The organism is Rheinheimera tangshanensis (assembly GCF_014645135.1).
Taxonomy (GTDB): Bacteria; Pseudomonadota; Gammaproteobacteria; order Enterobacterales; family Alteromonadaceae; genus Pararheinheimera; species Pararheinheimera tangshanensis.
In genome coordinates, this window is sequence record NZ_BMLH01000001.1 from 173,015 (window position 1) to 228,499 (window position 55,485).

A 55,485-nucleotide genomic window follows, 5' to 3' on the forward strand; every position below is an offset into this window, starting at 1 on the left:
TTGTCGGAATCCAGATAGTTAATCACCAGATCAATCATAAAGAACCTCGGCTTGCTGCATGAGCAAATAAATCACTGAAAGCGCGGAACAGGCCATGTTTTTCCATATACAAACGCGGTTTAGCTAATCGTTCTGCACCATCTGAACCTGCCGGCATTTTTTTACTGATCTGCAATCGGCTCAGTTCAGCGTCGTCCTGATGATCCAGCAACACTTGATCTGTCCATAAACTGCCGTCAGCCAGACCATACAAGGATAAATAAGGCACAGGTAAACTGAGTTTTTCGATACTCATCATTTGGCTGGCGTTATTTTTCACGGTAACAGGAGTGACGGCTTTGTGGACCCGCCGGGGCAATTCTTCTTTACTATGCCTGGCCTGGGTTTTATCGGCGTAACAAAGTTCACCAATTTGGGTGTTGGGGCCAAACCAGGTGTCGGATAAACGCTGGCTTTGCACCTCCTGCAACATTAACTCTGGTTGCTGCAATTCAATACGAATACTGACAGGGCTGCTGATATAAAAGGTCACTTGCTCACCAGGCGGTATGTAAACTGGCTGATGTGTTTTTACCACTACAGGACGGTCTGCTAATACAGGTTTCAGGCAAAACTGCAGCGGCTCGTTTTCAAAGACAAAACGGCTGGCCAGACGATGCTGTGGCCATTGTGGCAGCAGTTCAGCTTCCAGCTCCTGATGTTCTGTCTGAGGCAGCAATTCAGTAGCTAGCCGCCATTCTCCGGTTTTTCGTTGCAAAAAAATCAGCAAAGGCCCCAGCTGAATTTTACAGCTTTGTTCATTCAACAGCGTTTGAGGTTGCCACCAAAGCGCCTTATTTTCGGAAAACATGTTTGTGTCCTTGTGACGTATGGGTGCAGCTTAAAGAAAATCCTGCACTTCTGGCCGCTATTAAGTTGAGGTTAAGTGGTTACAGGAGTAAAATGATGCTCGTTTTTCGCTGTATCAGCAATAAGTTAAGCTGATATTCCTGCCCATTTGCAGAGGAGAGTTCCGTTTTTATGGACGTACCCAGTCACAGGCCTGGCCTGACATACAACTTAACCCTTTAGTTTTGCTGTAGACCGCTGGTTTGTCTGGACCTTGCGACTACGGCCCGTAGTTCGAGGTGAAAACATGGAACTCTTAGTTCTGATCCATACCTTACGTGCTGCTCTGGAGAGCGGCGACTTCTCTGTATTACCTGTGCGTTTGGCTGATACTCATGCTGCCGATTTAGCCGGTGCTTTGGTTGAGTTTTCCACAGCACATCAGTGGCAACTGTTAAGTTGTTTTCCATTAAGCACACAAGCAGACGTCTTCAGCTATCTACCTGAAGATCAACAAGTTGAACTGGCGCATACAGTACGTCGGCAAGACTTCACTCCGGTGATCCGCCAGATGTCGTCTGATGAACGAGCCGACTTGTTTAACAAATTATCTGACGCGCAAAAACAAGCTTTGTTACCGGCTTTGGCCCAAGCTGAACGTGATGACATCCTTAGTCTGTCTTCCTACTCTGAAGGCACCGCGGGTGCCATTATGAGTTCGGATTACGCTATGTTGTCGCCGGATTTAACTGTGACTCAAGCTATTGAGGTACTGAGGAACGAAGCGCCGGACAAAGAAACCATTTATCTGTCTTATGTGGTGGATCAGGATCGCATTTTAATTGGTGCTCTGTCCTTGCGTGAGTTAATTCTGGCGCCCACTCATGCACTGGTGGATGACGTGATGAAACATGATCCTATCCATGTCAAAGTGGATACGGAGCAGGAAGAAGTGGCGTCATTGGTGGCCAAATACGACTTAATTGCTATTCCTGTGGTGAATGCGCAAGGGCAGTTGGTCGGTATTGTCACCCACGATGACGCGATGGACGTTGCCGCAGCTGAAGCCACTGAAGACTTTCACAAAACCGCGACTATCGGCAAGCTCGAAGGCAGTGTTAAAGATGCCAAAATTAGCCTGTTATACCGTAAACGTGTGGTCTGGCTGGTGGTGCTGGTGTTTGGTAATATTTTCTCTGGTGCAGGTTTAGCTGCATTTGAGCATATTATTTCTGAACATATAGCCTTGCTGTTTTTTCTGCCGTTACTGATAGCCAGCAGCGGAAATGCTGGTGCTCAGTCCGGCACTTTGATGGTGCGGGCTCTGGCTACAGGCGATATCAAATTACGCCACTGGGGCAAGATGCTCGGCAAAGAAGTGCTGGTGGCCGGTTTATTAGGTTTGACCATGGCACTTGCTGTCTACGCGCTGGGCTACTGGCGAGGTGGGCTGGATATAGCGCTGGTAGTCGCCGCCACTATGATGATAGTGGTCTTGGTGGGCAGCTTAGTGGGCTTGTCTTTACCCTTTTTACTCAGCCGTTTTGGCATGGACCCTGCGACCGCCAGCGGACCTTTGATCACCTCTATCGCCGACGTGGCTGGTGTCGTGATTTATTTCTCTATTGCCAGCTGGTATTTACCTGCTTTGCTTTAATTCGTAAGCCAGATCTGCAGAAAGGTGCAGATCTGGTAATTGCCTGTCTGAAAAAAAGCCGATACACTGCGCCGCGAACCAAGGGGTGCTTTTAGCTGAGACGCCGTCAAACGCGAACCCTTCGAACCTGATCCGGATCATACCGGCGGAGGGATGGTACTTCTGTATTCCTTTTGCTTTGGTGATCCTACGACTATCGATTAGTGGAGTAGAATCATATGCGTAGAATTTCCTGTTTATCCCTAGCCATTCTGGCTGCCTTATCCACTACTGCTAGTGCGAACAGTGCTGAAGAAAACGCTGCCTCTGAACAGGCGGTAGAGCGTATTCTGGTGCAAGGCGATTTCCGGCAGCAGCAGTTGCAAAAGCTACCTGGCAGTATTCTGGTGTTGAGTCAGCAGGATATCAGTCGTCAGAACGCCCAGCATTTAGATGATTTGTTACAACAAGCCGCCAACGTAAACTTTTCAGCTGGCGCGTCCCGTGGCCGTTTTTTACAAATTCGCGGCATAGGCGAGCGCAGTGAGTTTGTCGACAGCATCAATCCTTCGGTGGGTGTGCTGATTGATGGCATTGATTATTCAGCTTTAGGTGTCAGCTCTTTGGCTGATGTGCAGCAAGTAGAAATATTCCGCGGGCCTGAAGCGACCCGCTTTGGTGCCAATGCCATGGCCGGTATGTTGAATTTGACCTCTAATGCCCCCAGCTTTGAAGGCGAAGGCCAGTTCAGTTCTACTGTGGCCAACTACGATAGCTACCAACTCAGTGGTGCTTACAGCAATGCGATAAACGACCAGTGGGCTTATCGTCTGGCTGCTGATCACCAGAGCTCAGATGGCTTTGTCGATAACAGCTTTTTAAAGCGTGACGATACCAACAATATTGACGAAACTACTGCCCGTGCTGCGCTGCGTTATCTGGCGACGAGCGATCTGACATTGGATTTTATCGGCCATTACCGCGATATCAATAATGGCTACGATGTGTTTTCTTTAGACAGAAACCGCACCACCTTATCGGATAAACCTGGCCAGGATGAACAGCAAAGCCGTGCTTTGGCGATTAAAGCAGATTACCAGGGTTTAAGTTGGGCCAATGTCTATACGCAGTTGAGTGGCCTGACTGCCGATACCGATTATGGCTTTGACGAAGACTGGAGTTATGAAGGTATTCACCCAGATGGCTACGCGACGACAGACCGCTACTTAAGGCAGCGGGATCAGTGGAGTCTAGAGCAACGCTTTTTAGGTAAAGAGCAGGCAAATTGGGTAGCGGGCTGGTATGCCAGTGGTCAGCAAACGGATTTAGAACGCCAGTTCTGGAACTGGGATTTATGGCAGGCCGCGCAGTTTTTCAGTGATTTTAAACGCCAGAACCTCGCTTTGTTTGGGCAGTGGACCAGCGACTTAGGGGATGGCTGGAGTTTAACCTCTGGCGCCCGCGCTGAACGTTACGATGATGAATACAGTGACAGCAATGGGATAGCTCAGCAAAACGACGAACTGATGTGGGGCGGCAAACTGAGTTTAAGTTTGGCTGTGACGGATTCAACCAGTTTGTATCTGCTGGGTTCACGGGGTTACAAAGCAGGTGGTGTCAATGGTGAAGCTCTGGGTAAAGCGCAGGGCAGTGGCGTGGATGAACTGGCAGATTATTTAAACAGCAAAGCTAATTTTTCACCTGAAACTTTATGGAACGCTGAGTTTGGTGTCAAAGGCAGTTCTGCCGATCAGGCGATCGTCAGCCGTGTCGCTTTGTTTGCCATGTGGCGTGACGAGATGCAGGTCAATAGTTGGGTCACCCGTGATCAGTCCTTTATTGGTTTTATAGATAATGCCGCTTCGGGCAGAAATCATGGATTAGAGGTTGAAAGTCGCATTCAATTAGCTCAGAGCTGGACTTTATTTGCTAATGCAGCCTGGCTCGATAGTGAAATCCGTGGTTTTGTCACAGAAGAGGGCGTAGACAAGACTGGCCGCGATCAGGCCCATGCACCTAAGTATCAATACAGTGTCAGCAGTGAGTGGTTACTGACGTCAAACTTGAGTTTTAATCTGGGTCTGCAAAGTAAAGCCGCCTTTTATTACTCCGACAGTCATGATTCCCGCTCAGAGCAAATGCATTTAGTGAATTTACGCCTGCAGTACCAGTGGGACGAGGTGCAATTGGCGCTTTGGAGCCGCAATGCGCTGGATGAAGACTACGGCGTGCGGGGCTTTTATTTTGGTAATGACCCGCGGGATGGCTACGAGCCTCATACCTATGAACAACTGGGTGAACCACGCCGTATAGGTGTGACCGCCAGCTACCAGTTTTAATCAGCAGTGAAGGAATTAATGATGAAATTATCTATAGAAATCAGTAAGTACCCACTCACCAGTGATTACATTGAGCCTATCAAAGGTTTTATTGAACTGTTAAATACTAACCCTAACGTGCTGGTGATCACCAATACACTCAGCACTCAAGTCTTTGGCGATTACGACGAAGTGATGGCGTTGTTGCAGCAAGGCATTCGCTGGTCGTTTGAAACCTATGGCAAAGTCGTGTTTGTAGTGAAGTTTCTGCATGGCGATTTACGGCCATGACAGAGGCTTGGTGGCAGCTGTTTAGCGGCTGGCAAACTCTGACCCAGCTTGAGCTGGCAGCGACTTTGTTAGCGCTGGCTTACGTACTTTTAGCAATGAAACAAAGTTTATGGTGCTGGCCAGCAGCATTGCTCAGCACTTTGTTGTACACCCATATTATGTGGCATTCGGCGTTGTTATCTGATGCGTTGCTGCAGCTGTATTATGCTGGGATGGCTTTGTATGGGTGGTACAGCTGGCGCCAACAAAAGCAGCTATTACCTGCAGGACAGTCGGGCATGACCGAATGGTCCGCCAGTACTCATTTGAATTTAATTGGTGGCACAGCGATAGCAGGACTTGTACTGGGTTATCTGATGGACCAATACACTCATGCTGATTTTGCTTACATAGATGCACAAACTACAGCTTTTAGTGTGATGACTACTTATCTGGTGGCACGCAAAGTGGTATCGAACTGGCTGTATTGGGTGGTGATAGACGCGGTCTGTATTTATGTCTATATACAAAAACATCTGTATTTTACAACGGCACTTTTTGTACTCTATACCATTATTGCCCTGATCGGATTTTTTGTATGGCGCAGCAGCTATCAGCAACAACAGCAGCAGACTCTTCCTCTGTGATCTGGCATTTATGTCAACAACTGGAGTTTTTTGCTGATCACAAACCGCTGCTGTTAAAACAACTGACACAAGGCAAAAGAACCAGTTCCTACCAGGTGCAAACGGACAGAGGTCACTACGTAGTGCGCCATTATGGCCCTTCTGTATTAGGAGTGTGCCGGCAGCAGGAATTACGTTGTCAGCATGCCGCCGCTGCCGCGGGATTGGCACCTGCGCCTTTGTGTCTGAATAATCATCAGCGCATGCTGATCACTGACTTTTTACCTGATGCTTTGCCGCCTTCGGCTGCCCACATTCGACAGAACCTGCCGGAACTAGCCCAAAAACTGGCGACTTTGCATCAGTTGCCAGTGCAAACTGCAGTACTGGACCCCTGGTTATATTTACAACAACTGAAAAAACAGTTGGAGTCGCACTGGACAGCACAAGCAGAAAAAATCTGGTTGCCTTTGATCACGGCTGCCCGTGATCTGCAGTATTTCCAGGCTGATATAGGTTTGTGCCATATGGATTTGCACGTACAGAATATGTTGTTGTGGCAGAACAAGTTATGGCTGATTGATTTTGAGTATTGCCAACTGGCGGATGTGGTGTTTGATTTAGTGGCATTGATAGTTCAGTTTGAGTTATCTGAGGCTGAACAACAGCTGTTGCTTGACAATTATAGGGCATCGAGGAGGGACAGCTGCAGCACACAATTAGTAGAGAAATTAGCCTTGGCTAAAGTAGTGTATGCAGGCTTTTGCTGGTTATGGTATTGGCAGGAAGAGCTGGAGAATCAAGATCCGAGATACAAACAAGCCGCAGCAGACTGTTACCAGCTATTACTGCGGCTTGTTCAAAGCTAAGTTACTAAAGTCCGCCTAATCGCTCAGCCAGAATTTTGTAGCGCTTTACATCTTCCTCGTCAAACAGAGGTTTGCCTTGTTCATCTTTGCCGTTAGCAACCAGCAGATTTTCGCGTGCCAGACGTTCAACACGGATCTCCTGAATACCTAAAAAGGCGGCGACCTGTGCAACATTGAGTATTGCCATAATAAGTTTCCTGCAGTAAGTACTTCAATTAAGTTAAGCTGATATTTTTATTTTTGTGAATAAAGTTCAACAAGCTCAGATGTTTTACTTACTTTTTTTATAAGTGACAACTGAAGAGTTGATGAATTTTATATTTTTTTGTTTTTTTTATGTTGGTTACATTCTGTTCTCATCACCCAAAGCTATTTTTAACCAAACTGATTTGACACTATGGTGTTGGTCTTTTATTTGCTCCGCTGGTCTCATTGCTGTTTGAATCTGTCTGGACAAACCCAGATGCGCTAGGTATAACAAACTGAACTACCTGATAATTTCTGTGTTAATTGTCATCGCCTTTACACAGAATTGAACTATGGTAAATAACAAAACATAAATCCAACACGCAACAATTCGAACTTGGGTAAACACTATGAAACCATCAGGCATGGCTTTGGCTCTGTACACTAACTTTCTAGGACAGGCGCCGAACTGGTACAAACTAAGTATCATCGCTTTTCTTTTTATTAACCCCATTTTGTTTTTACAAAACCCTTACATAGCAGGGTGGGCTTTGGTGGTGGAATTTATTTTCACCCTGGCGATGGCACTAAAATGTTATCCGTTGCAGCCGGGCGGTTTATTGGTCCTACAAGCTATTGCGATGGGCATGACCAGCACCACGAAAGTGATGCACGAAATTGAAGTGAATATTGAGGTGATTTTACTGCTGGTCTTTATGGTCGCAGGCATTCACTTTGTCAAAGACTTGCTGTTGTTTGTCTTTACCAAGCTGTTGATCCGGGTTCGTTCAAAAACTAATTTGTCGCTAGCTTTTGTCTGTATGGCCGCGTTTTTATCGGCTTTTTTAGATGCGTTAACCGTAGTGGCCGTGATTATTGCCGTCGGTATAGGCTTTTATGCGATTTACCACAAAATATCCTCAGGAAAAAAATTCCCCGACCCACATAACCACAATGAAGATACAGAGGTGGCAGAATTATCTCGCGCTGATTTAGATGCATTTCGTGGTTTTTTACGTAACTTACTGATGCATGCTGGTGTGGGCACAGCTCTTGGCGGTGTATCTACTATGGTCGGTGAGCCACAAAATCTGATCATTGCCGAAGCTGTAGGCTGGGGCTTTGGTGAGTTTGCTTTGCGTATGGCCGCCGTAAGTGTCCCGGTGCTGGTCGCAGGTTTACTGACGACTATAGTGTTAGAAAAATTCCGTTTATTCGATTTTGGTGTTCGCCTGCCTGTTGCTGTACAGGATGTATTGATTGCTTATGATAATTATCAGACCGAACGTATGACGGCCTCTGACATTAGTAAATTATGGGTGCAAGGCCTTATCGCTGTACTGCTGATTATATGTTTAAGTCTGCATTTGGCCTCAGTCGGCTTAATAGGTTTGATGGTGATTATTCTGGCCACGACTTTCTGTGGTGTCACAGATGAACATGCGATTGGTAAAGCCTTTCAGGAAGCCTTGCCTTTTACCTCCTTGCTGGTCGTATTTTTTGCGGTCGTGGCGGTGATCATTGATCAACATCTATTTAAGCCTGTAATTGATTTTGTCTTGACCTTTGATGGTCAACAGCAAACAGCAGTGTTGTTTCTTGCGAATGGCTTGTTGTCTATGGTTAGTGACAACGTCTTTGTGGGGACCGTCTATATCAACGAGGTAAAAGCTGCATGGCAAGCTGGCAATATCACTCGTGAGCAGTTTGAGATATTAGCTATTGCTATCAATGCCGGAACTAACTTACCCAGTGTTGCTACACCTAATGGTCAGGCTGCGTTTTTATTCCTGCTGACCAGTGCTTTAGCGCCACTTATTCGTTTATCTTATATGAAAATGGTTTGGATGGCTGTGCCTTATACGATAGTTCTGGCTATCGTAGGTTTACTGAGCACCACCTTCCTGCTGCCTGAAGTCACGCACTGGCTTTATGCTGCAGGCTGGATCCACCATTATGATGCAGCCGCCGCAGCAGCTGCAGCGACAGGACACTAAGTTGTTACGGATCAGGGGGCTATCCCTCTGATCCGTTGTTTTTCCCTCTTCAGCTTGTCATAGGTCAGAACGTCTGGACAGCCTTTATCCATACAGGTATAAAGTACGGCATGTAAGATTTTTGGGGTATTTCACCCTCTGTCTGGCGCAATAGAATGTGCTGCTTGGCATACTGCTCAGGTTGTTTTGTGTTGGAGCTGACTGAGCCTGCAAAGAGGACGCAAATACATGATTGAACTTCTGTTTCTGGTTTTACTTCCCTTGATTGGTTCAGTAGTGCCAGTGCTGACAAAAAGCTGGTCGCGTAGTTATAGTGCTTTGGCTACAGCGATACTACCCGCAGCAGCTTTAGCCGTTGTTCTGCAGCTTGCACCTGCCATTTTTTCCGGTGAAACCTTATTCTACCAAATGCCGTGGGTCGAAGCCTTGGGGTTGTCACTAAGCTTTAGGCTGGATGGCTTATCTCTGCTGTTCGCACTACTGATCTTGTGTATTGGTTTATTGGTGATCTTATACGCCCGATATTATCTGGCTGTCACAGATTCGATGGCACGTTTTTACGGTTTTTTGATGCTGTTTATGACCGCCATGCTGGGGATCGTTTTATCGAATAACTTATTACAGCTTTGGCTATTTTGGGAGCTGACCAGTATCAGTTCTTTTTTACTGATCAGTTTCTGGTGGCATAGAGCAGACGCGCGAAGCGGTGCCCGTATGGCATTAACTATCACAGGTTTTGGTGGTTTAGCTTTACTGGCTGGCATTTTGCTTATTGGTCAAGTGTTGGGTAGTTTTGAGCTGGATGTACTGTTATCTAAAGCTGACGTACTGCAACAGCATAGCCTCTATCCGGTGATTCTTATTCTGGTGTTGTTGGGAGCTTTTACTAAATCAGCTCAATTCCCGTTTCATTTCTGGTTACCCAATGCGATGTCTGCACCGACTCCGGTCAGTGCTTATTTACATTCTGCCACTATGGTTAAAGCAGGTATTTTTTTGCTGGCGCGAATGTATCCGTTGTTAGCTGGCTCAGATTTATGGTTTCTGTTAGTGACGATCACCGGCATGACCACTTTATTAGTTGGTGCTTACCTGGCGTTATTTCAACATGATTTGAAGGGGCTGCTGGCTTATTCGACCATTAGTCATTTGGGGTTAATTACCTTGCTACTTGGCTTAGATACCGATCTGGCCACAGTGGCGGCAATTTTTCATATTATTAATCACGCTATTTTTAAAGCCTCGTTGTTTATGGCCGCTGGTATTATTGACCATGAGTCCGGCTCGCGGGATATGCGAAAACTCAATGGTCTCTGGCAATTTATGCCTGTCACTGCCACGCTTGCGATGGTAGCTTCTGCGTCTATGGCTGGGGTGCCTTTACTCAATGGTTTTTTATCCAAAGAGATGTTTTTCGCTGAAACTTTACACCAGGATGTATTAGGGGCTTTGTCGTGGTTAATTCCGGTACTGGCGACAGTGGCCGCTACTTTATCCGTCGCTTACTCGGCCCGCTTCATTCATGACGTATTTTTTAATGGTCAGCCGAAGGGCTTACCCCGCACTCCGCATGAACCGCCTCGTTATATGCGGGTGCCGGTCGAAATACTGGTTGCGCTTTGTATTCTGGTTGGCTTGGCTCCTCAATACATAGTTGGGGATTTACTGGCCGTAGCCTCAAGTGCCGCGCTGGGCGGGCCTTTACCACAATACAGTTTGTCTATTTGGCATGGTGTGAATTTGCCACTGCTGATGAGTGTAATGGCGATGACCTTAGGTATTTTGTTGTACTCGAATCGCAAGCACTTATTTCGTTTCCAGGCCGAGTTGCCAGAGCTGAATCCTCTGCAGTTGTTTGAACAAAAAATAAAAGCTTTATTGAACAATGCGCAACGTTGGCATCAAAGGTTTGAGTCGGCTGAATTACAACGCTACTTGTTGTGGATGTTTTTGATTGTAGTGGTGCTGCTGATTTGGCCATTGCAACAAATGGGTCAGTTTACCCGACATACTGCTATGTTGCCGATAGACGCTTTAATGCTGGCCGCCATGTTGGTGGCGATTATCGCCGCTTTTGCTACTGTGTTATGTCAACGTCAGCGATTATTAGCGCTGGTGATGATTTCTATCGTAGGGTTGGTGGTGACACTGATTTTTGTGCGTTTTTCCGCGCCGGATTTAGCACTGACTCAGTTGTCTGTTGAGGTGGTGACCATAGTGCTATTGATGTTGGCGCTATTTTTTCTACCACATAAAATCAGCAGGGCATCCAATGCGGGTAGACTTATTCGCGATGGTGCTATTGCCTCTGTCTGTGGTGTAGTGATTGGCAGTTTGAGTTACGCCATGATGCTGGAACCGCAGCAGCGGATCTCTGATTTTTTTCTCATCAATGCTAAAACGGGCGGCGGTGGATATAACGTTGTTAATGTGATTCTGGTTGATTTCCGTGGTTTTGATACTTTGGGCGAGATTACGGTATTAGGTATAGCCGCTTTAGGTATTTTTAAATTATTAACCCGTTTGCCTTTGTTTAAACCCAGTTCAGATGCAGAGGGGCGACAATGGGCGCTGGATAAACACCCTATGCTGCTGGCTGTAGTGTCGCAGGCTTTATTGCCTTTAGCACTGTTGGTATCGGTGTATATCTTTTTCCGTGGCCATAACTTACCTGGTGGTGGCTTTGTAGCAGGTTTAATTACAGCTATCGCTATTATTCTGCAGTATGTAGCTCAAGGCGTGGATTGGGTCAAACAGCGACTGACGCTGGAATACCACAGACTGGTAGCAGCTGGCGTATTGATTTCATCTCTGACAGGCGCCGCCAGTTGGCTGTTTGAGCGACCTTTTTTAACCTCCTGGTTTGATTACTTCCAGCTACCGCTTTTAGGCGAAATTGAGCTGGCCAGCGCTATAGCTTTTGATTTGGGAGTGTATCTGACGGTAGTAGGGTCTACGCTGATGATTTTGGCCAATCTGGGTAAAATGACCACAGACCACAGACCTGTGCATGAGGGGCAAAACTAATGGAATTACTGGTTGCAATCATCATAGGGGTTTTAACCTGCAGTGCCGTCTTTCTGATTTTACGGGCCAGAACCTTCGCCGTGATGCTGGGGCTGACTATGTTGTCTTACGCCGTCAATTTATTCATTTTTGCCAGTGGTGGTTTAAAGATGGGAGCTGGCGCTGTGCTTAAAGCGACAGAAGACTATGCTGACCCTTTGCCTCAAGCCTTGGTATTAACCGCCATCGTCATTGGTTTTGCGATGACGGCTTTTCTGGTGGTGTTGTCTATCCGCGCCCGCGCTGATTTAGGTAATGATCATGTCGACGGTAAATTGCCGGTAGCGAAAAATACCCGACAGGGGGCTTCGTCATGAACCATTTGATTATCCTGCCTATTCTCTGGCCTTTGTTAGTGGCTCTGCTGACGATGCTGCCGCCTTTTGATCAGAACTTGTTACTACGCCGCTGCTTAAGTGTCGGAGGTTCTGCAGTGTTGGTGTTGCTAAGTGTGCTGTTGGTGCTGCAGAGCTCAGATACCCCAGCCCAACTTTATCAACTGGGTAACTGGCCAGCACCTTTTGGGATCAGTTTGTTATTAGATCAGGTCAGCAGTTTAATGTTGTGCCTGACCTCTGTGTTAGCTTTAGCCGCCAGTTTATATGCCAGCAGTGGTGAAGACGAAAACGGCCCTTTTTTCCATGCCTTATTACATTTCCAGGTGATGGGTATTAATGGCGCCTTTTTAACTGCTGACTTATTTAACTTGTTTGTGTTTTTTGAAGTGCTGTTAATTGCCTCGTACTCTTTGCTGATCCACGGCGGTGGTAAAGCTAAAACCAAAGCCGCAGTGCATTATGTGATTCTAAATCTGGTTGGTTCTGCGATGTTCTTGTTTGCCCTTGCACTGATTTATGGTGCGTCAGGCACTTTGAATATGCTGGATTTAGGCACCAAGGTTGCGACTTTGTCAGACACGCAACTTCAATTATTACAGGCCGCTGTCGCACTACTGCTGGTGGTGTTTGGCTTAAAAGCGGCAGTGATGCCTTTACATTTTTGGTTAGGCAATGCCTATTCTTCCGCATCCCCTGCAGTGGCTGCTTTATTCGCTATTATGACCAAAGTGGGTATTTATAGCTTATTGCGGGTTTTTGCTATGGTGTTGCAGGATGCAGGTTTTGTCGCTGACTGGGTGTTCCCTGTCCTGTGGTGGACCGGCTTATTGACCATAGTGATGGGAGTGCTCGGCGTGTTAGCCAGTGAAGACTTGCGTAAAATGGCGAGCTATCTGGTGATAGTTTCTGTAGGCTCTTTGGTGGCTATTTTGTCTTTAGGCACAGCGGAGGCTATACAGGCGCTGTTGTATTACCTGGTGCACTCAACTCTGGCGACCGCGGCTTTGTTTTTATTGGCAGACTTAATTGCGAACCAGCGTGGCAAAGCTGGAGACCGGCTGGTCAACGGGCGCAAGATGGCTCAGCCTGTGTTATTAGGCACAGCCTTTATAGTGGTCGCGCTCAGTGTAGTAGGCATGCCGCCATTTTCAGGTTTTATCGGTAAGCTATTACTACTGCAGGCTGTACCTCAAGGCAGCACCATGTTGTGGTATTGGTCCTTTTTATTAGGTAGCAGTCTGATGTTGCTGATCGCACTGAGCAGAGCAGGAAGCATCTTATTTTGGCAGGTGTCTGGCTCAGATGTTGAAGCTCGTCTGGCGGGGCGTCGTCGTGCCAGTGCGTTGCTGTTGCTGGTGATTGCAAGCCCGTTATTAAGCCTGTTTGCCGGACCATTAACGGCCTGGTGTCAGGCCGCAGCAGCTCAACTACAGCAAATTGCTACTCTTAGTCCGGGAGCCTTCTGATGTTGTCTTTGAAGAACTGGTGGCCAACCCCTGTCCGAAGCTTGTTTTTATTTCTGGTCTGGTTATTACTAAATAACAGTGTGGCTTTGATCCATCTGTTTTTTGGTCTATTACTGGCCTGGCTGATCCCATTGCTTATCCATAAATTTCGCCTGATCCAACCCGGTATCAAAAAGCCTGGCGCAGCTATGGCTTATGGTCTGATGGTAATGTGGGACATTGTTATCGCTAACCTGCAGGTGATTCGTCTTGTACTTGGTCCTAATAAAAAGCTAAGACCTGCTTTTGTCACAGTACCACTGGATTTAACCGACCATCTGGCTATTACCATACTAGCGAGCACTGTATCTTTAACACCAGGCACTGTCAGTGCAGATGTGTTGCCACTGAATGCAGAAGGTGCAGAGCCGCGTTTTCTGCTGCTGCATGTGCTGGATTTAGCCGATGAAGCAGAGCTGATTGAACAGGTGAAGCAACGTTATGAAGCGCCATTAAAGGAGATATTTTAATGCTGACTTTAATACTTCAAGGCTGTTTTGTGGTGGTCGGTTTGGCTTTGCTGCTGAATTTATATGCTGCTATTCGCGGACCTTCAGTGGTGGATCGTTTGTTGGCACTGGATACTATGTATATCAACAGTATAGCGCTGCTGCTGTTGTACGGAATTTATCTTGGCACCAGCTTAAACTTTGAAGTGGCGCTACTGATCGCCATGCTGGGTTTTGTCAGCACTGTCGCTGTGTGTAAGTTTTTATTGCGCGGCGATATCATTGAATAGGAAGTAACAGATGAGCATGACTGAATGGTTGGTAGCCATCCTGGCTGTGGCGGGGTCATTGTTTGTATTGATGGGCTCAGTCGCTCTGGTCAAACTACCGGATTTTTATACTCGTTTGCACGGGCCAACTAAAGCCACCACCTTAGGTTTAGGTGCTTTAGTTCTGGCTTCTATGGCTTATTTTAACTTCGTCAAAGGCGAGTTGAGTATGCAGCAATTATTGATAGCGCTGTTTCTGTTTATTACAGCCCCTATTACCGCTCATATGCTAATTAAAGCGGCATTGCATTTAAAACTGGCTAGTGCAAAACAAACATCAGGCCGAGAAAACGCTGAGCTGTAACAGCAGCTGCAATTTGGTATTAGTTTTCTTCGTCAAAACCGTTTTCAATCAAAGCCACCACAGCACTCAGTGCTTCTTGCGCCTGAGCGCCTTCGGTACAGACTTCCAGAGTTTTACCCTTGCTGCTCGCCAGCATCAATAGCGCCAGAACACTGCTGGCATCTGCAACCTGGCCTTCCTGCTGTAACTCAATTTTGGCATCAAACTGACGACATAACTGTACCAGTTTGGACGCGGCTCTGGCATGCAAACCTAATTGATTGACGATAGTGACAGTTTTTTGAAATTTATCGGCCATGATGTCTTACCAATTCGCGGTGACGGATTTGCACATCTTCGCGCTGTAAACGGTAACTTTCTGCCAGAGACTCGGCGATGTACACAGAACGATGTTGTCCGCCGGTACAGCCTATGGCAATCGTCAGATAGCTGCGATTGTTGCGTTCTAAATGCGGTAACCAGGTACCGATAAACTGATTGATTTGCCAGATATATTGAGCCACTACCGCTTGAGATGACAGATAGTTTTGTACAGGTTTATCTAATCCTGTCAGGATCTTCAGTTCTGGTTCCCAATGTGGGTTTGGTAAAAAGCGCGCATCAAATACATAGTCAGCGTCTTTAGGAATACCGTATTTAAAGCCAAAGGATTCAAACAAGATCACCAACCGGCCGGTTTTTTGCCCCAGTATACGCTCTCTAAGCTGCTCTGCCAGCTGATGTACGTTCAGCTCTGTGGTATCCAGATACAAATCTGCACGGCTGGAGATGGGGTCCAGCAGCTGCTGTTCGCGTTGTATGGCTTCATCCAGTGACATGGCCTGATGCGACAGCGGATGCAAGCGACGGGTTTCGCTGAAGCGCTTAATCAGGCTGGTATGGTCGGCGTCGAGGTAAAGAATGGTCAGGTCAACTTTGTGCGGCAGGTACGACAGAATATCGGTCAGCTCATCAGGGTCTTGTGGCAAGTTACGCACGTCGATACTAACAGCGACCCGCTCATATTGCCCCATCACCGCATTGGCTAGAGTTGGTAGTAAATTAACCGGGATGTTATCTACACAATAATAACCAAGGTCTTCCATGACGCGCAGGGCAACTGATTTGCCCGAACCCGATCGACCGCTGACGACCAATAACTTCATTTTGCCATCGCCTGTTCAGCACCGACCATCAGCAACTGGTACAAATCGTGGCTGTTGGCACTGTGACGGATTTTCTTGGTGAAGTCTTTCTGACTGAGCATGCGGGCTATGCCGGACAGGGTAGATAAATGCGTCTGGCATTGATTTTCCGGGATCAGGATGGCACAGAAAATATCCACCGCCTGGTTATCAATAGCATCAAACTGTATTGGATCCTTGCTGACCACAAACACCAGCAAAGGGGTAGTGACATTCTTTAATTTGCCATGCGGAATAGCAATACCGCCACCAATACCGGTGGAGCCGAGTTTCTCACGGCTCATCAGGGCTTCGAGTATGTTGTACTCAGGAACTTCCGGTAAACGCTGATGTGCCAGTTCAGCTATGTATTCCAGAATGCGTTTTTTACTATTAAAAAGGACCGCACTCTTGGTGCAGTCCTCCGATAACATTGAGCTCAGGTTCATAGTTTCAGAATCAATGACGAGAAATTTTCTCTTTATGTTTAATAACTTGGCGATCCAGTTTATCGATCAACTGGTCTATCGCAGCGTACATATTTTCGTCTTCCGATACAGCGAATACTTCACCTCCATTGAGGTGTAACTTAGCCTCTGCAATCTGCTTCAATTTTTCCACGTTCAGCACTACATGTACATTATTAATATGATCAAAATGACGTTCAAGTTTGGAAAATTTGCTATCGACGTACTCTCTCAGTGCTTCAGTGATTTCTACATGACGACCAGTTAAGTTGATTTGCATAGACTCTTCCTTCTTTTTAGAGCTGTTAAAGCAAGCTCTTGCGCTGATTAGACGGCGGAATAAACAAGGCTTCACGATACTTGGCAATGGTACGCCGTGCGACATTAATCCCTTGTTCTGACAGTATTTCTGCCATCCTGCTATCACTCAAAGGTTTAGCAGGATTTTCCGCCGCCACCAATTTTTTTATAAAGGCGCGGATTGCGGTGGATGAACATTCACCGCCACTCTCTGTACTTACATGACTGGAGAAAAAGAACTTAAGTTCAAATATTCCTCTGGGAGTGTGCATATATTTTTGTGTGGTGACACGGGAAATAGTTGATTCATGCATGCCCACCATCTCTGCAACATCGTTTAACACCATGGGTTTCATGGCTTCTTCACCGTGCTCAAAGAAAGCCTGTTGTTGCTGCACTATGCAGTTGGCCACTTTCAATAAAGTTTCGTTGCGACTTTCCAGACTCTTTAAAAACCACTTGGCTTCCTGCAAATGGGAGCGAATAAATTGACCATCCGATGCGTTACGGGCGTTACGTGACATGGCGGCGTATTGCTCGTTTATTCTGATTTTTGGCATCGCATCAGGGTTGAGCTCAACCATCCAGCGTCCTTTAATTTTCGCCACCGAAACATCCGGAACCACATAGGACTGTTCTTGTCGGATCACATCTGCCCCAGGTCGTGGGTTCAGGCTGTGAATAAGCCGCATCACTTCTTTTAAATCATCTTCTTTGAGTTTAGTCACACGCATCAGAGAACGGAAATCTCTGTTGGCTAAAAAGTCAGTATATTCTTTAATAATATGCCGGGTTTCCGCCAGATAAGGCGTTTTAGCATCGAATTGGCGCAGTTGTACCAATAAACACTCCTGAATGCTGCGTGCGCCGACACCAACAGGGTCGAATAACTGGATACGTTTGATTACCGCTTCGACTTCGTCCGCTTCCACATCAGGCATGCCCAAAGACTCAAGAATTTCGTCTGTGTCTATCGTCAGTAAACCGTTTTCGTCGATCGCTTCGATGATGATTTCGGCAATGGTTCGGTCAGTGTCGGAAAAAGGTGTCAGCTGCATTTGCCAACGTAAATAGTCCTGCAGGCTTTCTGTGGTTTCGCCCTGAAACACCGTATCTTCATCGCCATTGAAGTTATTAGCGCCTGCTACAGGGGCTGCGCTGACTAAATCATCCCAATGGCTATCCAGTGGCAAATCTTCTTTGATGTTTTGCTCGGACATCGCTTCGCTGCTGTCTTTGACTTCAGGTTCGTAGTGCTCATCATGGCTGCTGTCGTAGTCAGCGGAATCAAACTCGGCGCCATGATTTAGATCTTTAGAGGAAGGTTCCTGAAATACAGCATAGTCGTCTTCAGCTTCAAGCAAAGGATTAGCATCCAGCGCTTCCTGAATTTCCTGTTGCAGTTCAATGGTAGATAATTGCAGCAGTTTAATTGCTTGCTGCAATTGCGGAGTCATTGTGAGCTGCTGACCAAGACGAAGTTGCAGAGACGGTTTCATGTACTTCTTATTTTCTCCAAACAACCCTATTCGGATGTTGTTTTAAACTATAACCTGAATTGCTCACCAAGGTAGACATCACGAACTTGTTGGTTTGCTAAAACCTCAGCCGGGGTACCTGCAGCAATCAGTTCTCCATGACTTACAATATAGGCAATTTCACAGACATCAAGAGTTTCGCGCACATTGTGGTCAGTGATCAGCACGCCTATACCTCGTTGGCACAGATGCTGAATGATTTTTTTAATATCTAACACTGAAATAGGATCAACACCAGCAAAAGGTTCATCTAAAAGGATAAATGCCGGATCTGCGGCCAATGCTCTGGCGATTTCCACCCGGCGACGTTCACCACCGGATAAACTCATGCCCAGGCTATTACGGATATGGCCTATATGGAATTCGTCCAGCAGCGCATCTGCTTTTTCTTCGCGCTGCTCTTCTGTTAAATCTTTGCGATGCTGCAAAATAGCCAGCAGGTTGTCGTAGACCGTTAGTTTGCGGAATATTGAGCTTTCCTGCGGCAGGTAGCCAATGCCGGAACGGGCGCGGGCATGAATGGGATCAAAAGTGATCTCTTTGCCATCCAAAGTGATTTCGCCTTTATCGGAAGGGACTAAGCCGACAATCATATAAAAGGTTGTGGTCTTTCCAGCACCATTTGGCCCAAGTAAACCGACAATTTGACCTGCATTCACTTCCAGACTGACGTCTTTGACCACCTGACGGCCTTTATAACTTTTAGCCAGATGGGACGCGACTAACTTCATTCTTGTTTTCCTTCCGGGCTGAACACAGTCGTCACTCGTTCGGTTTTTTTACCGTCAGACTCCGCTTCCAGCTCTTGTTTTTCAAGGTTGTATTTAATCACTGCACCTTGCACCATGCTGCCATTTTGACTCAGTTCCGCATTACCAGTCAGCACCAGCGTGCCATTGGCTACGTCGTAGCGGATTTCATTCGCACTGGCTTTGATTGGCTTTTCGCCATCGAGCAGCTGTGAATAGGTGGCTGGTTGGCCTGAAGCAATAAACACCTCTTTGCCTTTCCCCGCGCTGGCAATGACTTCAAGTTTGTCAGCTTCAATCAGTAAGCTGCCTTGCTCTACTTTGACGTTATCGACAAAAGTCATCACCTTGTCTTTGATCGAGCCAAACTGGCGATCGGAACCGACCTGAATTTCTTTTTTGAAATCATCAGGTCCTGCCTGAACGACGCTACTGAATGTCAGAGCGATACTCAATAAAATAATGTTACTTTTCATTGTAATAAACCGTTTTAGTATGCTTTTTCAGCTCTATATTCTGTGCGTTCAAATCGGCCTGCATGCCTTGGCCTGTGATCTGGAAACCCAGCCCAAAAATCCGCACTTGTTCGCTCGATTGCAGCGTATTGCTGTTGAACAATAGCTCAACTGCATTGGTTTCTATTCGGGTAAAGAGTGGGTCTGTCGCCATATTGCGCAGTTCCACTCTGTGTTCAAGAATAAGTTTATCGTCAGGATAAAGCACAGCCTGCTCGCTTGTCACTTGCCATAATGGCACTTTTTCCTGATAAATGGTGTAGATAGGGAAATCAAATTGTAAAAAACCAAAGCGCTCGAAGTGTTCCATGCGTTGAGCCCGGATTAAATCCGACAGATGGCCTTCCTCGTTGTAAATCATCCGGGTCAGATCTTGCGCCACATAATCAGGTTGACTGTCCTGATTGGCTGGCGTGCCGCTTTGTTCCTGATCCAGCAGTTGCCAACTGTAAAAACCCGCAGCACCCGCTACGATCAGCACTAACCAGAGGAATTGACGGATCATGTACTACTTCCTGAAAATTCAGCAAATTTGCCCTGAGCGGTCAGTAGCAAATCGCAAAGTTCACGTACTGCACCAAAACCCCCGGGTAATTGACAACGGTAGTCTGCATGCAACACAAGGTAAGGATGTGCATCCTGAACTGCAACGCTTAATCCACAGTGTTGCATTACGGCCCAGTCCGCTAAGTCATCACCAATAAAGGCGATTTGTGACGCTTGGAGTCCCAGTATTTGCTGGAGTTCAGCAAAAGCAGCGAGTTTATTTTCCTGCCCCTGATAAATGTAAGGTACGGTCAGTGAGGTCATACGTTGCTGCACTATCTCTGAACGACGGCCAGTAATCACAGCCACTTCAATACCGGCATGACGCAGCGCTTTAATGCCGTAGCCATCGCGGGTATGGAAGGCTTTGAGTTCTTCGCCCTGGTTGCCCATATAAATACGGCCGTCAGAAAACACACCATCGACATCACAAATCAATAAACGGATGTGCTGCGCTTTTTGTTCCAGCTCCGGGCTGATGGCTTGATACATCTGTGAAAATAAAGACGACATCAGAGTACTCCGGATTTTAATAAATCATGCATATTCAGCGCACCTACAGGCTGTTGTTGCTCATTGACGACGATAAGCCCGTTAATTTTTCGTTGTTCCATCACTTGTAAGGCTTCTGCCGCCAGCATAGCAGGTTTAGCCGTGATACAGTTTTTGGTCATCAGACTGGCAATACTGGCCTGATGTAAATCGACTTGTTGATCCAGAACGCGGCGTAAATCGCCATCGGTAAATAAACCTGCCAGTTTGCCGGCATCATCGACAATAGCCGTCATGCCCAAACCTTTACGGGATATTTCCAATAGTGCTTCTTTCAGACTGACCTGGTGATGAACAACTGGCAATGCCTCACCACTGTGCATCACATCTTCCAATCGTAATAACAAACGACGCCCTAAGCTGCCACCCGGATGAGATAAAGCAAAGTCATCAGCAGAAAAGCCCCGCACATCCAATAGTGCTACCGCTATTGCATCACCCATAGCCAAGGTTGCTGTGGTGCTGGCTGTAGGGGCCAGTCCTAAAGGACAAGCTTCCTGTTCTACCCGAACACAGAGATGGACATTGGATAAGGTAGCTAAAGTCGATTCAGGGCGACCTGTCATACTGATCAGTTTGATACCACGACGTTTTAGTACTGGCACTATAGCCAGAACCTCTGCGGTTTCACCTGAGTTGGAAATGGCAAGCACCACATCGTCACTAGTGATCATGCCTAAGTCGCCATGACTGGCCTCAGCCGGATGCACAAAAAATGCTGGTGTGCCGGTGGAGGCTAAGGTGGCTGCAATTTTATTGGCAATATGACCCGATTTACCCATGCCAATGACAATAACCCGACCTGTGCAGTCAAACATCATCTGACAAGCCGAATTAAAACTCTCGTCTATGTAAGCGGCCAGTTGGGTGACTGCTGTGGCTTCAATCTGTAATACCTGTAGAGCCTGAGGGCGAAAATCCAGAGTCATGCAAAAATCCCCATTTAATAGCCATTGCCAACTTAGTTGGATCTGTAGTTCTGTGGAAAGGATCCAGTAAGAAAATCTGCGTGATTATTCAACGCTATTGTTTAGATGCTATGTGCAAAACCAATCACTTAGGCAAGGCAGAGCTGAAATATTAAGCTGCGATTCATTTTCAGCGCGGCACACTTTATGCCCATACACAGAGGCTGATATTTTCGTGCTTCTCTGACCTAAATGCAAAAGATTACGTAAAACAATCACATTATTCTGTTTTTGCAATCAGTTGTTACTATTTTTTATAAGGTTGTTGTGGCGAAAAACCTATACAATAGCAGGCCTCTGTGAATCCGCTTCGCTTGAAGTCGTTGCTGTGCCTAGGTATATTGCGCGCCTTTAATTTTAGCGATACGCGCTACTGTTTTTTATCAACGAGGATCAACGTGTCAGATATTCTGGTAGACATTCAGCACCTGACGTTTAAACGCGGTGACCGTGTGATCTATGACGACATGAGCATGCAGTTTCAGCGTGGCAAAGTCACCGCCATTATGGGGCCAAGTGGTATTGGTAAAACCACATTATTGCGTCTTATCGGTGGTCAGCTAAAACCTGAACAGGGCAAAATTCTGGTCGATGGTCAGAATATTCCGCAGCTTAGTCGTAAAGATTTGTACAAAGCCAGGCAAAAAATGGGCATGTTGTTCCAAAGTGGCGCCATGTTCAGTGAGATGTCTGTGTATGACAATGTCGCTTTTCCTATCCGCGAGCATACCCGCTTGCCTGAAGACATCATCCGTTTGATGGTGTTGATGAAGCTCGAGGCCGTAGGATTGCGTGGTGCTCGCGATTTAATGCCAGCAGAGCTCTCTGGCGGTATGGCGCGACGAGCGGCTTTGGCCCGTGCCATTGCACTGGACCCGCAATTTATTATGTACGATGAGCCTTTTGCCGGACAGGATCCTATCTCAATGGGCGTGATAGTGCGCTTGATCCGTTCACTGAATAACGCTTTGGGCTTAACTTCTGTGGTTGTATCCCACGATGTGAATGAAGTGATGAGTATTGCCGACTATGTTTATGTAGTCGCTGAACGAAAAGTGATAGGGCAGGGCACGCCAGATGAACTTCGCGCTCATCCTTCTGCCTTAGTGCAACAGTTTTTACAGGGACAGTCTGATGGTCCTGTACCTTTCCACTTTAAAGCAGCCAATTACAGTACTGAATTAATGGAGTTAGCGAAGTGATAGTGGATAAGTTACAGCAACTCGGACAGCACAGTATTGCTAAAATCCAGGGTATGGGTCGTGCAACTTTAATGTTGTTTGGTGCCCTGATTGCCTGGCCAACACCGCGCAAAAGTTTTCCTTTGTTGCTAAAGCAGTTGTACGTGGTGGGTGTGCTGTCTTTACTGATTATTCTGGTGTCGGGGTTGTTTATCGGTATGGTGCTGGCGTTACAAGGCTACACTGTACTGTCTAAATTTGGCGCTGAACAAATGTTAGGCCCCTTGGTGGCTTTGAGCCTGCTGCGTGAGTTAGGCCCTGTGGTTACAGCGTTATTATTTGCGGGGCGCGCAGGTAGTGCTTTGACGGCTGAAATTGGCCTGATGAAAGCAACAGAGCAGCTCTCCGGTATGGAGATGATGGCTGTGGACCCGCTGCGCCGTATTATCGCTCCCCGTTTTTGGGCTGGTGTGATCAGCATGCCATTACTGGCTTTGATCTTTACTGCCGTAGGTATTTTAGGTGGCCATCTGGTGGGTGTGGACTGGTTAGGTGTGGATGGTGGTGGTTATTGGTCAGCCATGCAGGCCAATGTCGACTTCCAGCAGGATATTCTGAACGGTGTGATTAAAAGTGTTGTCTTTGCCTTGATTGTGACCTGGATAGCCTTACATAAAGGCTTTGATGCGGTTCCAACCTCTGAAGGGATCAGTCAGGCGACCACACAGACAGTAGTCACCTCTTCTTTAGCGGTCTTAGGTTTTGACTTTATATTAACAGCTGTAATGTTTGGTGGATAAAAAATGACATCTCGCAGAATCGAAGTGTTGGTAGGTTTATTTGTTGCTCTGGCTATCGCCGCTTTTTTGTTGTTATCTCTGAAAGTAGCGAACAGCGGTATGACAGGCTCTGGTCAGACTTACATGCTGTATGCCAAGTTTGAAAATATTGGCGGCTTAAAAGTGCGTTCTCCTATTAAGGTAGGAGGCGTGGTTGTGGGGCGTGTGCGTTCTATTGAATTGAATACTGAAGAGTACTCACCTGTAGTGGCGATGGAAATTGACAGCCAATACAACAATTTTCCTGAAACCAGCTCAGTGGCTATTTTGACCTCAGGTTTATTGGGTGAACAGTATTTAGGGTTACAACCTGGTTTTGTCGACGAAACAGTCAGCATTCTGAAAAGTGGTGATTATGTAGAGGACACCAAGTCGGCTATCGTACTGGAAGAGTTGATTGGCCAATTCTTATTTAATAGAGGAAGTAACTAAGCATGAAAAATTTGCTGGTAAAAATCGCAGCTACTGCGCTGATTTCTTTTGGGCTGGTTGCTCAGGCTAGCGCCGCTGAAGTAAAAACTTATGATGACCCGTACAAAATGATTGAATCTGTAGCGGATCAAACCTTTCGCCGTATTTCTGCTGATCAACCTGTGATCCAAAAAGATTTGGAGCATTTACGCGTTATCGTCAATGAAGAGTTGGTACCTTACATTGATAGCCGTTATGCCGCGTTTCGCGTGATAGGCAACTACATCAAACAAACCAAACCAGAAGAGCGTGACGCTTTTGTGGTGGCTTTTAAAGATTATATGGTGGCGACTTATGCTGGTGCTCTGACCCAGTACAAAAATCAAAAAGTAATTTTTGAACCAGCCAAAGCCGTAGGTAATCAGAATATTGTCACCATCAAAACCCGCGTTATTGATCCGGGCAAACCAGATATCAATATCGAGTTTAAACTGCGCCGTGCTAAAGATGCTCAAAACTGGCAGGTGTTTGACATGGTGGCTGAGGGCATTTCTCTGCTGGACAGCAAAAGAGCTGAGTTGGGTAACCTGATCCGTCAACAAGGTTTAGCCAGCGTCACCGCACTGTTAATCGAAAAATCAAAAGCTCCTATCACAGCTCCTTTGCAGGGTAATGATGCTAAAAATTAGTCAGCAAGAACAGACTCTGTTTTTTACCGGAGCTTTAGACCGGGACACAGTGCCAACCCAGTGGCCATTTAAGTTATTAAAAAAATTGAATGGCACTGTAGTGTTTGATTTCAGCGAACTGGCTTTAGTGGACACAGCAGGTCTTGCCTGGTTACTACATCAGGTGGCGCAAGCTACTAAACTGGGTTTGACTATCCAAATGCGTCGTGTGCCGGAGCAGTTAATTTCTCTGGCGCAGTTGTCAGATGTGTTGGCTTTGTTGCCACTAGAAAAAGAGGATAAAGGCCATGCAGTGTAATGACATTGAGCAACTGTTAACCGAAGAATTAAAGCTGGCTGAAGTCTATGTTAAAGCCGAAGGCAATCATTACGCTGTGACGGCAATAGGTGACTGTTTTGACGGTGTGAGCCGGGTGAAGCAGCAACAAATGATTTATGCCCCTTTGATGGCGGCTATTGCTGATGGTAGTATTCACGCTGTTTCAATAAAAACCTTCACGCCGACTCAATGGCGCCGTGAAAAATTACTTAACCCACCTGTATAGTAGTTAAAAATGCAACAATTTCTGGTTTCAGGCGGCGCCACTTTAAAAGGTGACGTTGTTATTTCCGGCGCTAAAAACGCCGCACTTCCTATTTTATTTGCCACTATTCTGGCAGAGCAGCCTTCGGTGCTTAGCAATGTTCCTGTATTAAAAGACATTGATACCACCTTTAAATTGTTGCGTATTTTTGGTGCTGACGTTAGCCGTGATGACCATCAGGTGACAGTGGATGCAACTGCTATTCATAGTCAAATGGCACCTTACGAGCTGGTGAAAACCATGCGCGCCTCTATTTTGGCCTTAGGGCCTTTGTTAGCCCGTTTCGGTCATGCCGAAGTGTCCTTACCTGGCGGCTGTGCCATTGGCGCACGTCCGGTGAATCTTCATATCGATGGTCTGCGCAAAATGGGTGCCGAGATCACAGTGGAAGCTGGCTATATCAAAGCCAAAGCGACCCGCTTAAAGGGGGCTCATATTTTCATGGATATAGTCAGTGTCACAGGCACTGAAAACCTGATGATGGCTGCGGTGCTGGCTGACGGTTTAACTATCATTGAAAACGCTGCACGTGAGCCTGAAGTGGTGGACCTAGCCAAGTATCTGATTGCTATGGGTGCGGATATTCAGGGCGCAGGCACTGATACCATCCGTATTACCGGTAAAGAAAAGCTGCACGGCGCACGTCACACTGTATTACCTGATCGGATTGAAACCGGTACTTTTTTAGTTGCAGCTGCTGTAACAGGCGGTGATGTCACCTGCTTAAATGCATCGCCAGCTGAACTTGAAGTCGTGCTGGAGAAACTACGGGAAGCTGGCGCTGACGTGACTACCGGACCGGATTGGATCCGTCTGAACATGACAGGCCGAACCTTAAAATCAGTCAATGTAAAAACAGTACCTCACCCAGGTTTCCCTACCGACATGCAAGCACAGTTTACTGTGTTGAATGTGGTGGCTGAAGGTGTAGGTATGGTGACTGAAACCATTTTTGAAAACCGCTTTATGCATGTGCCTGAGTTACAACGTATGGGCGCAGATATTCAGCTGGAAGGCAATACAGCGCTGATTAAGCATACAGATAAGCTGATGGGCGCTCAGGTGATGGCAACCGATTTAAGAGCTTCCGCCAGCTTAGTGATTGCAGGTTTAGTAGCTGAGGGAGAGACAGTGGTTGATCGTATTTACCATATCGACCGTGGTTACGAGCAAATCGAGTACAAGCTAAAAGGTTTGGGCGCTAATATTCAGCGCATCAATGCTCCAGCCTGATCTGTTGCTTTAAACAAAAAAGCCAGTGCTAGTCACTGGCTTTTTTGTGTCCGCTTGAATGCTTAGTTCAGTTCTCTGATCACCACTGGCACAGTCAAAGCTTTCCCACCGCGTTCGATGGACATTTGCAAAGTCGTATCAGGTGGTGTTTCGGCTATTAAATCCAGCGCATGATGCACGCTGGTCAGTGTTTCACCATTGATTTTCTGCAACACGTCGCCGACCTGTAAACCTGCTATAGCTGCAGGGCTTAAAGGTTCTATGGCGCTGATTTTCACACCAAATAAGGTTTGCGCTGTGGATATCATCAGATCGCCGGCAGGGTTGACCACGGGATCACCACTGACGCCTAAATAACCACGGATCACCCGACCATGCTGGATCAGTTTCTGCAATACATTGCTGGCTAAACGATAGGGTACTGCAAAAAATATCCCTTGAATGTCCTGATTACGCTGCCGCTGAAAAGCCGCAGTATTGATTCCAACTAAAACACCATTGCTGTTAATTAAAGCGCCACCAGAATTACCGGCATTAATGGCTGCATCCATTTGCATAAAGTCAGCATAACCATTGGCAGGGCTTAACCCGGCGCGGCCTGTTGCGCTGATCACGCCTTGAGTAATAGCCTGGCCTAAGTTAAATGGGTTACCTATCGCGAGCACTACATCACCCACCTGAGGCTCTAAACTGGCATCTTGCGGTATCACAGGCAAGTTATCTGCTTCAACATAGAGTACGGCTAAGTCCGTCAATTGATCCTGACCAATCAGCACGGCATCAAAGACTCTACCGTCCTGCAATGCTACAGAAATTTGATCAGCACCATAGACCACATGGTAGTTTGTGAGTACATAACCCTGAGCGTTCATAATGACACCAGAGCCCAGTTCCTGGCGCTCTATAGTACGGCTTTGGTAAGAACGTGGGTCTTGAGTGGTGCTTTTGGTATAGACATTGACCACTGCAGGTGCTGCAGCACGTACTGCTTTAGAATAGGAAACAGGCGCAGGCAGCTGCTCTTTTTGCTGCCAAAAATTCAGCTTCAATCCTTGTTCCTGGTTGAAAAAGACCAGCCACAGCATAGCGATTGCCAGACCGTAAGCGACACTTTTTAATAGACTTATCAGAAGTTTGGGCACAGGAAGAAATTAAGAAACTGAAAGATTTTGCAAGCATAACACTAAAATAACGGGAGCAGTAGCAAGCCACAGGCTTGCTACTGCAAAAAGTTAACGTATTAGTACATAAAGGATACGTTCACCGCGTTGTACCTGCAGCGCTATCACGCCAGAGCTTTTACTCAGTATCTCACGTAGCTCTTTAGTGGTTGTCACACGGCCGCGGCTAACACCGACAATGACGTCACCTTTCTCCAGCCCTAAAGCAGCAGCTGGTGATCGCGCAGCGACTTCATCTATGACAATACCTTTTTCACCATCCGGGGTTTTACCATCACTTAAGGTGACACCTTCCAGCATAGGGTGTAGTGTTTTAGCTTCTGCTGTAGTTGCTTCAGCCGCTTCCAGTGTCACTTTTACTGTCATGGCTTTATCTTCGCGCAAGATACCCAAGCTAATTTCTTTACCTACGCCTAAAGTGGCGATCTTAGCTCTGATTTCGGTAAAAGAATCAATCTGCTTACCGTTCAGATGAGTAATAATGTCACCACTTTTCAAACCCGCTTTATCGGCCGCCGAACCAGGTATAACTTCCTGCACCCAGCCTCCTTTATTGGCTTTCACTTTCATGGCTTTAGCTATTTCAGCGTTTAAGTCGCCACCCCTTACACCTAAAGCACCGCGACGCACTTCGCCATATTCAATAAATTGGGCCACCAGGTTTTTCATCATATTGGCTGGAATAGCGAAACCAATGCCGATGTTGCCGCCATTCGGTCCCAGGATCGCTGTGTTAATACCGATGAGTTCGCCTTTGAGATTGACTAAAGCGCCACCTGAGTTGCCACTATTGATGGCGGCATCCGTTTGGATAAAGTCTTCATAACCTTCAATACCCAAGCCACCGCGGCCCAGGGCACTGACAATACCTGAAGTGACGGTTTGGCCTAAACCAAAAGGATTACCTATGGCCACAGTGAAATCACCCACTTTTAAGGCATCCGAGTCGGCCAAAGCGACTTGAGTCAGATCTTCAGCTTCGATTTGTAGTAGTGCGATATCGCTTTCAGGATCTTCACCAATCTTTTTGGCTTTAAAGCTGCGACCGTCTTTTAAGGTCACCTGAATTTCAGAGGCTTCGTTGATCACATGGTGGTTGGTGACTACATAGCCTTTTTTGGCATCAATGATGACACCTGAACCCAAACCACGGAAAGGTTGTTCCTGACGTAGCTCACCACCACGACCGAGGAATTGCTCTAAAGCACCAGGCAAGCGCTGACGTACTTCGCGGCTACCTGCCACTGAGATGTTTACAACAGCTGGAGTTACATTCTCCAACATAGGAGCCAGACTAGGCATTTCCTGATCGCCTGCGCCAAAAAAAGGCAACTTGGCTTGAGCTGGCGCAGGCTGCGCCAGCAGTAAAGCGGCAAAAATACTGATACTGACTAAAGATAACTGCGACTTCATAGTAGGTAATGCTCCTTCGTACAAGTGACTTCACTAAGGTACAGATGACGTCACTAAGAATGCTTTACCAGTCGAAAAGTTCAGTTGTCCGATGAGTTTTGCTCAGTTTTATTTTTCATTAAACCACTGGCGGTATTGGAATAATCCAGCGGTTGATAGGATGGTTCATCCTTTACTTTGCGACGCTCATCCAGTTTGTGGATCGACTGGCGTATTTGTGCCGTAGTGTCAGCTGAGAAATAATTCAGCTCACTGCGGTTATCAAAAGTTGGTCTTTCGATCAACTGCATCTTGGTCTGCGCCATGTGGCGGGCAATTTTTTCGTAGTTTTCGTGGAGCTGACTCATCAGTTGATGGGTCGTTTCCACATGTTCTGTCACATCGCTACGATATTGTTGCAGCTGTTGTTTGGTTTCGTTTAGCTCCACCTGAAGTTTGCTTTGATTAAATTGACGCAAACAGTACAAGCGGGTTGCCACTATGCCAACCACTAAGCCAGCTATTAACCAGGCCAAGGCAAAAGTAACAGTCATAACAACTCCTGAAAAATTAGTTAGTTCAACAATAGTTTAACCTATCTTCTTATCCAGAGTGGTAAGGCATGTTACTATTACGGCCATTATTTAGGGTTAATTGGCTTATTTTTCAATATCCGGCATGACTACACCACTGCAAAAATATCAACAAGACCTCAAACGTGATGATTTTCTGTTTGATGCGGCCCAGCAAAATGCGGTGCAACATCTGGAACGTCTGTATCAGCAATTTGTGCAGGATAAACCTGTTAAGCAAGGTTTCTTCGATAAATTGCTGGGAAAAAGGCCCAAAACAGAGCCATTGAAAGGACTTTATTTCTGGGGCGGGGTAGGCCGGGGGAAAACTTATCTGGTGGACACCTTTTATGAGTGCCTGCCGACAACTCGCAAGCTACGTATCCACTTTCATCGCTTTATGCATAAGGTGCATCAGGAGCTGAAATCTTTGCCTGGCGTTTCGGACCCGTTAAAAATAGTGGCTGATCGCTTTAAAGCTGAAACCGATATTTTGTGTTTTGATGAGTTTTTTGTCTCAGATATCACCGATGCGATGATTTTAGGCACCCTGATGCAAGAACTGTTTGCCCGCGGTATTACACTGGTGGCAACCTCGAACATCGAGCCGGATGGTTTGTATCGCAATGGTCTGCAACGTGCGCGCTTTCTGCCCGCAATAGCACTGATCAAGCAATACACTGAAACTGTCAATGTCGACAGTGGTATCGATTACCGGCTTCGTACTTTGACTCAGGCTGAAATTTATCATTCGCCGCTGGATGAAAAAGCCGACAGCAATCTGGCTGAATACTTCCTGGCACTATCGGTTGAACCGCGTCAGGATAAGGCCCAGATTGAAATTGCCGGCCGGACTTTAACCAGCCGCAAAGAGGCCGATGGCATTATCTGGTTTGATTTCCCAGAACTTTGCGAGACAGCTCGCAGCCAATACGACTACATGGAATTGAGTAAGTGTTATCACACTGTATTGTTGTCCAATGTGACGCAGATGGGACAGACCCGTGATGATGTCGCCAGACGTTTTATCGCCCTGGTTGATGAGTTCTATGAACGTCACGTTAAACTGATTATTTCAGCCGCAGTGCCTATGGAACAACTTTACACAGAAGGCATTTTATCCTTTGAATTTAAGCGCTGTTTAAGTCGTTTGCAGGAAATGCAATCGCATGATTATCTGGCGAAACAACATTTACCTTAATTTTTTCGTTAAATGGCTGTTTTTTATCATTGGTTACTATATAATCCGCGGCCGGCCCACGTTACAGCCTGAAACTGCCGTAGCCTGGCAGTTTATGTACTCGAAGGGGTGCGATAAGCGACACAATGAAGATTGTGTTAGGTGTAACAGTGTTATTTTTTTTGGGTAGTTTTTAGATGAAAACTTTTACTGCTAAGCCAGAAAGCGTGCAACGTGACTGGTTCGTTGTTGATGCAACAGGTAAGACACTTGGTCGTATCGCAACTGAGATCGCTCTTCGTTTACGCGGAAAGCACAAGCCAGAGTACACTCCACACGTTGACACCGGTGATTACATCATCGTTGTAAACGCTGACAAAGTGACAGTCACTGGTAACAAAGCAAAAAACAAAATGTACTACTCTCACAGTGGTTTCCCAGGTGGTATCAAAGAAATTAACTTTGAAAAACTGCTTGTGAAGAAGCCGGAGATGGTATTGGAAGCAGCCGTAAAAGGTATGTTGCCTAAAGGTCCTCTGGGCCGCGCTATGTTCCGTAAGTTAAAAGTATATGCAGGCGCCGAGCATCAACATGCTGCTCAGCAACCGCAAGTTTTAGATATCTAATCGGAGCAGAACATGGCAACTAATCAATATTACGGTACTGGTCGTCGTAAGACCTCTACAGCTCGTGTATTCATCAAAGCAGGTTCAGGTAACATCGTTATCAACCAACGCTCTATCACTGAATACTTCGGTCGTGAAACTGCTCGTATGGTTGTTATGCAACCATTAGAGTTAGTGGAAATGGTAGGCAAGTTTGACTTATACGTCACTGTTAAAGGTGGTGGTATTTCTGGTCAGGCTGGCGCAATCCGCCACGGTATCACCCGCGCTCTGATGGAGTTCGACGAGTCTCTGCGCCCTGCATTACGTAAAGCTGGTTTCGTCACTCGTGACGCCCGTAAAGTTGAACGTAAGAAAGTGGGTCTGCATAAAGCTCGTAAGCGTCCACAGTACTCAAAACGTTAATTCGTTTTTTGTTGCAAAGAACCCGGTCTTGTACCGGGTTTTTTATTATCTGCTTTTCACTACCTGCTTCGCCTCAGAGCTGCATCACTATTGATTCAGAATTATCTTGCTTGAGACGGATTCCAATAGCGGTGAATTTTCTTTGCATGAAATCTGCTACTGTTGAGCTTGATCATGGCAGAAAGGTCTTTTTCAGGTTAAAACATGGTGATGCAAAGTTTTACTGACTATTCTGGTTTCGTATTTCGTCGAAAAACTGATGCCAGAACAAAGAGAATTCGGCTAAATCCTTGTGTAAAGCAGGGCTTTTCATTATGATCCGCCGTATTTTTCAACTTATAATAATCGCTGTAATTCAGCCGCTTAAAATATCAACATTTAAGCGTTTAACGTGGAGATGAGTGGATGAGCAATGCGCCTGTAGATCATGGTCGCCGTCGCTTTCTGACCATAGCAACTTCTGTAGTTGGTGGGGTTGGTGCGATTGGAGCTGCTGTTCCCTTTATTGCTTCCTGGAATCCGAGTGAAAAAGCTAAACAAGCTGGTGCTGCAGTCACCGCTGACATTAGTAAACTCGAAGACGGGCAGCTAATACGGGTTGAGTGGCGCGGTAAGCCAGTATGGATCGTGAAACGGACACCAGCTATGCTGGAAAGTCTGACCAAATCAGTAGATAAACTTCGTGACCCTGCCTCAGAAGAACCGCAACAACCTGATTACGCTAAAAACGATCATCGTTCGAAAAAGCCTGAAATTTTTGTTGCTGTGGGGATCTGTACTCACCTGGGCTGTTCACCAACTTACTTGATGAAAGATTTCGATGCTCAGGTTGAAGGCATTCCTTCTGGTTTCTTCTGTCCATGCCATGGTTCTACCTACGATATGGCTGGTCGCGTGTTCTCTGGCGTTCCAGCGCCTAAAAACCTGATGATCCCACCTTATATGTTTGTCGATGACACCACCATTTTGATTGGTGAAGATGAGGGGACAGCTTAATGTTTAAAAACTTTATGAGCTGGATTGAGTACCGCATGCCATTTATGGAGAAGATGAACCTCCATGTGATGCAGTACCCAGCGCCAAAAAACTTTAACTTCTGGTACTTCTTTGGCTCTTTAGCCATGTTAGTACTGGTGAACCAAATCCTGACCGGTATTTGGTTAACCATGAACTTTGTTCCTACAGCTGAGGGCGCTTTTGCTTCTGTTGAATACATCATGCGTGATGTCGACTACGGCTGGTTGCTGCGTTATATGCACTCCACCGGTGCTTCTGCCTTCTTTGTTGTGGTCTACCTGCATATGCTTCGTGGCATGATGTATGGTTCTTACCAGAAACCACGGGAACTGCTGTGGATCTTCGGTATGCTGATTTTCTTAGTCTTAATGGCTGAAGCTTTTATGGGTTATTTGTTACCATGGGGCCAGATGTCGTTCTGGGGCGCTCAGGTTATTATCTCTATCTTCGGTGTTATTCCGGTGATTGGTGATGATTTAACCTTGTGGATCCGTGGTGACTACGTTATTTCAGGCGCTACTTTAAACCGTTTCTTCGCATTACACGTTATTGCTCTGCCATTGGTGTTAGTGGTTCTGGTGTTCCTGCACATCATCGCTCTGCATGAAGTGGGTTCAAACAACCCGGACGGTATTGATGTAAAACGTGAAAATACCGGTGAGAAAATTGAAGACAATGTGTCTGACAAATTTACTTTCCATCAGTATTTTACTAAAGGCGGTAAGAAGATTATCGTTGATGCTATTCCTTTCCATCCTTACTACACGGTGAAGGATATAGTAGGTGTGGTCGGTTTCCTGTTTATTTTCTGCTGGGTTATTTTCTTTGCGCCAGAAGGTGGTGGTTTCTTCCTCGAGCCGCCAAACTTTGAACCGGCAAACCCGATGAAGACCCCTGATCATATAGCGCCGGTTTGGTACTTCACCCCTTTCTACGCCATTTTACGTGCTGTACCTGATCAGCTGTTTGGTGCAATTTTTATGTTCCTGGCTATTATCTTCCTGGCTTTATTGCCATGGTTAGATCGTTGCCCGGTTCGTTCAGTTCGTTACCGTAGCAATCTGCACAAAGCTAACTTGACTATGTTCTGTATCAGCTTTGTGGTCTTGGGTGTGTTGGGTGTGTTACCTGCGACTCCAACTTATACCTTGTTAGCGCAGATTTTCTCGTTTACTTATTTTGCTTACTTTGGTCTGTTATGGTTCTACAGTAAAAACGAGAAAACCAAGCCGTTGCCAGTGAGGTTATCCTGATGATTAAAAAGTTATTTACTGTACTTGCGCTGGTAGCATCCAGCGCAGCTATGGCAGCTGGTGGTCATACTGTGCATTTAGATAAAGCACCTATTGATCTGACGGACAAAGAGTCACTGCAACGTGGTGCTCGTATGTTCCAGAACTACTGCTTAGGATGCCACCAGATGCAGTACCAGCGCTATTCCCGTACTTTCCGTGATTTAGGGATCCCTGATGACGTAGGTATGGCAACTTTAGGTTTTACTGCGAATAAAGTGGGTGACCATATTAAAAACGCAGCTCCTAAAGCGGACCTGGCGAACTGGTTTGGTGCTGCGCCACCAGATTTGACTAACGTAGCCCGTGTGCGTGGTCCAGACTGGATTTACACTTACTTGCGCACCTTCTATGCGGACCCAAGCCGTCCATTCGGTGTGAACAATGAAGTATTCCCTCTGGTCGGTATGCCACACGTGTTACAGGAGCTGCAAGGTATTCCTTACAAAGCTACTGAAACACGTTTGGTCGATGGTGTGCCAACAGAAGTGGATGTAGGTATTAAGACCGATGGTTCAGGTGAACTGAGTACGGAAGAATACGACCGTGCAGTAGCTGACCTGGTGAACTATCTGGAATACGTCGGCGAGCCTTCCAAACTGGAATCGCGTAGCTTAGGTATTAAAGTTCTGATTTTCTTAGGTATCTTCTTTATCTTCGCTTTCCTGTTGAAGAAAGAGTACTGGAGAGATGTCCACTAAGGACTGTAGTGTTAGCCTTTAAGAGGGGCCGCGAGGCCCCTTTGTATTTATGCTTATAACCGGAGGATCCTATGGCGATTTCTGCCAACAGACGTGCTGTGATGACCTTGTTTTCAACAGCCAATGACATGTACTGTCATCAGGTCAGAATGGTACTGGCGGAGAAAGGCGTCACGGTAGATATTATTCAGGTCAGCACAGAGAGCCTGCCTGAAGATGTCTATGAGGTTAATCCTTATGGTTCTTTGCCCACTTTGATGGACAGAGATTTGGCTTTATTTAAAGCCGATATTATTAATGAATATCTGGACGAGCGTTTTCCGCATCCTCCTTTAATGCCGGTGTACCCGGTAGCCCGAGCGAATGCCCGTTTAATGATGCATCGCATCGAAAAAGACTGGTATGGTTTAGCCGAAAAAATTCTGCAGGATGGTCCGGACGCCGCTATAGCCCGTCGCGATTTACGCGAAGGCTTATTGGCTATGGCTCCTTTGTTTCAGGAACATCCGTATTTTATGAGCGACGAGTATAGCCTGATTGATTGTTATCTGGCTGCTTTACTCTGGCGCTTGCCTATGTTTGGTATTGAACTGACAGGCACAGGTAGCAAGTTACTGCAAACTTATATGACCCGTATTTTTGAACGTGACGGTTTTCAGCAGTCGTTAACTGAAGCTGAGCGGGAAATTCGTCGGGGGCGTGGTTACTGATGGAGATGACGTCGAACAAACCTTATTTAATCCGGGCTTTTTATGAATGGATAGTGGATAACAACCTGACTCCATATCTGGTGGTGAATGCCAGTGTGCAGGGCTGTAAAGTGCCGACTCAGCATATTCAGAATGGTCAGATTGTGCTGAATATTTTGCCGTCAGCTGTAGGCAACATGCTGATGGGCAATGAGGTCATTACCTTTAACGCCCGTTTTGGTGGCAAACCTTTTGCGCTGACAGTACCCATCAAAGCTGTATTGGCTATTTATGCCCGCGAAAATGGGGCTGGTACTATGTTTGATGCAGAAGAAGACACAGAGGATGATATTCATCATCTGGAAGCTGTGTCTGATGAAGACACGCATCACGACGGCGATACTCCGCCGGATGACGAGCCTACTGATCCAAACAAAGGCAAAAAAGTTTCACACCTGCGGGTCGTGAAATAACTCGCATAGTGAAACTAGTTTTATAGATACGCATCTGAGTTAGATCAGCTCAGATGCAACCTGCCAAAATGCTCTCAATAGCGGCTCATGCAACCGCTTTGATAAAGTACATAAACCTAGATCAAAAGGCGCAAATTCATCGCCTTGCGTTAAATACCTCACTCTGTCTCGTGCCGGGCTTTGCTGTGCCACTACAGCGGGCACCAAGGCCACCCCAGTACCTAATGCTACCATGCTGACCATAGCTTCATGGCCTTCTACTTTAGCGACCACTTTGGGTTCGCTAATACGAGCTTTACGCCATAACTCAAAGCGACTACGCACAGGACCATGCTCAGGCAGAATAAAAGGTACTGAATCCCAGGGAATAGGGCTTTGGCTAAGCAAATCATTGGTCTTGCATGGGATCACAGGCGCTATCAATTGCAGCGGTACTTTGGCAATACTGCGAAAGGCCATATTCAGTGGGAAATGCTCTGGATACACAGCAAGCGCTATATCGGCTTCATCTTGTTTTACTTTCTCCAAGGCTGCTGAGGCATCCCCTGTAATCAGCTTAATTTCGGCCAAAGGGCAGACTAAACGGAATTTATCCAATATAGCGGGCAGATGGCTAAAGCTGGCAGTGACAGTGCAAAACAAGCGGATTTCGCCGCTTAGCGATGCGCTGGTTTCACTCAAAGCTATTTGCAACTGGTGCCACTGCTCTAAGTAACTCTTCACAAAGGCCTGTACCTTTTGGCCAGCCAATGTCAGGCGTACCGAACGGTTATCCCGTTGAAACAACTCAACGTTTAACTCTTCTTCCATGCGCTGGATCACCCGGCTTAAGGTCGAAGGGCTGACATACATTTGTTCGCTGGTGCGGGCAAAGTTCAGGCTGCTGGCCAGGTGTAGAAAAAGCTGGGCGTTGCGAATATCCATAAGTGTCTCCGCACTGAGTGTTGGTGTTGCATAAAGTGAAATACTGTATTGTGAATATATCACTTCACGCAATCATTGCACTGTTTTATTCTCGAAAGCATCAAAACAGTGCATGACTTCTCTGCCCTGTTACGCTGCGCACAATGGTTAGCCAGCTAAAAGAATTTGTTGGGATTTGTTATGAGTAACTACTTCAATACATTGAATTTGCGTCAGCAGTTAAAACAGTTAGGTAAATGCCGTTTTATGGCCAAAGAAGAGTTCGCTAAAGGCTCTGACTTATTGAAAGGCTGGAAAGTGGTGATTGTAGGTTGTGGTGCTCAGGGCTTAAACCAAGGCCTGAATATGCGCGACTCAGGTCTGGATATTTCTTATGCCTTGCGTGCTGAAGCTATCGCCGCTAAACGTAAGTCGTTCCAGAACGCTTCTGACAATGGATTTAAAGTAGGCACGTACGAAGAGTTAATTCCAACTGCAGATTTAGTATTAAACCTGACGCCGGATAAGCAGCATACCAGTGTTGTTAAAGCCGTGATGCCATTGATGAAACAAGGTGCCACTTTGGCGTATTCGCACGGTTTCAATATTGTGGAAGAAGGCACACAAATTCGTAAAGACATCACAGTAGTGATGGTGGCGCCTAAGTGTCCTGGCACTGAAGTACGTGAAGAATACAAACGTGGTTTTGGTGTGCCAACGCTGATTGCAGTGCATCCTGAAAACGACCCTAAAGGTCTAGGTTTGGAGATTGCTAAGGCTTACGCTTCTGCAACAGGTGGTGATCGTGCCGGGGTACTGGAGTCGTCTTTTGTCGCCGAAGTGAAATCCGATTTGATGGGCGAACAGACTATTTTATGTGGCATGTTACAAACCGGCTCTATTCTGGCGTACGACAAGTTAGTGGCTGAAGGTGTGGAGCCAGGTTATGCCGCCAAGTTAATCCAGTTTGGCTGGGAAACTGTGACTGAAGCCTTAAAACACGGCGGCATCACTCATATGATGGACCGTTTGTCGAACCCGGCGAAAATCAAAGCTTATGATTTAGCTGAAGAATTAAAAGTAACCTTACGTCCGCTGTTTGAAAAACATATGGACGATATCATCAGCGGTGAATTCTCCCGCACTATGATGGCCGATTGGGCCAATGATGATAAGCAGCTGTTTGGCTGGCGCGAAGAAACCCGTCAATCCGGTTTTGAGAATGCGCCGGTATCCAGCGAACAAATCCCAGAGCAGGATTACTTCGACCGCGGCATTTTGTTTGTCGCTATGGTGAAAGCCGGTGTTGAGCTGGCATTCGAAACTATGGTTGCTGCAGGTATCGTTGAAGAATCGGCTTATTACGAGTCATTGCATGAAACGCCGTTGATCGCCAATACCATAGCGCGCAAACGTCTGTATGAGATGAATGTGGTGATTTCAGACACTGCTGAATACGGTAACTACCTGTTCAGTAACGCAGCTGTGCCGCTGTTACGTGATTTCGTGAACAAGCTGAGCACTGAGTATGTGGGCAAGGGTTTAAGCTCTGCAGCTAATGGTGTCGACAATATCCGCCTGATTGCTGTCAACGAAGCAATCCGCCAGCATCCTGTTGAGCTGGTTGGCAAAAAGTTAAGGGGCTATATGACCGCGATGAAAAAAATCGTCGGTTAATAGCAGAGACTTTCCAGTCTCACCCCAAGTACCGAGTTTTTACGTGGACCTTGGTTGTTTGCCCGGCTTTGCCGGGCTTTTTTTTGCCTTCGTACTTGCAGCCGCAGCGTTGTTGCCTACGCTCACTCGCCCAAGTCACATAGTGGACTATGCTCCTTGGGACTCGATTGCTTGTCGCCTAGCTGCAACAGCAATTACTTTGGCAAAATGGCTCTCGTACTTGCAGCCGCAGCGTTGTTGCCTACGCTCACTCGCCCAAGTCACATAGTGGACTATGCTCCTTGGGACTCGATGGTTTGTCGTCTGATTGCAATAGTAAATACTTTGGCAAAGTATGCTGAACTCTATGAAAAACTCGGTGTATGCTTGCAGCAACATTAAGGAGTAGAACAATGAAAACTATAGCTTTAGTAGCGCATGATGGAAAAAAGGCTGAGTTGCTGGCCTGGGTAAAACAACACGCTGATTTTTTTCAGGATAAGCAATTGGTAGCGACAGGCACCACAGGTCGTTTACTGAGTGAGGCGTTAAATAAAGACGTTTTATGTCTGGCCAGCGGTCCTTTGGGCGGCGACCAGCAAATTGGAGCATTAATAGCTGAGCAGAAAATTGATTGGCTGGTGTTCTTTTGGGATCCGCTGTCGTCTCAGCCTCATGATCCTGATGTTAAGGCGCTGATCCGTTTAGCTGTGGTTTGGAATATCCCTGTGGCTTGTAATAAAGCCACAGCGGATTTTATTGTTACATCAGCCTTAGTCGGACAGGACTATCAGCGCACTGTGCCGGACTTCTCAGCTCACAATAACAGATTGCCCTGAACTCCTGCCCTGTGCATTAAAAACCGGTTAAGACCAATTTTCCAATAGCTTGTTGGCTTTCAATCAACTGGTGAGCCTTACGCAGATTTTCGGCGTTAATAGTGCCAAAGTCTGCGTTTAAGGTTGTTTTAAGCTGACCAGCATCCACCATATCCGCCACCTGTTGTAATAACTGCTGTTGAGCACTCATATCTTCGGTTTGGTACAAAGATCGGGTAAACATCAGCTCCCAATGCAAGGACAGGCTCTTGCGTTTCAGTTGGCGCACATCAATAGGTTCAGGGTCGTCTATCAGCGCCAGTTTGCCTTGTGGTTTAATTAGTTCGATGATGTCGTTAAAGTGATGGTCGGTATGAGTCAGGCTAATGACATAATCTACTTCAGGTAAGCCCAGAGTTTTCAGTTGTGCTGCCATTGGTTTTTTATGATCCAGCACTACATCTGCACCTAAGGTTTTTACCCATTCACTAGTCTCTGGTCTTGAAGCTGTCCCAATCACTTTTAACTGAGTTTTTTGTCGCGCCAGTTGTAATAGCACCGAACCTACGCCGCCCGCGGCGCCAATCACCAGCAGAGATTTACCTTTGCTGTTGTGCTCATTCAGTTCCAGACGGTCGAATAACAATTCCCAAGCTGTGATAGCGGTTAAAGGCAAAGCTGCTGCTTGGCTGAAACTTAAACTTTTTGGTTTATGGCTGGCTATTCGCTGATCCACCAGCTGAAACTCGCTGTTTGAGCCTGGCTTATCTATGGCACCGGCATACCAGACTTCATCGCCTGCTTTAAAACCAGTGACTGCACTGCCTACTGCGGTCACAACACCTGCCGCATCCCAGCCTAATACTCTTGGTTGGCCTTGAGTGTCGGCATTACGGCGGATCTTGGTATCGACCGGATTGACGGATACAGCTTTCACAGCAACCAGCAGATCATGTTCGCCCGGCGTTGGCGTGGGCAGCTCTGTGTCGTACAAAGACTGTGGATCTGTGGCTGGTAAATTTTGACTATAAACTATGGCTTTCATCTGAATACTCCATTGGATCAATAGAGCTAGTTTATAGGCGCTGACTATTTAGAAAAATATGCTAAATTTGGATTCAGTTTCAAAATTTATTTGATAATGATGCTAAGAACTGACGACTTACAACTTTTTGTATTAACTGCTGATTTAGGGTCTATTTCTGCTGCTGCGCGTGAGCTGGATCTTTCGCCTGCGCTGGCCAGTGTGGCGTTAAAACGACTGGAGCAGCAACTGAATACTCAACTGATTTTGCGTTCTACCCGCAGTTTAAGGCTCACCACAGCAGGTATGGCCTATCTGGATTATGCCCGTCAGGCTATTCAACTGCTGGGGCAGGGCCAGCAAGTATTACAACTGGGCAAAGAGCAGCTATCCGGCGAACTGACCTTATCTATGCCGTCCGATTTTGGTCGTAATAGCATGGCTTTGTGGCTGGCGGAGTTTCAGCAGCAGCACCCTAAATTGCAGCTGAAAATCCGGGTCAGTGACAGGCTGGCTGATTTAGGCCGTCAGCCTGTGGATTTAGCCTTACGTTATGGCGAACCTAAAGATTCACAGCTGATTGCTCTACCTTTAGTACCAGATAATCATAGGGTGCTTTGTGCTTCCCCTGATTATATTCGCCGCTGTGGTGCGCCAGAGCGACCAGATGACATCGGCTCGCATCAGGTGTTACAGCTGGTGTTGGGAGAAGCTGTGCATAGCAAATGGCAGTTCTGGTTAGATGGGCAATTACAACAAGTACAAGTGCGTGGTGCTTTAGTAGCAGACGATGGCGATGTTGTCAGACGCTGGGCTGTGGCAGGTTTAGGTATTGCCTATAAATCACGTTTGGATATTCTGTCTGACTTAGGCTCCGGCGCTTTGCTGAAGTTGTTGCCTGACTATAAAACTGAGCAAGCCCCTTTGTATTTATTGGCGGTGCAAAGGTTGTCTTCATCGCCTGTGCTAAAAGCCTTATCTGAGTTCCTGTTACAAAAGCTGCGGCAGCATTGGCATGGGTAGAGAGTGGCAAGGTTAAAAAATAAAGGATTAGAAAAGATGACATGGTTAAACAATGAGGTGTTAGAAGGCGAATTTGTCCGACTGGAGCCTATGGTATTGTCGCATGTAGCAGATTTGCAGCAAGCCGTGGCCGATGGCGAAAGCTGGAAACTCTGGTATGCCATGGTGCCTACAGTGGAAGAAATGCCAGCTTATGTGCAAGAGGCTTTAGCCAGCAAAGCGCAAGGAGCTGTACCTTATGTGGTGCGTTGCAAAATGACAGGAAAAGTCGTCGGCACCAGTCGTTACTATATGGTGGATGAAGCCAGCAGAAGAGCCTTGATTGGTTATACCTGGTATGCCGAATCTGTACGACGCACAGCTATCAATACAGAAGCTAAGTTTTTGTTATTAAGTAATTTGTTTGAAAATTACCAAGCTATAGCTGTAGAGTTTCGCACCCACTTTTTTAACCACACCTCACGCAAAGCCATAGAGCGTTTAGGCGCCAAAATGGATGGTATCTTGCGTCAGCATATGATTTTAAAAGACGGCTCAGTACGAGACACTGTGGTGTATTCCATCATCGCCTGCGAATGGCTGACGGTAAGACGGCATCTAGTGTCGAAATTAGGCAGGGACTAAAGCGTCAAAAGTAGGATGCAATCGCCACGAAGTGGCATTGCATCATTAACATCATGTCAAAACATCAGCCCAGATAACTCTTTTAAGTAGAGAGGAGTTGCCGGATGCTGGCTTAATTCAAAAAACAAAAACGCCGTAAGGAAAATACTGACTAAAGAACCCCAGAACCAGTGGTGTTTAGGTTTATCCTGCTCTTTGTGCTGCAAGTACTTTTTCAGCAAGCAGCTGCTTAATACAGCCAATACCACTGAGCCTGCCAGCAAGCTGTAAAACAACGTCAGGTTGGTGCCTTTGAGCTGCCAGGCGACACCAGCCAGAATACCTGGCAGAAAATAAGCGATGGGCCACAATACACAAGCCAGAGTGGCCGCTGGGAAATAACGTGATGGTGCTAACTGCAACATACCAGCTAATAGAGGCAATAAAGGCCGGCTTGGGCCGATAAAACGTCCTGCAACTATAGCCAGCCAGACATTGTTTTCTAAAGCACCGCTGATTTTATCCAGCTCTTTTTGCTGGCGTGATAACCAGTTCCAGCTTTCCAGTTGAGGCCTGAATTTGCGCCCAGCCAGATAAGACAAAGAGTCACCTACTAAACCTGCTGCTGCGGCGACCATGCAGGCAGTCCAGAAGCCCATTTGTTCTGCACCAATCAGCACACCAAAACTAAACATTAGCGCAGTGCCTGGCACCAACAAACCCAACACAGCCACAGATTCAGCAAAAGTCAGTAAAAATAAAATCAGCAGGGCATAAGCCTGATATTCAGTCAGCAACTGCTGTAACCATTGTTCCATCTATCACTCACATCGATTGAGAAAAGCTTTTATACAGGCAGTATCGGGGCAGAGGCTGGCTTATTCAAGCTGCTTTGCCGTCGGATCCACAAAGAGATCCGATAAATCTGTTGGCTTACAGATATGTTATATTGTATCATTTTGATCCTGACTTTATCGATTCAGCCCAATCTTTTGTAGTGACCGGACTAAAAACATCATGCCAAGCCACCATCTAAGTCTAAATTTTAAACTGTCTTTTCTTATGCTTTCTCTTGGCTTTATCGCCGCTGTTCCTGTTGCTCTGGCCGAGACAGCAGAGGATATTGAGCGTATCGAAGTGCTGTATCGCCAGGCCTACCGTGGTGATATTCCGGCCCAGTCTTTGCCTCAGTCTATTAGCGTCATCGACAAAAGTGTATTGCAAGATAATGCCTTAACGCGTTTTCAGGATGCTTTGGATTTTTCTGCCAGCATTTCACGGCAGAATAACGGTGGTGGTTTATGGGATAGTTTTTCGCTGCGTGGTTTTCCAGGCAATGAAAATATGCCATCCGGTTATTTAATCAATGGTTTTAACGGCGGCCGTGGTTTCAGTGGCCATCGCGACTTATCCAATGTGGAATATGTCGAAATTTTAAAAGGCCCTGGATCAGCACTTTATGGCCGTTCAGAGCCTGGTGGTACTATCAATGTGGTCACCCGTAAACCACAAAAACAGCAGGAAGGTTACCTGCAAGTCTCTACTGGCCGTTTTGATCAGCACAGAGTAGAAGCCGATTACACCAACGGTATCAGCGATAATGTAGCGGTACGTATTAATGGCGCAGTGCAGGATTACGGTAGCTTCCGCGACTATGTCAGCAGCGAAAAACAAGTATTTACCCCTTCGGTACGTATTGATCTGGATGAGAAATCCGCCTTGTTATACGAGTTTGAATACCTGAAACAACAGCAGTTATTTGACCGCGGCATAGTAGTGTTAAATGGCGATTTTAATACTGTGCCACGCTCACGTTATTTAGGTGAACCCGATGACGGTCCTACTGAAATTGAAGCCACCGGCCATCAGTTATCTTATGAAACCAGCCTAAGCGATGACTGGTCTTTTTTAGCTGGTTTAGGTTATCGCGACTCCTCTTTAAATGGTTTCTCGTCTGATGCGGAGTTAGCGGCCGCTCGCCAGTCTTTGTTTGACGATGGCAAAACCTTAACCCGTCAGCGCCGTTACCGTGATTATCAGGCTGAAGATACCTCAGTACGTTTTGAATTAAGTGGTCATTTAAATACTGCCGGTATTGTGCATCATCTGCTGATAGGCGCTGATGGCTACGACTATGATTTGTATACCTTGTTGTCACGGTTTCGTGGTCCAAAAGGGTTTTACGCTTTAGATATTTTTAACCCTGTGTATGGCGGAACAGCCACTGCTCCTGCGCCTTTGTATGAGAATCTGGAAAGCCAAAAAGCCTGGGGGGTCTATCTGCAGGATCAGATGGATCTGACACAGCATTGGAAGTTATTGCTGGGCCTGCGTTTTGACGATTATCAGCAGGATATTCAGGAGCTGTTAAAAGCCACCCGTTCGAATAAAACTGGCACTCAAGTCAGCCCTCGTATTGGTTTGGTGTATGAAGTAAACCCAGAATTAAGCTTTTACAGTAGCTATTCCGAAGGTTTCCTGCCGTTAAGCGGCACCGATTATGCCGGTAACCCTTTTGATCCAGAGTTAAGTGACTCTTATGAGATTGGCGCGAAATTCACTACTTCGGGCGTTACAGGCACTGTGGCATTTTTTGATGCGAAAAAATCCAATATCCTGACTTCGGATCCGGTCAATGTAGGATTCTCAGCCACCTTAGGTGAAGCCACCAGCCGTGGTATTGAATTGGATGTACAAGGCCAGCTTACAGAAGACTTATCGGCTCAATTGTCTTATGCCTTTTTGGATACCCAAACCGCCAACGATATGATCAACATCGACTGGGGTGTCAATGTGCCGGCTGGCAGTCGTCTGGTAAATATTCCTAAACACAATGCCAGTCTGGTGCTGACCCAGTTGTTACCACTGGGTTCAGTCGAAAGCCGTTTAGGTTTGAGAGTCAATCATGTTGCCAAACGTCTGGGTGATTCAGTCGACAGCAGTTATATGTTGCCATCCCATACTTTGTTTGGTTTGTCCTGGGCCGCCGATTTAGATCAGAACTGGAAAGCACAGCTGAATGTCGACAACCTGTTTGATAAGTTCTATATCCACAACTCCTATTCGGCGCTGTGGACAGTGCCGGGTGAGCCGCGCTCGTATAAAGTGAGTCTGACCTATGCATTCTGATCAAGCCTTTATTCGTAGCCGCATTCAAAGCATCGATATGATGCGCGGGCTGGTGATGCTGATTATGTTGCTGGACCATGTGCGGGAGCGGTTTTTTTATCATATGCAGGTGTTGGATCCTATGGATCTGGATGAGACGTCCGCCAGCTTATTTTTTAGCCGTTTTGCCGCGCATTTATGTGCACCGGTATTTGTGTTTTTAACAGGTTTGTCGGCCTGGCTTTATGCCAATCCAGTCAACGGCCCGGCTCGCTCTGCTCGCAGCTTTCTGCTTAAAAGGGGGCTGTTTTTAATAGCGCTGGAAGTCACCATCATCAATTTTTCATGGATGGGTTCTTATCACACTATCTGGTTACAGGTGATTTGGGCTATAGGTTTGAGTATGGTGGTGTTGGCTCTGGTCAGTCAGTGGCCAAAAGCTGTGTTGGCTTTGCTGGGTTTTGGCATTGTGTTTGGCCATAACTTACTGACACCTGTCAGCTTTCAGCCGGAAGAGTGGGGCTACAGCTTATGGACTATTTTGCATGACCGTAATTTCTTAGTCAGTGAAGGGGCTGTGAAAATTAAAGCCAGTTACCCGGTTTTACCCTGGATAGGTGTCATTATTTTGGGTTATCTGGCAGGGCCTTTGTACAGTAAAACTCTGTCTGCAGAGCACAGAGGCCGTTTGCTGTTGCAATTGGGAGCAGGCTGTCTGCTGCTGTTTATTGTGCTGCGAGGTTTTAATATCTATGGTGAAACGCTCGATTGGCAGCTGTATCCGGATCTGGTGACCAGCCTGATGTCGATCCTGAATCTGACCAAGTATCCACCTTCATTAAATTACTTATTGGTGACTTTAGGTCTGATGTTTTTACTGTTGTTTGTGCTGGAAAAACCGCAAGGCAATTGGACACAAATCCTGGTGAACTTTGGTTCGGCACCGATGTTCTTCTACATACTGCATTTATATGTATTGCTGGTGCTGTATCGGATTGTGTTGGCGGTGTGCGGCCCAAATCAGGGAGAAGGTTTTGGCATGGAACATATGGGGTGGATTTGGTTGACGACAGTGTTATTAGCTGTCGCTTTGTATCTCCCCACAAAATGGTTTTCTCTGTACAAAAAACGCAGCCAGCAGGCCTGGATCCGTTATCTGTAAGTAGATTATTTATAAATCATGACAACCTAGTTGCTGCGGTTTGGCTCAGCTTGGCCGCAGCAACTTGCCACTGCTGCATTTCATATAAACGTGACTCACAGCGGGCAAAAGCAAACTCCAGCTGTTTTGCTTGATACAGCTCTGAAATAGCTACAGCAGAGGTCAGCAGTAACAAGCAGCCTCTGTCATAACACTCGTCCACCAGGGCAATAAAACGCCTGGCTTCGTTATCAAGCTTGCTGATAAAGATATCCTGATGTTCACGCTGATAACTGTCTTCCACACCATGCAGAATGGCCGTGTCTGACACCGAGCTAAACTGTGGCACATCCAACACTGCTATGGCCTGGTAGCGACTTGCCAGCTGCATGTAATCCAGCTGGCTGCGTGGCCCTGAGCACAGTGCCATAAAATCAAAACCTATGATGTTTTCGTTACTCCATAAAGCAGGAAAACTTCGTCCCAACAATTCAAAGTCGGCCAGGGGCTGTACTTTGCCAAATAGCTCTTGCGCCTGTTGTTTTAACTCTGCCGCAGTGCCGCCTTGTTGGTAAAAACGCATCGGACTTTGTGTTAAGCGCCGGTAATCTATGCCGTTATCCAAGGTTACCACTTTGCAATGCTGGCGCAGCAAATCAATGGTTGGTAAAAAACGCTGACGTTGCAGACCATTTTTATACAGCTCTTCAGGTACTGCATTGGAGGTGGTCACCAGCACAACACCACACTGAAATAAGTAACGCCATAAGGTGCCAAGCAACATGGCATCGCCTATGTCGTTGACAAAAAACTCGTCAAAACACAGTACTTTGTACTTAAATGCCCAGTCTTTGGCTATGAGCAATAAAGGATCGGCTTCGCCCTGATGCTGTTTCAGTTCCTGATGCACCCGCGCCATGAAATGATGAAAATGCAGCCGGATTTTGCCATCCAGAGCCAGCTGCTGATAAAACAAATCCATCAGCATAGTTTTGCCACGCCCGACAGGGCCATGTATGTATAAGCCCAAAGCAGGCAGGCCAGAACATAACTGATCCGCTATCTGCTGCAGCGCCACTACCGACTGATATTGTGGCTCGTCATACAACAACAGGCCCTGTTGGACCTGTTGCTGATAAAGCGAGGTTAAGGAGTTCGAACTCAATCTGTAGGGCCCGCTGGAACATAACGCTGCAACCAACTGGTAAATTCGTTAAACCAGAAAATGGAATTATTCGGTTTTAAAATCCAGTGGTTTTCATTCGGGAAATACACCAAACGAGCATCTAAGCCTTTGCCCTTGTAGACACCGTAAATTTCCAGTCCCTGAGTTACAGGAACTCGGTAATCCTGCTCACCATGCATGATCAGCATAGGAGTGACAAACTTATCGGCAAATAAGGCTGGGTTCCATTGCTGCATCACATCCAGACCACTCCATGGCGAGCCACCATAGGCATGTACTCTGTGTGCTGTGGCGTCAGAAGCAAACTGTCCCATCAGGTTATAGACACCCGCATGGTTAATCAGCGCTTTATAGCGGTCGGTGTGGCCTGCAATCCAGCTCACCAGATAACCACCGTAACTGCCGCCAGCGGCAGCCAAACGGGTAGAATCGATAAAACCGCGCGACAGCATATAATCTACAGCGGCTTCGCTATCCATAAAAGGTTTCACTGGATGCTCACCATGAATTGATTCAGCAAAGGCCTGACCAAAACTGGTGGAACCATGGAAGTTCGGCTGGATCACCACATAACCGGCAGCAGCAAAGACTTGCGAGTTCCAGCGATAACTAAAACTGTCACCCGAATAGCTGTGAGGGCCACCGTGTAATACATTCAGCAAAGGCCATTTTTTAGTTGGGTCAAAGTTCGGTGGATAGGTAATGTAAGCCTGCACCAGTTTGCCATCAGCGCCGGCAAAACTGACTTCTTCTGTTTTACCCCAACTAATTTTTTGCTGCAGCTCGGTATTCAGTCGACTCAATTGCTTTAAGGTTCGGCCTTTGTTGTCCAGAGCATAAACCTCCGGCATCTGCTTCATGCTGTGCTGCACCAGATAGACTTGTTGCTGTTGGCCAATCTGTAGCTGACTAATATCAGCCTGGCGCAAAATTTGTTTTACCTGACCACCAGCCAAAGGCATGCTGTACAGGGCTGATTTAGCTTTATCGGCGGCCTGGAAATACAAAGTGCCATTATTGCCAAACTCCCAGTCGTCGACCGAAATGTCCCAATCCTGGGTCAGATTAGTTTTTTGTTGGGGTTTAAAATCAAAGCGGATCAGCTGGTTATTATCGGCAGTAAAAAAGGTGCTGCGCTGAGCGCCATAAACCAGACTTTTGCCATCAGGGCTGAATTTCGGGTTATTGTCACTGGCTGGATTATCCGCTGTGATGTTGACAAACTGACCTGAACCATCGGTTTTCAGCAGTAAAATATCGTGATTGATCTGATCAAAAGGGGGCGCACTAGTCACAGCGCTGACAGCAATCTGACGGCCATCGACAGAGATATCAAATTCGGCATCACCATTTAAACTAAACCAGCGATCCCAACCCGGCGTTAAATCGGCAATTTCACCTGTGTGGATGTTGATACTAAATAAATGCGGATAGCTGTCATCGGTCAGCCAGTGGTCCCAGTATCTGTAGACTCTGTTTTCAGTCACCCGGGCTGTGACTTTATTGTCTTTTTTCTGTTTGAGCTGTTCAGCTAATGCAGCAAAGTCACCATTAAAACCTTTAGGTACATTGGCCAGAAACAAAATACGCTGACCATCCGGAAACCATTTAGGCTGCTGTACTGCAACAGGTAACTTGGTTAATGCTTTGGCTTCACCCCCTGTTAAAGGCAATAAAAACAGTTGATTATGTTCATTGCCGCGTTTGGAGACAAACACCAGCTGGCGACCGTCCGGGCTCCAGGCCGGTGCAGTATCCGAGTCCGGATGCTGGGTTAAGGCGGTTAGTTGCTGGGTACGTAAATCCAGAATATGAATATCGGCATTGCCTTTATCGGCAGCCAGATCATAACGGGTGACAGTCAATGCCAGCTGTTGACCACTGGGTGATAAGGTCATAGCGCCTGGACGCGCAACTTGCCATAAATGCTGAGCGGTTAAAGGTTCGGTTGCAGCTTGAGCCGCTCCTGCAGCCACAACCATCATCAGAGCCGAAAGACTAAATTTCATACAGACTCGCCTTTATTCAGTCAAAGCAATAAGTGGACGCTAGCATAGGTCAGTAGAGCGATAAATAAAACCCTGATGAATAACTCATTCGACAAGATCAATGGCAGCGGCAAGAGTTAAGAGAGCATATAAATTAAGGGGGTGAGTCACTGCAGCTGCAGGCTAAGCTGATGTGCTGAATCGTTCAAATTCTATGAACTACTTTCTACAAAACTCAACAGGAAGCAGAAGTATGCCTTGTCTGATTGCAGCTTTGTTAGGTTTTGGATCAGGTGTTATTCATCCAAAATGCGATAAATCAGAACCATATCAACTAACAAAATAGCCTGCTGCAAGCGTATAATCGTGGTCCGACTTGTTTCCCCTTTACCATTAAGGAAGTACCAGATGTCTGATTTAATCAGTAAGTTAGAATGGCGTTATGCCACCAAAAAATTCGATCCGAGCCAGGTGGTTTCACAGGATAAAATCGACTTTATTCTGGAAGCTATACGTTTAAGTGCGACTTCAAGTGGTTTACAGCCTTATGAAGTACTGGTGGTGACTAATAAAGCTATACGCGAGCAAATTAAGCCTCACGCCTGGAATCAGGGGCAGATCACCGACAGTTCACACTTATTGGTATTTGCGGCATGGGACAACTACACAGCTGAACGTATTAATCAGATGTTTGATTTAACTAACGACATTCGTGGTTTTAAAAACGAAGGCTGGGAAAACTATCGGGCTATGCTGCTCAATACTTATCCACAGCGTGACGCTGAAACCAATTTTCAACATGCAGCCCGTCAGGCTTATATAGGTTTAGGTTCAGCTTTAATTGCTGCAGCCGAACTAAAAGTCGACAGCACCCCTATGGAAGGTTTTGATCCGGTGAAAGTGGATGAAATCCTGGGCTTAAAAGAAAAGGGTTTACGCTCTGTGTTGTTACTACCATTAGGCTACCGTGCTGACGAAGGCGACTGGCTGGTGAAACTGCAAAAAGTGCGTCGTAGCCGCGACCAGTTTGTCACCGAAATTAATTAATTCGGTGTGTAAAGAAGGCCGTCAAGGCCTTCTTTTTAACTATTGATACAAGGTCCTTTCCAACTGATTTTCTAGTCATTTTATCCTCTTTTCTCTGTCTGACATTCTTGTCAACCTAGTGTCATATCTATCAGTTATGGTTTGCCCCTTAGTGAAAACATGGGGGCCTTATGTCGATCGTTGAAAAGCCGGAGCAGGATGTGCATCAGGTCTTGAAAAATGCTGCGCCTTTGGCCCGATATCTGGAGCGAAATGCCAGTAGTGCTGATGCCGCCGATATTTTTCAGGAGTCTATTGCCCGTGTGTTGGAGCAGGCTAAACAGCGGCCTATTCTGAATCCTTTGGCTTATGCCTTCACCGTGGCCCGTCATATGTTAATGCGATTAAAGCCAGTCCAGGCCGAAGAGCCGGATCAAGTGCTGTGTCAAAGCGCTAACCCGGAAGAAATGGCCAGCATGCAGCAAACTGTGGATCTGTTGAGTCAGGCGCTTTCGGCTATGCCGCCATTAAGACGGCAAGTCTTTGTGCTTTTGCGAATGGAAGGCAAAAGTCGCAGCGAAATTGCTACTTTGTTGCAAATGAGCGAGGATGCCGTCTCTAAACATATAAGCAGAGCGCTGGCCGATATTCAACGTCTGATCGATCAGTCGCGAGTTGTGTGAGTCCTATTTTGAGTGAAGAAGAAAAGTTGAATAGCAAAGAACAGGCAGAGCAGGAGCTGTATCTGCAGGCCGCCAGTTGGGTTGAAAAACTCGCCAGTGGTGAGCTGGATAGTCTGAGTAAAAGACGATTCAGTCATTGGCTGGAGGCCGACCCAAAACATGCAGAATTGCTGCATTCGATGATCAAAACCTGGCAGGATCCCGCTTTAACTAAAGCTTTAGCCGCTTATCAGCCTTCACCCTTCAAACGCTGGCAGTTATCTTTTGCACCGTTGCTTAAATTGAAGTGGCCTAAATTTCAGCTGGCTGGTGCTGCTATGGCATTCAGTTCAGTCTTGGTGATGTTGCTTTATCTGGACAAGGGCAGCTTGTTTTCTAGTCCTGCGCCTTATGAGCTAAAAACAGCTCAAGCCAGCAGCATGCAACAAGAGCTGGATGATGGCTCAGTGGTTGATATAGCGCCAGAAAGTCAGCTCACTGTATTTTTTACTGCAAACAAACGTCAGGTACTGCAAGGCCATGGCGCTGCTTATTTTGCAGTTGCAAAAGACAAACAACGGCCTTTTGAAGTTCGACTGGATCAAGCCAGCGTGGTCGCTGTGGGCACCGAATTTAATATTGACCGCGACCCGGATCTGATCGATATCACAGTATACGAAGGTGCTGTACAGGTGCAGGCTAACGCTGCAGGTCCAAGTGTGCTGCTGAAAAGTGGCGAGCGAATTCGTATTCAGCAGCATAAATTATCTGAAGTGCAAAAAGTGAATTTGCAGCAGTTAGTTGACTGGCGTTCTGGTTGGATTGAAATTGAAAACGAGACCTTGGCGTATTTGCTGCATCGGCTAAACAGGTCGACTTTGGTGCCGGTCAGCGCCAGTGCTGAGGTCGCTGATTTGCGGGTGGCAGGTCGTTTTGAACTGGCCAATACTCAACAAACCTTATCGGCACTGACTGAAGCTTATGGCTTAACGCTGCAGCAAAGCAGCAGCGGTATCCGGCTGAGCAGGTCAGAGTAGCAGTGGGGGCGGGTTGTGTGGTTACGACCTGAACTCTGTGTGTTATTGCTTTTGTGCTGTTGCAAAAGCCCTGTTGTATGGGCTGCTGAAGCTCCACAGAAGCAGTTGTATTCACTGCCATCTCAGCCTTTATCTGCGGCCTTGCTGCAATTTGCCCGCACGACAAATCAGCCGTTATTGTACGACCCGGCTTTACTTGAAGGGCGACAAGCCCCTGTTCTTTATGGTGAATTTGAACCCACTGAAGCACTGAACCAGCTGCTAGCACAGCAGCCTTTAGAAGCTATTCCGCGCGAAAAAGGCTGGTTGATTAAAGCCAAAGCTGTAGTAGAACAACCAGCTATGGCTGCTGCTATTCCCGCTAGTAAAACCCAAAAACCACCTGCTGCTATGGAAGTGATAGCTATACGTTCCACTGTAGTTGCAGAGCAGAATGCTGTGACCAAAGCAGTGTTACCTCAGGCTAAAACACTCAAACGCGAAGCCATGATTGCACAGGATTCCCTGGTAGCCGACGATATTACCGACTTTCCTGCGCTGAACTTAGCCAACTCCTTACTGCGCTTGCCTGGCATTACTATTAACAGAGAGTGGGGCGAAGGCCGGCAAATTTCATTGCGTGGTTTAGGCCCGGATTTCACCCGGGTGCAAGTGAACGGAATGGAGGCTTTGGGCACATCCTCTTCACCTATGGATGCGCGCGGCGCTGTGTCCAGAACCCGGGCTTTTGACTTTAATATTTTTGCCTCTGAGCTGTTTAATCAAATTGATGTAAAAAAGTCCTTTTCTGCCGATCAGGAAGAAGGCGGTATAGCGGGCACTGTGAATTTACACACAGCTAAGCCTTTTGATTACGACGGGCCTAAAAGCAGTATTTCGGCTCAGTTGGGTACCAACAGCAACACCAATAGCTCGGATCCACGCTTCTCCGCTGTGTTCTCTGAGCTCTGGTCAGATATTGGCGCCTTGGTATCTATCACTCACAGTGTTCGCTCTACCAACGAATATGGCAGCAATACCACACGCTGGCGGCGGGAAACCGGCAAACAAGCGGCCGATAGCAGCAATACTGAACTGCAAAACCTGCTGGACTCCGGCGAGTTATGGTTTCCTCGTGGCCAGCGTTTTTCTGTTTGGGAAAACGAGCAAAACCGCTTAGGTATTACAACAGCGCTGCAATACAAACCCAATCAGGATTTCAGTCTGGTGCTGGATTGGATGCACGGTAAGCTGGAAAACCAGCTGGCTGAACATCATATGGCGGTAAAAGATAATAACCTGGTGAACTCGCTGATCTGGCGTGAAAGCACTGGCAATAAGAGCGGCGACAAAGAAGTAGTCTATGCCAGCTACAAAAATGCCAGCTGGCGCAACGAAAGCCGTGAGGATTATAACGAGTCGGTGTTTGATCAAATCAGCCTGGCCGCAGACTGGACTGCCACAGCCGATCTGCAGATCCGCGCTATGTTGGGCCATAGTTCATCCGACTACAGCCAGCCGCTGTTGCAGAAACTCAATATTGAAGCGAAGAAAAAAGCTGACATCATCACAGACTTCAGCCAGGACGCCTTTTATGGCCGCAGTTCTTCAACTGATTTTGATGTCACTTCTATCGAAGGCTATACAGTCAAAGATCTGTTTTTCCAGTCGAACTTTATCTATTCCAGTTTTGACAATGCCAAGCTGGATGTTGATTACCAGCTTAGCGATAACAACACGCTTAAATTTGGTATTCACTATAAAAAGTTTAGTAACTCTGGCTTTGAGCAAGAGGCCAGTGGTTTTCCGTATAACAACGCGACACCAAAGAATCAGGGTATGGTTAGCCTAAACCCAGCTCAGGTGCAGATTTATCGAGGCCATCAGGACCAAAGCTGGCTGGAAGGCAATATAGCTGCAGTGCAGAACTTTTATGGCCTGAGCGATTTTGCCTTAACGGCTGCCAATACTTTGAGTAATACAGTGTACGATTTAGCGGAGCAAACCAAGGCGCTGTATTTGTTGTATCACCACGACCTCGATCTTGCAGGTTCGCCGTTACGTTCGCGCTTTGGCCTACGTTTTTTCGACACCCAAATGAGCTCGCAAGGTGTGTCTTACATGCAACCTGCCAGTATCAATCGCAACTACTCAGGTTATTTACCGAGTTTGGATCTGGCTTATGAGTTGGCAGAGGATATGATCTGGCGCGTTGGCCTGAGCAAAAATATCACCCGCCCGTCTTTAGACGCCATGGCCTTTTCGGTTTATGTCAGTAAAACCTCCCTGGGTGAAACCGATATAGGCCAAATCTCCACAGGCAACCCAGAGCTGCAACCCTATGATTCTGATAACTTTGATATGGCGCTGGAGTGGTATTTTGAAAGCGCAGGTCTGGCTTCTGTTGCGGTGTTTTACAAAGACATCAACAACTTTATTCAGACCAAAACAGAGCAACGGCGTTATAGCGAGCTGGGGCTGCCTGCCGACTTATTACCTGACGGCAAAACAGTCAACGATATCTTTAATCTGTCGTCACCACAAAACTCAGGCTCGTCCGGCATTCAGGGGTTTGAGCTGGCGCTGCAGCGTGATTTGGATTTCCTGCCAGCACCTTTTCAGTATTCAGGGGTGATAGCCAACTACACCTGGGCCGATGGCGACACCTTGTATCCGAATGTCGAAAACTCAGGCCAGAGCCAGCGCAAAGCTTTCCCGGGCTTATCAAAGCAAAGTTATAACCTGACGCTGTATTACGAAACCAAAGTTTGGGGCGCTCGTGTTGCTGCGGCCTACAGGGGCAAGTACATCACAGCAGTTGAAAGTGGCTCTATCGACGATGATGAGCGAGGTTATCATGCCAGCACTAATCTCGATTTTTCAGCTTATTACCGGCTTAATGCCCATATAAAGCTAAACCTCGAAGCCTTGAACCTGACCAACCAGCGCGACGAATTATATAGCGACTCCAGCGACAGAGCCTATAACAGCACCTACAGTGGCCGCACTTATATGCTTGGGGTTACAGCGGAGTTTTGATGGGGAAGCATTGCATTTTTCTGATGCTAAATACGGCTGCTTAGATTGCACTCGCCGCAAAAATGTAGGGGCAGGGTTTTTCCCTGCCCGTCTCGCGTCCAAACGACAGTCTGAGCGAGCTGTATGCTTTTAACGATAAAAAGCTTCTACTTTACCTTTAACTGTCATCAGTAAAGGCTGGCCACGGCGGTCCAGCGCTTTGGCAGCAGCCACTTTCACCCAACCTTCGCTGATACAATATTCTTCCACATCAAAACGCTCTTTGCCGTTCAGGCGAATACCTACCTCATGTTCGAAAATTGCCGCTA

Annotated in this window: 59 protein-coding genes and 1 riboswitch (2 of these 60 only partly in view); of the genes, 37 read left to right on the forward strand and 22 right to left on the reverse strand. The window is 46.7% G+C overall.

The features are described 5' to 3' along the window. Window positions 1–38: the beginning of a mechanosensitive ion channel family protein gene (locus IEW88_RS00735; RefSeq protein ID WP_147903114.1), read on the reverse strand. Its footprint begins 820 nt before the window's first position; only the first 38 of its 858 coding nucleotides appear in the window; the start codon lies at window positions 36–38; its stop codon lies beyond the left edge, outside the window. Then, a complete protein-coding gene (locus IEW88_RS00740) occupies window positions 35–850 on the reverse strand; it encodes a DUF432 domain-containing protein (RefSeq protein ID WP_147903113.1) in 816 nt (271 codons plus the stop codon). The genes IEW88_RS00735 and IEW88_RS00740 overlap by 4 nt, the downstream gene beginning before the upstream one ends. Window positions 851–1,135: 285 nt before the next feature. Between IEW88_RS00740 and mgtE the strand changes: the two genes are divergently transcribed. From mgtE to IEW88_RS00765, 5 genes are all read left to right on the forward strand, one after another. Beyond that, window positions 1,136–2,485 (forward strand): magnesium transporter, encoded by a 1,350-nt coding sequence (mgtE, locus tag IEW88_RS00745; protein ID WP_147903112.1) that lies wholly within the window; start codon window positions 1,136–1,138, stop codon window positions 2,483–2,485. A 71-nt stretch (window positions 2,486–2,556) separates the two neighbouring features. Further along, window positions 2,557–2,656: riboswitch (TPP riboswitch) on the forward strand. 47 nt (window positions 2,657–2,703) lie between these two features. Beyond that, window positions 2,704–4,803, forward strand: a complete 2,100-nt coding sequence (locus tag IEW88_RS00750; protein WP_147903111.1) for a TonB-dependent receptor — start codon at window positions 2,704–2,706, stop codon at window positions 4,801–4,803. Between the two features lie 21 nt (window positions 4,804–4,824). After that, on the forward strand, window positions 4,825–5,073 hold the full coding sequence (locus IEW88_RS00755; protein ID WP_046520436.1) for a YkoF family thiamine/hydroxymethylpyrimidine-binding protein: 249 nt from the start codon (window positions 4,825–4,827) through the stop codon (window positions 5,071–5,073). Next, a complete protein-coding gene (gene pnuC, locus IEW88_RS00760) occupies window positions 5,070–5,699 on the forward strand; it encodes a nicotinamide riboside transporter PnuC (RefSeq protein ID WP_147903110.1) in 630 nt (209 codons plus the stop codon). Before IEW88_RS00755 ends, pnuC begins: the two co-directional genes overlap by 4 nt. Then, complete coding sequence (locus IEW88_RS00765) at window positions 5,651–6,547, forward strand: phosphotransferase (protein ID WP_147903109.1); 897 nt, start codon at window positions 5,651–5,653, stop codon at window positions 6,545–6,547. Before pnuC ends, IEW88_RS00765 begins: the two co-directional genes overlap by 49 nt. Window positions 6,548–6,551: 4 nt before the next feature. Here IEW88_RS00765 and IEW88_RS00770 read toward each other — a convergent pair whose 3' ends face one another. After that, a complete protein-coding gene (locus IEW88_RS00770; RefSeq protein WP_053425802.1) occupies window positions 6,552–6,734 on the reverse strand; it encodes a hypothetical protein in 183 nt (60 codons plus the stop codon). 409 nt (window positions 6,735–7,143) lie between these two features. On the opposite strand from IEW88_RS00770, the gene nhaB reads away from it, so the two are divergent. The 7 genes from nhaB to IEW88_RS00805 all read left to right on the forward strand — a co-directional run bounded on the left by nhaB (window position 7,144) and on the right by IEW88_RS00805 (window position 14,721). Then, window positions 7,144–8,730, forward strand: a complete 1,587-nt coding sequence (gene nhaB / locus IEW88_RS00775; protein ID WP_147903108.1) for a sodium/proton antiporter NhaB — start codon at window positions 7,144–7,146, stop codon at window positions 8,728–8,730. 228 nt (window positions 8,731–8,958) lie between these two features. Continuing rightward, on the forward strand, window positions 8,959–11,757 hold the full coding sequence (locus IEW88_RS00780; RefSeq protein ID WP_221411353.1) for a monovalent cation/H+ antiporter subunit A: 2,799 nt from the start codon (window positions 8,959–8,961) through the stop codon (window positions 11,755–11,757). Next, window positions 11,757–12,113 carry a Na+/H+ antiporter subunit C gene (locus tag IEW88_RS00785; RefSeq protein WP_053425803.1) on the forward strand — a complete coding sequence of 119 codons (357 nt, stop codon included), beginning with the start codon at window positions 11,757–11,759 and terminating at the stop codon, window positions 12,111–12,113. Before IEW88_RS00780 ends, IEW88_RS00785 begins: the two co-directional genes overlap by 1 nt. Further along, a complete protein-coding gene (locus IEW88_RS00790) occupies window positions 12,110–13,600 on the forward strand; it encodes a monovalent cation/H+ antiporter subunit D (RefSeq protein WP_147903107.1) in 1,491 nt (496 codons plus the stop codon). Before IEW88_RS00785 ends, IEW88_RS00790 begins: the two co-directional genes overlap by 4 nt. Continuing rightward, complete coding sequence (locus IEW88_RS00795) at window positions 13,600–14,109, forward strand: Na+/H+ antiporter subunit E (RefSeq protein WP_147903106.1); 510 nt, start codon at window positions 13,600–13,602, stop codon at window positions 14,107–14,109. The genes IEW88_RS00790 and IEW88_RS00795 overlap by 1 nt, the downstream gene beginning before the upstream one ends. Further along, on the forward strand, window positions 14,109–14,378 hold the full coding sequence (locus IEW88_RS00800; RefSeq protein WP_147903105.1) for a K+/H+ antiporter subunit F: 270 nt from the start codon (window positions 14,109–14,111) through the stop codon (window positions 14,376–14,378). Before IEW88_RS00795 ends, IEW88_RS00800 begins: the two co-directional genes overlap by 1 nt. Before the next feature lie 10 nt (window positions 14,379–14,388). Beyond that, window positions 14,389–14,721, forward strand: coding sequence for a Na+/H+ antiporter subunit G (locus tag IEW88_RS00805; protein WP_147903104.1), 333 nt, complete (start codon window positions 14,389–14,391; stop codon window positions 14,719–14,721). A gap of 19 nt (window positions 14,722–14,740) precedes the next feature. On the opposite strand, the gene IEW88_RS00810 is transcribed toward IEW88_RS00805, so the two are convergent. From IEW88_RS00810 to IEW88_RS00855, 10 genes are read right to left on the reverse strand one after another with little or no spacing between them, the layout of a single operon-like run. Further along, entirely contained in the window at window positions 14,741–15,019 is a 279-nt protein-coding gene (locus IEW88_RS00810; protein ID WP_147903103.1) for an HPr family phosphocarrier protein, read from the reverse strand. Beyond that, window positions 15,009–15,866, reverse strand: a complete 858-nt coding sequence (gene rapZ / locus IEW88_RS00815) for an RNase adapter RapZ (RefSeq protein ID WP_053425809.1) — start codon at window positions 15,864–15,866, stop codon at window positions 15,009–15,011. The genes IEW88_RS00810 and rapZ overlap by 11 nt, the downstream gene beginning before the upstream one ends. Then, the gene (gene ptsN / locus IEW88_RS00820) at window positions 15,863–16,318 is read right to left on the reverse strand and encodes a PTS IIA-like nitrogen regulatory protein PtsN (protein WP_221411352.1); all 456 of its coding nucleotides are present in this window, start codon (window positions 16,316–16,318) and stop codon (window positions 15,863–15,865) included. Before ptsN ends, rapZ begins: the two co-directional genes overlap by 4 nt. A 25-nt stretch (window positions 16,319–16,343) precedes the next feature. Continuing rightward, window positions 16,344–16,631 (reverse strand): ribosome hibernation promoting factor, encoded by a 288-nt coding sequence (hpf, locus tag IEW88_RS00825; RefSeq protein WP_046520423.1) that lies wholly within the window; start codon window positions 16,629–16,631, stop codon window positions 16,344–16,346. A 25-nt stretch (window positions 16,632–16,656) separates the two neighbouring features. Continuing rightward, window positions 16,657–18,150 (reverse strand): RNA polymerase factor sigma-54, encoded by a 1,494-nt coding sequence (locus tag IEW88_RS00830; protein ID WP_147903101.1) that lies wholly within the window; start codon window positions 18,148–18,150, stop codon window positions 16,657–16,659. Window positions 18,151–18,197: 47 nt separating this feature from the next. Then, window positions 18,198–18,920, reverse strand: coding sequence for an LPS export ABC transporter ATP-binding protein (gene lptB / locus IEW88_RS00835; RefSeq protein WP_053425811.1), 723 nt, complete (start codon window positions 18,918–18,920; stop codon window positions 18,198–18,200). Beyond that, window positions 18,917–19,414, reverse strand: coding sequence for a lipopolysaccharide transport periplasmic protein LptA (lptA, locus tag IEW88_RS00840; RefSeq protein WP_053425812.1), 498 nt, complete (start codon window positions 19,412–19,414; stop codon window positions 18,917–18,919). The genes lptB and lptA overlap by 4 nt, the downstream gene beginning before the upstream one ends. Continuing rightward, complete coding sequence (gene lptC / locus IEW88_RS00845) at window positions 19,404–19,958, reverse strand: LPS export ABC transporter periplasmic protein LptC (RefSeq protein ID WP_053425813.1); 555 nt, start codon at window positions 19,956–19,958, stop codon at window positions 19,404–19,406. The genes lptA and lptC overlap by 11 nt, the downstream gene beginning before the upstream one ends. Then, on the reverse strand, window positions 19,955–20,512 hold the full coding sequence (gene kdsC, locus IEW88_RS00850; protein ID WP_147903100.1) for a 3-deoxy-manno-octulosonate-8-phosphatase KdsC: 558 nt from the start codon (window positions 20,510–20,512) through the stop codon (window positions 19,955–19,957). The genes lptC and kdsC overlap by 4 nt, the downstream gene beginning before the upstream one ends. Beyond that, window positions 20,512–21,480 (reverse strand): KpsF/GutQ family sugar-phosphate isomerase, encoded by a 969-nt coding sequence (locus IEW88_RS00855; RefSeq protein WP_147903099.1) that lies wholly within the window; start codon window positions 21,478–21,480, stop codon window positions 20,512–20,514. Before IEW88_RS00855 ends, kdsC begins: the two co-directional genes overlap by 1 nt. A gap of 437 nt (window positions 21,481–21,917) precedes the next feature. On the opposite strand from IEW88_RS00855, the gene IEW88_RS00860 reads away from it, so the two are divergent. Genes IEW88_RS00860 through murA form a run of 7 tightly spaced genes read left to right on the forward strand, consistent with a single transcriptional unit; the run spans window position 21,918 to window position 26,456 of the window. Then, the gene (locus tag IEW88_RS00860) at window positions 21,918–22,721 is read left to right on the forward strand and encodes an ATP-binding cassette domain-containing protein (RefSeq protein WP_053425816.1); all 804 of its coding nucleotides are present in this window, start codon (window positions 21,918–21,920) and stop codon (window positions 22,719–22,721) included. Further along, window positions 22,718–23,500 carry a lipid asymmetry maintenance ABC transporter permease subunit MlaE gene (gene mlaE / locus IEW88_RS00865; RefSeq protein WP_053425817.1) on the forward strand — a complete coding sequence of 261 codons (783 nt, stop codon included), beginning with the start codon at window positions 22,718–22,720 and terminating at the stop codon, window positions 23,498–23,500. Before IEW88_RS00860 ends, mlaE begins: the two co-directional genes overlap by 4 nt. A gap of 3 nt (window positions 23,501–23,503) precedes the next feature. Beyond that, complete coding sequence (mlaD, locus tag IEW88_RS00870; protein WP_053425818.1) at window positions 23,504–23,971, forward strand: outer membrane lipid asymmetry maintenance protein MlaD; 468 nt, start codon at window positions 23,504–23,506, stop codon at window positions 23,969–23,971. Window positions 23,972–23,973: 2 nt separating this feature from the next. After that, on the forward strand, window positions 23,974–24,639 hold the full coding sequence (locus tag IEW88_RS00875) for an MlaC/ttg2D family ABC transporter substrate-binding protein (RefSeq protein ID WP_053425819.1): 666 nt from the start codon (window positions 23,974–23,976) through the stop codon (window positions 24,637–24,639). Continuing rightward, window positions 24,626–24,937: an STAS domain-containing protein gene (locus tag IEW88_RS00880; RefSeq protein ID WP_185148525.1), complete on the forward strand. Its 312-nt coding sequence runs from the start codon at window positions 24,626–24,628 to the stop codon at window positions 24,935–24,937. Before IEW88_RS00875 ends, IEW88_RS00880 begins: the two co-directional genes overlap by 14 nt. Further along, complete coding sequence (locus IEW88_RS00885) at window positions 24,927–25,184, forward strand: BolA family protein (protein WP_053425821.1); 258 nt, start codon at window positions 24,927–24,929, stop codon at window positions 25,182–25,184. The genes IEW88_RS00880 and IEW88_RS00885 overlap by 11 nt, the downstream gene beginning before the upstream one ends. A gap of 9 nt (window positions 25,185–25,193) precedes the next feature. Next, window positions 25,194–26,456 (forward strand): UDP-N-acetylglucosamine 1-carboxyvinyltransferase, encoded by a 1,263-nt coding sequence (gene murA / locus IEW88_RS00890; RefSeq protein WP_147903098.1) that lies wholly within the window; start codon window positions 25,194–25,196, stop codon window positions 26,454–26,456. A gap of 62 nt (window positions 26,457–26,518) precedes the next feature. On the opposite strand, the gene IEW88_RS00895 is transcribed toward murA, so the two are convergent. From IEW88_RS00895 to IEW88_RS00905, 3 genes are all read right to left on the reverse strand, one after another. Beyond that, the gene (locus tag IEW88_RS00895) at window positions 26,519–27,505 is read right to left on the reverse strand and encodes a trypsin-like peptidase domain-containing protein (protein ID WP_229670211.1); all 987 of its coding nucleotides are present in this window, start codon (window positions 27,503–27,505) and stop codon (window positions 26,519–26,521) included. A 183-nt stretch (window positions 27,506–27,688) separates the two neighbouring features. After that, on the reverse strand, window positions 27,689–29,050 hold the full coding sequence (locus tag IEW88_RS00900; protein WP_147903097.1) for a Do family serine endopeptidase: 1,362 nt from the start codon (window positions 29,048–29,050) through the stop codon (window positions 27,689–27,691). Between the two features lie 80 nt (window positions 29,051–29,130). Continuing rightward, on the reverse strand, window positions 29,131–29,583 hold the full coding sequence (locus IEW88_RS00905; RefSeq protein ID WP_147903096.1) for a Z-ring associated ZapG family protein: 453 nt from the start codon (window positions 29,581–29,583) through the stop codon (window positions 29,131–29,133). 124 nt (window positions 29,584–29,707) lie between these two features. On the opposite strand from IEW88_RS00905, the gene zapE (IEW88_RS00910) reads away from it, so the two are divergent. The 8 genes from zapE (IEW88_RS00910) (at window position 29,708) to IEW88_RS00945 (ending at window position 35,984) form a co-directional block, all read left to right on the forward strand. Further along, the gene (gene zapE / locus IEW88_RS00910) at window positions 29,708–30,802 is read left to right on the forward strand and encodes a cell division protein ZapE (RefSeq protein ID WP_053425825.1); all 1,095 of its coding nucleotides are present in this window, start codon (window positions 29,708–29,710) and stop codon (window positions 30,800–30,802) included. Between the two features lie 176 nt (window positions 30,803–30,978). Beyond that, window positions 30,979–31,407 (forward strand): 50S ribosomal protein L13, encoded by a 429-nt coding sequence (gene rplM / locus IEW88_RS00915; RefSeq protein ID WP_046519663.1) that lies wholly within the window; start codon window positions 30,979–30,981, stop codon window positions 31,405–31,407. 12 nt (window positions 31,408–31,419) lie between these two features. Continuing rightward, window positions 31,420–31,812, forward strand: a complete 393-nt coding sequence (rpsI, locus tag IEW88_RS00920; protein ID WP_008899943.1) for a 30S ribosomal protein S9 — start codon at window positions 31,420–31,422, stop codon at window positions 31,810–31,812. Between the two features lie 405 nt (window positions 31,813–32,217). Beyond that, window positions 32,218–32,808, forward strand: coding sequence for a ubiquinol-cytochrome c reductase iron-sulfur subunit (gene petA / locus IEW88_RS00925; RefSeq protein ID WP_053425826.1), 591 nt, complete (start codon window positions 32,218–32,220; stop codon window positions 32,806–32,808). After that, on the forward strand, window positions 32,808–34,082 hold the full coding sequence (locus IEW88_RS00930) for a cytochrome b (protein ID WP_053425827.1): 1,275 nt from the start codon (window positions 32,808–32,810) through the stop codon (window positions 34,080–34,082). Before petA ends, IEW88_RS00930 begins: the two co-directional genes overlap by 1 nt. Continuing rightward, the gene (locus IEW88_RS00935; protein ID WP_082335850.1) at window positions 34,082–34,822 is read left to right on the forward strand and encodes a cytochrome c1; all 741 of its coding nucleotides are present in this window, start codon (window positions 34,082–34,084) and stop codon (window positions 34,820–34,822) included. The genes IEW88_RS00930 and IEW88_RS00935 overlap by 1 nt, the downstream gene beginning before the upstream one ends. A gap of 71 nt (window positions 34,823–34,893) precedes the next feature. After that, window positions 34,894–35,532, forward strand: a complete 639-nt coding sequence (sspA, locus tag IEW88_RS00940; RefSeq protein ID WP_053425828.1) for a stringent starvation protein SspA — start codon at window positions 34,894–34,896, stop codon at window positions 35,530–35,532. A 5-nt stretch (window positions 35,533–35,537) separates the two neighbouring features. Beyond that, the gene (locus tag IEW88_RS00945; protein WP_185148524.1) at window positions 35,538–35,984 is read left to right on the forward strand and encodes a ClpXP protease specificity-enhancing factor; all 447 of its coding nucleotides are present in this window, start codon (window positions 35,538–35,540) and stop codon (window positions 35,982–35,984) included. 39 nt (window positions 35,985–36,023) lie between these two features. On the opposite strand, the gene ilvY is transcribed toward IEW88_RS00945, so the two are convergent. After that, a complete protein-coding gene (ilvY, locus tag IEW88_RS00950; protein WP_147903094.1) occupies window positions 36,024–36,908 on the reverse strand; it encodes an HTH-type transcriptional activator IlvY in 885 nt (294 codons plus the stop codon). A gap of 180 nt (window positions 36,909–37,088) precedes the next feature. On the opposite strand from ilvY, the gene ilvC reads away from it, so the two are divergent. Together ilvC and IEW88_RS00960 are read left to right on the forward strand one after the other, a co-directional pair. Continuing rightward, complete coding sequence (gene ilvC, locus IEW88_RS00955) at window positions 37,089–38,564, forward strand: ketol-acid reductoisomerase (RefSeq protein WP_053425830.1); 1,476 nt, start codon at window positions 37,089–37,091, stop codon at window positions 38,562–38,564. A 392-nt stretch (window positions 38,565–38,956) separates the two neighbouring features. Next, on the forward strand, window positions 38,957–39,382 hold the full coding sequence (locus IEW88_RS00960; protein WP_147903093.1) for a methylglyoxal synthase: 426 nt from the start codon (window positions 38,957–38,959) through the stop codon (window positions 39,380–39,382). Window positions 39,383–39,398: 16 nt separating this feature from the next. Here the strand turns inward: IEW88_RS00960 and IEW88_RS00965 are convergent, their stop codons facing one another. Then, window positions 39,399–40,406, reverse strand: a complete 1,008-nt coding sequence (locus IEW88_RS00965; protein WP_147903092.1) for a zinc-binding alcohol dehydrogenase family protein — start codon at window positions 40,404–40,406, stop codon at window positions 39,399–39,401. A gap of 96 nt (window positions 40,407–40,502) precedes the next feature. Here IEW88_RS00965 and IEW88_RS00970 point away from each other — a divergent pair, with 96 nt between their 5' ends. Both IEW88_RS00970 and IEW88_RS00975 read left to right on the forward strand, forming a co-directional pair. Then, window positions 40,503–41,408 carry a LysR family transcriptional regulator gene (locus IEW88_RS00970; RefSeq protein WP_229670214.1) on the forward strand — a complete coding sequence of 302 codons (906 nt, stop codon included), beginning with the start codon at window positions 40,503–40,505 and terminating at the stop codon, window positions 41,406–41,408. A gap of 36 nt (window positions 41,409–41,444) precedes the next feature. Then, complete coding sequence (locus IEW88_RS00975; protein WP_147903091.1) at window positions 41,445–42,032, forward strand: GNAT family N-acetyltransferase; 588 nt, start codon at window positions 41,445–41,447, stop codon at window positions 42,030–42,032. A 56-nt stretch (window positions 42,033–42,088) separates the two neighbouring features. On the opposite strand, the gene IEW88_RS00980 is transcribed toward IEW88_RS00975, so the two are convergent. Further along, window positions 42,089–42,829 carry a DedA family protein gene (locus tag IEW88_RS00980; protein WP_147903090.1) on the reverse strand — a complete coding sequence of 247 codons (741 nt, stop codon included), beginning with the start codon at window positions 42,827–42,829 and terminating at the stop codon, window positions 42,089–42,091. Between the two features lie 244 nt (window positions 42,830–43,073). Here IEW88_RS00980 and IEW88_RS00985 point away from each other — a divergent pair, with 244 nt between their 5' ends. Together IEW88_RS00985 and IEW88_RS00990 are read left to right on the forward strand one after the other, a co-directional pair. Continuing rightward, complete coding sequence (locus tag IEW88_RS00985; RefSeq protein ID WP_185148523.1) at window positions 43,074–45,140, forward strand: TonB-dependent siderophore receptor; 2,067 nt, start codon at window positions 43,074–43,076, stop codon at window positions 45,138–45,140. Beyond that, window positions 45,130–46,281 (forward strand): acetyltransferase domain-containing protein, encoded by a 1,152-nt coding sequence (locus IEW88_RS00990; RefSeq protein ID WP_147903088.1) that lies wholly within the window; start codon window positions 45,130–45,132, stop codon window positions 46,279–46,281. The genes IEW88_RS00985 and IEW88_RS00990 overlap by 11 nt, the downstream gene beginning before the upstream one ends. Window positions 46,282–46,297: 16 nt before the next feature. On the opposite strand, the gene zapE (IEW88_RS00995) is transcribed toward IEW88_RS00990, so the two are convergent. Both zapE (IEW88_RS00995) and IEW88_RS01000 read right to left on the reverse strand, forming a co-directional pair. Further along, window positions 46,298–47,425, reverse strand: a complete 1,128-nt coding sequence (zapE, locus tag IEW88_RS00995; protein ID WP_147903087.1) for a cell division protein ZapE — start codon at window positions 47,423–47,425, stop codon at window positions 46,298–46,300. Beyond that, window positions 47,422–49,455: an alpha/beta hydrolase family protein gene (locus tag IEW88_RS01000; protein WP_147903086.1), complete on the reverse strand. Its 2,034-nt coding sequence runs from the start codon at window positions 49,453–49,455 to the stop codon at window positions 47,422–47,424. The genes zapE (IEW88_RS00995) and IEW88_RS01000 overlap by 4 nt, the downstream gene beginning before the upstream one ends. A 387-nt stretch (window positions 49,456–49,842) precedes the next feature. Here IEW88_RS01000 and IEW88_RS01005 point away from each other — a divergent pair, with 387 nt between their 5' ends. From IEW88_RS01005 to IEW88_RS01020, 4 genes are all read left to right on the forward strand, one after another. Next, entirely contained in the window at window positions 49,843–50,481 is a 639-nt protein-coding gene (locus IEW88_RS01005) for an NAD(P)H-dependent oxidoreductase (RefSeq protein ID WP_147903085.1), read from the forward strand. A gap of 170 nt (window positions 50,482–50,651) precedes the next feature. After that, complete coding sequence (locus IEW88_RS01010; protein ID WP_147903084.1) at window positions 50,652–51,143, forward strand: RNA polymerase sigma factor; 492 nt, start codon at window positions 50,652–50,654, stop codon at window positions 51,141–51,143. A 26-nt stretch (window positions 51,144–51,169) separates the two neighbouring features. Continuing rightward, window positions 51,170–52,159, forward strand: a complete 990-nt coding sequence (locus tag IEW88_RS01015; RefSeq protein ID WP_185148522.1) for a FecR family protein — start codon at window positions 51,170–51,172, stop codon at window positions 52,157–52,159. 15 nt (window positions 52,160–52,174) lie between these two features. After that, window positions 52,175–55,177: a TonB-dependent receptor gene (locus tag IEW88_RS01020; protein ID WP_229670216.1), complete on the forward strand. Its 3,003-nt coding sequence runs from the start codon at window positions 52,175–52,177 to the stop codon at window positions 55,175–55,177. Between the two features lie 129 nt (window positions 55,178–55,306). Here IEW88_RS01020 and IEW88_RS01025 read toward each other — a convergent pair whose 3' ends face one another. After that, window positions 55,307–55,485, reverse strand: the 3' portion of a protein-coding gene (locus IEW88_RS01025) for a DUF3297 family protein (protein ID WP_147903082.1). It continues 82 nt past the right edge of the window; 179 of the gene's 261 nt are visible here — the last part of the coding sequence; its start codon lies beyond the right edge, outside the window — the gene reads right to left on this strand; the stop codon is at window positions 55,307–55,309.

Excerpts from the sequence above, each read along its gene's own strand:
- IEW88_RS00740 (WP_147903113.1), bottom strand. The coding sequence starts at position 850 with ATGTTTTCCGAAAATAAGGCGCTTTGGTGGCAACCTCAAACGCTGTTG.
- mgtE (WP_147903112.1), top strand. The coding sequence starts at position 1,136 with ATGGAACTCTTAGTTCTGATCCATACCTTACGTGCTGCTCTGGAGAGC.
- IEW88_RS00750 (WP_147903111.1), top strand. The coding sequence starts at position 2,704 with ATGCGTAGAATTTCCTGTTTATCCCTAGCCATTCTGGCTGCCTTATCC.
- IEW88_RS00755 (WP_046520436.1), top strand. The coding sequence starts at position 4,825 with ATGAAATTATCTATAGAAATCAGTAAGTACCCACTCACCAGTGATTAC.
- pnuC (WP_147903110.1), top strand. The coding sequence starts at position 5,070 with ATGACAGAGGCTTGGTGGCAGCTGTTTAGCGGCTGGCAAACTCTGACC.
- IEW88_RS00765 (WP_147903109.1), top strand. The coding sequence starts at position 5,651 with ATGGCGCAGCAGCTATCAGCAACAACAGCAGCAGACTCTTCCTCTGTG.
- IEW88_RS00770 (WP_053425802.1), bottom strand. The coding sequence starts at position 6,734 with ATGGCAATACTCAATGTTGCACAGGTCGCCGCCTTTTTAGGTATTCAG.
- nhaB (WP_147903108.1), top strand. The coding sequence starts at position 7,144 with ATGAAACCATCAGGCATGGCTTTGGCTCTGTACACTAACTTTCTAGGA.
- IEW88_RS00780 (WP_221411353.1), top strand. The coding sequence starts at position 8,959 with ATGATTGAACTTCTGTTTCTGGTTTTACTTCCCTTGATTGGTTCAGTA.
- IEW88_RS00785 (WP_053425803.1), top strand. The coding sequence starts at position 11,757 with ATGGAATTACTGGTTGCAATCATCATAGGGGTTTTAACCTGCAGTGCC.
- IEW88_RS00790 (WP_147903107.1), top strand. The coding sequence starts at position 12,110 with ATGAACCATTTGATTATCCTGCCTATTCTCTGGCCTTTGTTAGTGGCT.
- IEW88_RS00795 (WP_147903106.1), top strand. The coding sequence starts at position 13,600 with ATGTTGTCTTTGAAGAACTGGTGGCCAACCCCTGTCCGAAGCTTGTTT.
- IEW88_RS00800 (WP_147903105.1), top strand. The coding sequence starts at position 14,109 with ATGCTGACTTTAATACTTCAAGGCTGTTTTGTGGTGGTCGGTTTGGCT.
- IEW88_RS00805 (WP_147903104.1), top strand. The coding sequence starts at position 14,389 with ATGAGCATGACTGAATGGTTGGTAGCCATCCTGGCTGTGGCGGGGTCA.
- IEW88_RS00810 (WP_147903103.1), bottom strand. The coding sequence starts at position 15,019 with ATGGCCGATAAATTTCAAAAAACTGTCACTATCGTCAATCAATTAGGT.
- rapZ (WP_053425809.1), bottom strand. The coding sequence starts at position 15,866 with ATGAAGTTATTGGTCGTCAGCGGTCGATCGGGTTCGGGCAAATCAGTT.
- ptsN (WP_221411352.1), bottom strand. The coding sequence starts at position 16,318 with ATGTTATCGGAGGACTGCACCAAGAGTGCGGTCCTTTTTAATAGTAAA.
- hpf (WP_046520423.1), bottom strand. The coding sequence starts at position 16,631 with ATGCAAATCAACTTAACTGGTCGTCATGTAGAAATCACTGAAGCACTG.
- IEW88_RS00830 (WP_147903101.1), bottom strand. The coding sequence starts at position 18,150 with ATGAAACCGTCTCTGCAACTTCGTCTTGGTCAGCAGCTCACAATGACT.
- lptB (WP_053425811.1), bottom strand. The coding sequence starts at position 18,920 with ATGAAGTTAGTCGCGTCCCATCTGGCTAAAAGTTATAAAGGCCGTCAG.
- lptA (WP_053425812.1), bottom strand. The coding sequence starts at position 19,414 with ATGAAAAGTAACATTATTTTATTGAGTATCGCTCTGACATTCAGTAGC.
- lptC (WP_053425813.1), bottom strand. The coding sequence starts at position 19,958 with ATGATCCGTCAATTCCTCTGGTTAGTGCTGATCGTAGCGGGTGCTGCG.
- kdsC (WP_147903100.1), bottom strand. The coding sequence starts at position 20,512 with ATGTCGTCTTTATTTTCACAGATGTATCAAGCCATCAGCCCGGAGCTG.
- IEW88_RS00855 (WP_147903099.1), bottom strand. The coding sequence starts at position 21,480 with ATGACTCTGGATTTTCGCCCTCAGGCTCTACAGGTATTACAGATTGAA.
- mlaD (WP_053425818.1), top strand. The coding sequence starts at position 23,504 with ATGACATCTCGCAGAATCGAAGTGTTGGTAGGTTTATTTGTTGCTCTG.
- IEW88_RS00875 (WP_053425819.1), top strand. The coding sequence starts at position 23,974 with ATGAAAAATTTGCTGGTAAAAATCGCAGCTACTGCGCTGATTTCTTTT.
- IEW88_RS00880 (WP_185148525.1), top strand. The coding sequence starts at position 24,626 with ATGCTAAAAATTAGTCAGCAAGAACAGACTCTGTTTTTTACCGGAGCT.
- IEW88_RS00885 (WP_053425821.1), top strand. The coding sequence starts at position 24,927 with ATGCAGTGTAATGACATTGAGCAACTGTTAACCGAAGAATTAAAGCTG.
- murA (WP_147903098.1), top strand. The coding sequence starts at position 25,194 with ATGCAACAATTTCTGGTTTCAGGCGGCGCCACTTTAAAAGGTGACGTT.
- IEW88_RS00900 (WP_147903097.1), bottom strand. The coding sequence starts at position 29,050 with ATGAAGTCGCAGTTATCTTTAGTCAGTATCAGTATTTTTGCCGCTTTA.
- IEW88_RS00905 (WP_147903096.1), bottom strand. The coding sequence starts at position 29,583 with ATGACTGTTACTTTTGCCTTGGCCTGGTTAATAGCTGGCTTAGTGGTT.
- zapE (WP_053425825.1), top strand. The coding sequence starts at position 29,708 with ATGACTACACCACTGCAAAAATATCAACAAGACCTCAAACGTGATGAT.
- rplM (WP_046519663.1), top strand. The coding sequence starts at position 30,979 with ATGAAAACTTTTACTGCTAAGCCAGAAAGCGTGCAACGTGACTGGTTC.
- rpsI (WP_008899943.1), top strand. The coding sequence starts at position 31,420 with ATGGCAACTAATCAATATTACGGTACTGGTCGTCGTAAGACCTCTACA.
- petA (WP_053425826.1), top strand. The coding sequence starts at position 32,218 with ATGAGCAATGCGCCTGTAGATCATGGTCGCCGTCGCTTTCTGACCATA.
- IEW88_RS00930 (WP_053425827.1), top strand. The coding sequence starts at position 32,808 with ATGTTTAAAAACTTTATGAGCTGGATTGAGTACCGCATGCCATTTATG.
- IEW88_RS00935 (WP_082335850.1), top strand. The coding sequence starts at position 34,082 with ATGATTAAAAAGTTATTTACTGTACTTGCGCTGGTAGCATCCAGCGCA.
- sspA (WP_053425828.1), top strand. The coding sequence starts at position 34,894 with ATGGCGATTTCTGCCAACAGACGTGCTGTGATGACCTTGTTTTCAACA.
- IEW88_RS00945 (WP_185148524.1), top strand. The coding sequence starts at position 35,538 with ATGACGTCGAACAAACCTTATTTAATCCGGGCTTTTTATGAATGGATA.
- ilvY (WP_147903094.1), bottom strand. The coding sequence starts at position 36,908 with ATGGATATTCGCAACGCCCAGCTTTTTCTACACCTGGCCAGCAGCCTG.
- ilvC (WP_053425830.1), top strand. The coding sequence starts at position 37,089 with ATGAGTAACTACTTCAATACATTGAATTTGCGTCAGCAGTTAAAACAG.
- IEW88_RS00960 (WP_147903093.1), top strand. The coding sequence starts at position 38,957 with ATGAAAACTATAGCTTTAGTAGCGCATGATGGAAAAAAGGCTGAGTTG.
- IEW88_RS00965 (WP_147903092.1), bottom strand. The coding sequence starts at position 40,406 with ATGAAAGCCATAGTTTATAGTCAAAATTTACCAGCCACAGATCCACAG.
- IEW88_RS00970 (WP_229670214.1), top strand. The coding sequence starts at position 40,503 with ATGATGCTAAGAACTGACGACTTACAACTTTTTGTATTAACTGCTGAT.
- IEW88_RS00975 (WP_147903091.1), top strand. The coding sequence starts at position 41,445 with ATGACATGGTTAAACAATGAGGTGTTAGAAGGCGAATTTGTCCGACTG.
- IEW88_RS00980 (WP_147903090.1), bottom strand. The coding sequence starts at position 42,829 with ATGGAACAATGGTTACAGCAGTTGCTGACTGAATATCAGGCTTATGCC.
- IEW88_RS00985 (WP_185148523.1), top strand. The coding sequence starts at position 43,074 with ATGCTTTCTCTTGGCTTTATCGCCGCTGTTCCTGTTGCTCTGGCCGAG.
- IEW88_RS00990 (WP_147903088.1), top strand. The coding sequence starts at position 45,130 with ATGCATTCTGATCAAGCCTTTATTCGTAGCCGCATTCAAAGCATCGAT.
- IEW88_RS01000 (WP_147903086.1), bottom strand. The coding sequence starts at position 49,455 with ATGAAATTTAGTCTTTCGGCTCTGATGATGGTTGTGGCTGCAGGAGCG.
- IEW88_RS01005 (WP_147903085.1), top strand. The coding sequence starts at position 49,843 with ATGTCTGATTTAATCAGTAAGTTAGAATGGCGTTATGCCACCAAAAAA.
- IEW88_RS01010 (WP_147903084.1), top strand. The coding sequence starts at position 50,652 with ATGTCGATCGTTGAAAAGCCGGAGCAGGATGTGCATCAGGTCTTGAAA.